Source organism: Siminovitchia sp. FSL W7-1587 (assembly GCF_037963795.1).
Taxonomy (GTDB): Bacteria; Bacillota; Bacilli; order Bacillales; family Bacillaceae_C; genus Siminovitchia; species Siminovitchia thermophila.
Map to the genome: position 1 here is coordinate 1,441,786 of NZ_CP150169.1, position 57,671 is coordinate 1,499,456.

Consider the following 57,671-nt stretch of genomic DNA (forward strand, 5'->3'; position numbering starts at 1 on the left):
CCTATTTTTGCAATATAAAGATCCTTGCCTGTCTCACTTCTTCCTTCTTCAATCCCTATTTCCTTTAGTGTAAACACATCCAGCTTGCCGCCACTTTGTTCTTCCAGTTGTTCTAAAACTTGCACCATTTCATCATATTTCATTATTTCTGAACCAACGATGCTGTCAGATGCTGCCCCTGCCATTCCACTGAAGGAGAACATGAGAAATAAAGTTATGACGATGAAACACACACGCGTCCTTAACATTGAATCTCTCCCTTTTGATTTATTCATCTCTTTATGGTGTTGCGGTGAAGCATCTGATCATACTGAATCGAAGGGAACTCCCAAGCAGTTATAAAACTCAAACTCTATGAATTATCGTTTTTCACCCGGCTTTTGTGTCGCTTGGAACGTCCAAGCCAACTGTAAGGAATCTCCCTGAAATTGATTTTGATCCTCTTTGTTATCTACAAAGCTGAATTCAACGAGAAAATCATGAGCCTTCCCGGCCGGAAGTCCTTTTTCCCCAAGCTCGGGGTAAAATATATGTTGATTGATCGCTTCCGGTGTCATCTCTTTCAATTCGGCCAATGTCGTTTTAAAAATCACAACATTAAAATTGTTTACGTTAAAGAGAAATTCCACTTGAATATGCTCCGCAAAATCTTTGGTATTGTCCCCTTGTTGATCACTTACGGTGTAGTCTGTTTCAATAAACACTTTGTCGATATCCAATGTACCGCCATTTCCTAATTTAAATTCACGAATAAAAGAATCTCCCGGTTTCATATTCTCAATGTTGATAATTTCCGTCGGAGCGACAGTCAAGTCGAGCGTACCCGCCGCAAAGGTGTTGTTTGTCACCTCGCTGTCGCTGAAATAAGCATAAGTTCCTCCGCCAATAAGCGCGATCCCGAGAGCCGCCGACATTATCCCCATGCCAATACGTTTTTTCATTCCCATTGTTCATTCCCCCAAAAGATTTCATTTTTATACAATTGTTCCTTATGAGAACAAGAAATTATTTATTCAGCGGATTGTTTGATAACTTTTGGCCATTCTTACTGTTCTCCATACGGTCAAAAAGCCATAGCCGATTAAGAGTATTCCCGGCAAAAACAGGATGAGGGCGGCTCCTAACGAAGAATCGGTCCATTTGAACATATAACCCGCATACGGTATCGCCACCCCTGTATACTGTCCGATTATATTTTCGATATAGACAGGATCCAAATCGGGGCCGTTATTGTTATCTCCTTTTGTCGTAAAATAGCGGCCTTTTGCATGTACTTCCTCAATTCTATGTGTAATGAGGAGATTCTCTTTCGTAATAAAGGTAATGACGTCGCCTTTTTTATATTGATCCCCTTGTGACTTTTGCTTCATCAATATAATAGAGCCAGTTTTAATGCCGGGTTCCATTGAACCGGACAGAACAGCTTTCATTTCATACCCAAAGATGCTCGGATTTTTGCCGGATGCTTTAGATATAGCCACGTTTAATAAAACAATAGCCAGAATCAGCAATATGAGGGTGGAAAAAGTATGGCCAATTGCCTTTTTGGTTGTTTGCCAGTTCATCACAAAGTTTCACCCCAGTCAGTCGCAAACATGTCCATATTCGATTTACGGAGTCTTTTCATTGAGCGCTTGCTTTTCTTCTTTCTCATTTATGTCAGTTGGAACAGGATGATCCGAATACTCATTTTCAGACTTGAATTTGCTGGAAGCTGCCGCATCATTGTCCGTTTGCTTTTTTGTCTCAACCTTACCTGCTTTGTTCTCCTTTTTTTCCACCTGTTCAACCGTTTTGTGTTGTGTATCTTTTTCACCAGTTTTTGGCACTTCTGCCTGCGAATTTTGTTCATGGTCTTCCGATTGAGCGCCGGGCTCCCCGCGCTCTTCTAATTCCGCAATGACTGCAATCTCTCCAACAATGCTTTCTTGATGGGTATAATACGCATTGGTCGGAGTGATCAGATGAGAGGTGATAAAAAAGAACAAATAGATGACGGAAAGAAAGTAAATATGTGAATTTTTTGTTTTCTCATAACCTCTCATCCTATTGACCCCTTTCAAAAAACGATTACACTAGGAAGCTTTTGTTTTCTCAATTGCTTGTTTTTGAGTAATCAGCTCTGTTACAGCCGACTGAATAACATTGCCGACTAATTGCACTCTTTCAGGACTAATGTTTTCAATTTTGTCATCGGGCGTGTGGTACCAAGGCTCCAAGCCGGCGGTTCCCGGAACCATCCAAATAAATAGGGCGGCATCAATACCGGCTTCATGAAACGGCACATGGTCAGATCTGCTAAATTGATAAAGGTTTAATATACCCTCATCGATCTCTAACTGTTCAGATGCCGCTTTCACTGATTCCCAAACAAGATTGGAATTTCCATCAACCGTATTCACATGTAATTGGGAAGCGGACTCATATTTTGTGCCAACCATATCCAAATTGAAATTGGCGATGCTTCTTTCAATATCTCCTGCCGGCAACTGGCCGACATAATATCTGGAGCCCACCAACCCAATCTCCTCCGCGCCAAATGCGACAAATCTAATCTCTTTCGTCGTCTCCAAATGCTTCATCGCCCTTGCCAATTCAAGCATTGTCGAGGTTCCCGATCCATTGTCATTCGCGCCGGGAGAGCGGGACACACTGTCATAATGCGCTGTTACATAGACGATTTCAGGGTTGCTAATTCCCTTTGGCTTTTTGACTGCAATGACATTTTGCGATTTTTGGCCGCCGCGAATATCAAATTCTTGAGTAGACACCTCGTAACCCATTTTTTCAAATTCTGTTTTGATATATTGGGCAGCTTGTTTTTCTTGTTCAGTCCCCGTAACTCTTGGACCAATATCCACACTTAAATGTTGAAGATGTTTCATGGCCCTGTCGGAAGCAAATTGCGGGTCCCATAATTCAATCAACTTGTCGGAATAGGGCTTGAGAATTCGTACTACTTTCGCAGAAACGAGTTCATTTTTCTCCTGCTGCTCAAGTAAAGTATGGAAGCTCTTCATATGCTTGGCTACTTTTGCCGCATCCTTTTGCCTTTCGTAAAGGTCTACCGCAGCCAAATGGGTTTTGAGTGCCCGGGCAGCGACTTCACCGGCGAACTCTCCGTCTTTCTCAAAACGCTCCACAAGTGACTTCATGCCATTGGCCGTTACACCTTCCGGCAAATAGTCGATGACAATGGCGGCTTCGTTATATTGATTTTCTTCACCATCCGGATCGTAGCCATTTTCAATATTTCCGGCGGCATCAACCGAGAACCATTTAATCGTTGTCGTTTCTTCAATGGTTAACGTTTCCGCCCCTTCTCTTGTGCCAGCCACTCTGATCACATTGGAATCCAATGTCGGTCTTGAGCCATCAAGTGTATAGTAGACAGTAGCCGGTTCACTTGTTTCAAACGTCACTTCGATCGGCTCATGATATGTGCCTTCTTCAACACTAAGAGTTGATTCAGGATTTGTTTCATCGGTGGCATTTTGATAAGCTACTTCCAACAGCCCGATCAAACCGCTCGCAAATTCCATTGCTTCGGCATGTCCTTCTTCAAAATCCGGCTGGAATCCGACACTGACCCAACGTTTCGTGTCCGAATCCCACAATGGAGCTCCCACTTCGAAATTCCACGCATAAATCCCATATTCATACCAAAGTGTGTCCGCAGAGTTTCCTCCCGCAGAATATAGTACATCCGGAATCGGTCCCGTCCGCCCCGGTAAAATAACGGTTCCACGGTGCTCCTTAATTCTTTTCAAAATATGTTCGGATGCTTGCCAGAAATAGGCTTCCTGACCGGCAGTGGGACGAGGGAGTGTCTTGCGATTCGCATCATATGCACCAGGTGACCACATAAAGTAACCGCCATGTGAATGGATATTCATGGCAAATGTAATGTTCGGGTTTTGTTCTGCCAACCAAGTCAAATTGCGGCTTTCCGGCTCGGATGATGGCTCCGGTCCGGCATAAAGATCAGATAGGCAGTTTGTTGAACCGCCAATCCAGCCTTCATACACGGTTCCGACTTTGTGATTTCGATTTAAGTCCACTCCCCAAGAATTTCTGTTGGCGGAATCAGATCCTTCCGGTCCGCAATAATTGACCAAATTTCTTCGCTGCATATTATAATCGTAGAAGGAATATAGCCCGCCATCAGGATTGACGCTTGGCACAATAAAAATATCCAAATTATCTACAAGTGTTTTCGTATTCTCATCTGTATGATAGTTTCGCAGCAAGCGCTCTGCAGTTTCTACAGAAACGAGAGGGGTTACCCATTCACGGGCATGTTCCTGCGAGTATCCCAATACTCCCGGTTTGGAACCGTCCCTCACTTTTCCAATTCGGATGGCTTTCACTTCTTGCGGCTCCCTGGAAACCTCTTTCGGCGCATTCAAAAAGTCTGAGAGTTTGATCCCGGATTCTGGTTGAACGATTCCAGTCCCGTTTGAATTTCTATATCTTGTCGCCTTTATTAGCTGACCGGCCGCCCCATTCATGGCAGCAATGACTTGATCAGCTGTACTGTTTGGCTTGGAAGAACCATCCGTTCCCAAATGAACGGTTATCTTATTACCTTCAACAGAAACGCTTATATGTTCATTTGCTTTATCGGGAGCCTTTAGATCGATCTCTATGTCGTTTCCGCCTTCATGCCCCCATGCCTGTGATGTCAAAACGAACGCTGAATTCACCGTGCTTCCAATTGTCGCTTGCGCCTTTCTTCTATATCCGTTTGTTTTATTAGGCAGCGTCACGATTTCAGCCAGTTCGGGAAACTCTTTTGCCAGTTGTTCTATTCGTTCGGTGATTTCAATAGGTGTCATATAGTGATCAACAAAATCGCTGAAGTACTCATCTTCAGAAGGGGTTCCATCACCAATCCATTCTTTTAATGTTGTTTCAATCTTCCCGCCCAGTTGTGTTGTGATAGTGACCTTTTCCGGAACCGCTTCAATATCTTTTAAGACATAGTGATAGAGATACTCGCCGGAATCGACTTTTCTTGTCATCATTGCCGTCTCTTTTTCACCATTCGAGTTTGTCCACTCAGCTGTCATTGCGACATCCGGACCCGCGCTAGACTTCACTTCCAAGTATAAAAATGTTCCCGATTGGTTCTTGAAATAATCCGATCTGAAAATGTTCAATTTATCTTCCGCCTGTTGTTGGAGACGCTGCATTTTCTTTTGCTGCTGCCTTAACTGCTGTTTTGCCTCTTCGGATGTTTGAATGACTTTTACCGTTAGGCCTTGACGTTTTAGCAATTCCATTTCCGCCTGGCTCACAACTAATTGAACCTCGATATCATCATTCCGCGTGTTTATTCCTGCTATATCATAACCGTTGGCGACCAACTCTTCTAATGTCTTTTGATCTGGGACAATCATTTGGACAAGCGCCATTTCCTGCTCCAACTCGACTTCCTTTTCAGGAACAGGTTCTGCAGATATTGCTTCCAATGGGGTGATAACAAATGAAGTGGCAGTTAACGCCAAAGTACTTGTGACAGCAAGAAGAAATGACAACAACCTTTTTGCTCTCAATTTTTACCCTCCCCCTAAAAATTGTCTAAGCATAGAAGATTATATCACTTTATTCTGAATTTTGTTTACATTCCGAAGAAAACAATGCTTAAGAATTAGTAATTTTGTTAAAATTTCCAATAGTTTCAGGAATAAAGACTGAAAATCCAATTGAATCAGGATAAACATTATTGGGAAAATAGACCCGCAGACGTAATCCAAAATACAGAATCATAAGTCTAACCAATCGTTGTTTGTGGCGCACGATCAGATGCAAAAAGAGGAAAAAATCCCCTTACCCAGGAGAAAATCGAATGACGTAGGAACAGGAGGAATGCAGCTCAAAAGAAATTGTTTATTATGTAGAATAATCGGTGATCCACACGCCTATAACGGAGTCATTTAGGAGGGAAAACACATATGAAAGACATGATCCATTCGCTATGGCTATGATGAGGAACAAAATCCAAATCAATTAGAAAATAGGGTATTGTATGTATGGAGAAATAACGTGGAGCGTATTAGTGGCTTACATATGGATAAATTGTTTCCTGTTAAATCCCGTGGAGTTTTTCATCCCATAGACCATAATTCGACCGCGACAGGGAAAAGTGAGAGAAAACTTGAAACAAATAAGAAACAAAATGGAAACAGCGTTGAAAAGCTTCATTCATTTTTTCACGAAATAGAAGTCTCAAGTAATAAGTTAGTCATAAGCACTCTCATGATTGGATATTACCAAACACTATTATTCACGGCAAGCCAATTATTTACTGCGCTTGCCATCGAACGATCACCGACCATAATAGTTCGCTTAAAAGCAATGTCGTATAACAAGAAGCCATACCAAAGGTTGACCTCGTTCCCCCATGCATTTCACATATTCTTCATTCATAAAAAATTGGAAAGGGTATAAATAAACTCTTTATCCACTGTTAAATCCAAGTGATCATAAACACCGCCCTATACCCCATGTAAACCTTTAATATAATGAATTCTTTTTTGCAAGGATGGATGAGTTTCCTTCCATTCTTTCCTTTTCGGCGTCCATTCTCCTTCCTCTTCTTCGCTGATATCATGAAGTTTCACCAATGTTCGAATATATAGTTCCGCATCCTCCAATTGTCTCACGGCATATTCATCAGCCTGATGTTCGAACAGTTTACTGATTTTATTCGGGAGCCATTTCATAAGCATTACGACCCCAACCATGCTGATCGAAAGCAAGAAAGTATAATATCCCCATCCATATCCCAACATGATTTTTCTCGCGAAAAACATCAGCGAACTAATTGCGACCATTGCACAAATAGTGGTCGCCAAGATTAATCGGCCATGTTTCAGCTTAATATGGCCAATTTCATGAAATAAGATAGCTTGTAACTCAGCCAATGTAAAGTTTTTCATTAATCCTTCGGTCATATAAATGTTAATGCCTTTTTTGGAAGCAAACGGAACAGTATACACCCAGGCATTTGTCTCGTTTCGGGATTCCTTTTTCTTAAAAAGATTGACGTTCGTTCCGCACGCTTGCTCTACCGCTTTTTTCAAAGAAGCAAACGGCTCTTGAAGCCCAATGTTTTCATAGTTTCCGATAAAACGGTGCCCAGCAGTATAAACGATCATGATCATGAAGGTAACCGACAAATACCAAGCGATAAACAAATACCATTTTTCAGTAATATTTACATATACCGATAAAGGAATGGAAAAAAGTGCGAAGAAATAGGCAATACCGCCGCCCATCAGCATCAAAATGCCAATGGTCTCCCTCCTTGTCCAATAAAGAAAGCCTGTCTCTTCCATTTCCGGCAGGGAAACTTCATCCTCTTCACTGTTCAACGTGTATTGATATATAGCAGCCGTCAACGCAATCGCCAGAAACGCCGGCAGGAAAATACACAAAACAATGCTCCAAATATAAGAGCCGGTTAACAGCAACCCATACCCCATCGTAAAGTGATAGTTTAATAACAAAGGCAAAAGACCGGCCAATATAAATGGGAAAAACAGTGTAAAAAGAGGGCGCCAGGAAAAAACATGATTAAACGCCAACGCCAGCAGACTTGGCAATAAAAATGAGCCGAAATAGATCAAAAGGGTGAGAGCTAGACCAAACTCAGATCTTAATTGAATAGAAATTGATGTATCGCTTTCAGCAGGCCTTATTGTATATTCATTAAAAAAGAAGCTCCGTTTGTTGGATTGAATGCTTGTCCCATTACTAATATCGACATCAATCCCCCTTCTCGTCATTACCTTCATTTCTTGTCCTGCTGGCAACGACACATTTTCCGGATGTATTTGCTTCAATTGATAATCTTCGCTTCCTATGCGAAAAGCAAGCGGACGTCCTTCATGGCTTTGTGTATCCCTTTGCATTTCCAGAAGATAATGTCCGTGGTAAATGGAATATCCGGTTAAAAGCTTGGGGACTTTCGCTTCACTTTTGGAATCAAACAGTATAAGCGGTGATGACATTGGTGAACGGACGACCAATTCAATCAACATAACCGCAGCTGTCAAAAACGCCGCGACAAGTAAACATATAAATGCTGTTCTTTTCATGGCGATACTCTCCTTAAGCGATCGTCAAACTTGGAAAATGTTTATTTGTGCGGGAAAAAGATGGGACGACTTTGTGATATAAATCGGAAACCTGTTTCGTGCCATACATGCGATCGTCGGAACATTACTGTTATACACCATTGTAAACGTTCTTTATGGAAAAACAAATTTTCACTCAATCTAACATGACGTGCTCATCTGGCCCATAAAATCGTTCCCGGTCTATTGAACAATGGTGATACCCATAAAGGGGAGAGGATTTCCGAAAAACAGCGGGCCTCATCAAACTTAAAACAGGAGGGGCCATCAGTCGATTTATCCGACCTTTGGCACCCCCTCTCCTTTTTAAAAACCGTTGTGATGGCAATATTGTTGAGTATAGTCTGTTAAAGTGTATTCTTATGGGCAAGTCTCCATGATGGGACTGACCTCCTATTAACTGATTTTAAACGATGCCGCTGACTGATTGAGCTCTTCCGCCAAGTCAGCAAGCGCCGTAGCAGTCGAGGCCGTTTCTTCACTGCTTGCTGTTGCTTCTTCGGTGGCGGCCGAAATGCTTTCTATAAACCGGAGCACTTCCGCGGATTGGGCAGCCTGTTCTTCACTTGCTCCGGCAATTTCCGTTACTTTTTGTCCGGTGTCGTTAACCATGTGAATGATGTGATCAAAAGCTTCTCCTGTTTTTTCTGTAAAAGCGACTCCATCCTCAACTGCTTGAACGCTTTGCACAGTATTTTTCTGCATGTTTTTAATAATATCTGCGATTTCCTTGGTAGCTTTACTGCTTCTTTCGGCAAGATTGCGAACTTCATCGGCAACAACCGCAAATCCGCGTCCCTGTTCTCCAGCACGCGCGGCTTCTATGGCGGCATTTAAAGCGAGAAGGTTGGTTTGATCAGCTATATCATTGATGACTTCCACAATTTCTCCTATCTTATTTGAATCTTCTTCCAAGCGGGACATCTGGCTGCTGATCACATTCATCCCTTCTACCGAAGAATGGACGACTTGCCCTCCTTCTTGGGCAATCTTGTTCGTTTCGTTTGATAGCTCAGCAGCGCGTTCTGTATTTAAAGCCACAGATTGAATCGCGTCTGACAGTTCCTTAAACAATTCATTCATAGTCTGAGCCGCATTTGCCTGATTAGTGCTGGTACCCGCAATCTCTTCAGTACTGGCAGATAATTGTTCCGCGGAGGCCGATACATTTTCGGAGGCCTTTAATATGTGTTGGATCGTTGTTCTTAGATTGCTCACCATCTTATTCACTGATTGTGACAAGACGCCGATTTCATCCCTTGTTTTTATATCAACGGTTTCCGTTAAATCCCCGCTAGCCACCTTTTCAACCAAACCGACTACCTTGTTCAACGGACCTGAGATCGTGCGTGCTATGAACAGGCCAAGTCCAATACTCAACAAAAATGTAAAAACACTAGAGACAATGGTTACCGTTTTTGTAAAAGAGTACATCTCTTGCGAGTGTTTATACTGTTCCAATGCTACATCAGCATCCATGTCTGCCATTTGATCAAGAATATCCACTAAGGCCCTTTGTGAATCAGCCAAATCCCCATTTACAAACTGATTATAATCTTCTTTTCTGTCAATAATGGCGTAAATAGAGTCATCATAAGCAGTTTTATATTCTTCATATGCTTGATCAAATTTCGTCAATAATGCCTCCTGTTCCTTCGTTAAAGAGGACTGGCCGTACAATTGTATATTTTGTTCTATTTTCTCCCTAAGTCCGTTCACATCTTTCATTAATTCATCACTGGAATCCGTAATCGTTACATCACGCCACTTCACCCTTAATTCCTGAAAAAGAAATCTCGCTTCAGATAAGTACTCCGCGGGCGCCAATCTCTCTTTATACATGTCATCAACATTTTTTTCTATCTCCCCCATATTTGCCAACCCTAATAAATTTATACCAATTTGAAAAACAGCCAGGATCACAAACACAGATATCAACTTGACAGAGGTTTTTAAATGATAGAACCAGCTAAATAATTTCATTGCCCTACACCTTTCTCACATGGATTATTTTTAATATTCAAATATCTATACCGAAAACACCTATTGTTCTTTCCAGCCCATACCGCCTTTCCTGATAAAAGATTTTCAAAACCAAGCTTAATGATGGGACTTTCGAACTACAAAAATAGGAAAAAAATCATGAATATTGATGTAGTTTATTAAAAAATACTACAACACCTGACAAAATTCAACATATTATGGTTATTTTTTCCTAAATCTTTACAAAAGATCCCAATTTCTTATGTTCATAAAAACAACCTCACTCCGTATGCCGGAAGCAACCTGCACATCATAAAAAAACAGGAAAAAGAAGCATGATCTTTTTCCTGCAAACATTGCATTTTTCACTCATATACAGTTCCTTTTATCGTGTAAAATCGGCTTAAACATTACCTTTTATCATTTAAAACGGGTTTTAATTCATCCTCCACAGTATCTTCCGTCATCTCCACATGAGAGCGGTAAGCCGCCCGGATAATCAAGTGTCCCGACACGGGGGCGGTAATAAAAACGAACAAAATTCCAAGTATTAGGCGGACACTTATAAAATGGTCCGTCAACCAAATGTATATAAAGGCTCCCGTAAGAGATAACAACACGCCCAAAGTCGCGCTTTTTGTGGCAGCGTGGGAACGGGTATATACATCAGGAAAGCGGATAATCCCCAATGCACTAATGACACTTATTATGCTGCCTATTAAAATAAGCAATACAACCAAAAACTCACCGATTTCGCTTGCGTTCAATGATAACACCCCTCTCAACATATTTAGAGAGGGCGATCGTACTGATAAAAGCAAGAATACCCAAAATCAAAATGACTTCAAGAAACGCTTTTGTCTCCAGCAAAATCGAAATGATGGCAACGGCCGAAATGAGATTTACCACAATCATATCCATGGCAACGACCCTATCAGGGAGGGAAGGCCCGCTGATAATGCGATAAAGCGCGATCGCAATGGCAACAGAAAAGAGAACAAGCGCAGCAGTAAGCATGATTTTAATCATTAACGGGTTACCTCCATAATTGCTTTTTCAAATTTTCCAAGCGAGCGCAATAATGATGCTTTATAACGTTCAATATCCAGGGCATGTATATAGAACACATTTCCTTCGGGTGATATTTCCATCACGACGGATCCCGGGGTCAGCGTTAATAACAGGGCAAGCGTTGTCACTTCCCAATCGCTCTGCAGCTCCGTTTTATATGAAAAAATGCCTGGTTTAATATCCACCTTTCTGCTCACAATATGTTTCATAACCAAAAAAGCGGATAAAAATAGCTCCCAATTAAAAATAAAAATCAGTTTTACTACATAATAAAAACGTTGAAGGTAAAACTGCTGTCCAAAAAAACGATGCATAAGAAAAATAATGACGATACCAGTCAAAAAACCAGTAAAGAAAGTGGAAAACCTTAGCTCATCCTCATCATTTAAGACCATCCAAAGAAAGGCGATAAACAAATTCAAAATAAATTGGGCAGGCATGATTCCACCTCCTTTTGGGTTCATTCTTATTGATTTTGATATAATACAGCTTCAATATATTTTTCGGGATTCATAAGTATGGATGCCGCATCTTGTACATAGGGGACCAACCACTCTGCCCCAAAGCCAAAACCGATCGTGGCGGCAGCAAACAGTATACTTGGATATATCCAGCCTTTTTTGAGCGGCTTCTCCTCTTCTTCACCAATAATCGTTTCTCCCCAAAACGACTGCAGAAAGATACGAAGCAAAGAATAAAGAACAAATATACTCGATAACAAGGATAAAGCAAGCAGAATATAAGATTCCCCTTCGATTGCACCTTGACTGATCAATACTTTCCCGATAAAACCACTAAGCGGCGGGATGCCGGCCAATGAAAGCATAACGATAAAAAACAACCATCCCAACACAGGATAATTACGAATGAGCCCGCTCATTTCATTCATCTTACTTGTTCCAGTCAAGGTGATCATCGTTCCCGCCAACAAAAACAGCATTGCCTTCGTAATCATATCGTGAACAAGGTAAAAAATGGAACCTTCCACGGCTGCCGGTGTAGCTACCGCCAGTCCGACTAAAATAAAACCCGCACCGATAATAACATTGTAGGAAATAATATAACGAATGTCTTTATACGCAATCGCACCAATACTTCCTCCGACCAACGTCATTGCGGCCATGATTCCAATGATCGTATGGGTAATATGCGGTTCATGATAAAAGAGCAGAGAAAACACGCGAAACATGGAATAAATGCCCACTTTTGTCAATAAAGCGCCGAATAAAGCCGCAACAGCAGTCGGCGGCGCACTGTAAGAACCGGGAAGCCAGAAATAAAGCAACAGCGCCGATTTTAAGGAAAAAACAATCAAAAACAAAATACCAATTACCGTTAAAATCGGAGTCTGTCCGGCTTCTGCAATCCGCTGGGACAACTGGGCCAAGTTCAACGTCCCAAGCGTTCCATATAAATAAGCGATTGCCACAAGGAAAAGCCAAGAGGACAATACGTTAATCGCTACATACTTGACCGACTCCCTCAGTTGTCTATTGGATCCCCCCAGGGAAATAAGGATATAAGATGCCAAAAGCATTACTTCAAAACAAACAAATAGATTAAATAAATCCCCCGTTAAAAAAGAACCGTTGACACCCGCCACCATAAAGTGGACAAATGGATAAAAAAACATTTTTTCAAATGATTCCCCTATGGAATAAAAGGAAAACAAAAGACAAATGGTGGTAACAATGCTTGTCGTCAAGACAAGAAGCATCGAAAAGGAATCAGCCACAAAGACAATTCCAAATGGCGGCTTCCATCCCCCAAAATGTAGAGACAATATCCCATTGGTCTGTATAAGGTGTAAAATGTACAGGCTAATCCCCGCTGTAAGAAGCATCGTCCCGAAACTGATCCAGCGCTGGGTTCGGATAAACTTGCGAAAAAACACAAGTAATATACCCGTTAAAATCGGAAGAACCATCGGTAATACGAGAATATTATTCATGTTCAGAACCTCTTAATGAATCGGAATGATCTAATCTGGCGCTTTGATAAGTACGATAAGCCAGAACAAGGAATACCGCCGTTACGGCAAAACTGATCACAATAGCCGTTAAAATAAGCGCTTGGGGAAGTGCATCGGCATAGACTTCCGCCTTTTCTCCCAGCAACGGAACACTGCCTTTTTTCAATCCCCCCATGGCCATCAAAAGCAGATGAACGGCATGCGACAGGACCGCCGATCCCAAAATCACCCGCAACAGATTCTTGGAAAGAATGAAATATGTGGCCACTGAAACGAGGACTCCCGCCAAAATAATCGTTAACGTTTCCATATAGTTAAACATCCTCACTTATGCTCAAAATAATCGTTACAACGACACCGACCACCGTCAATGCGACACCTGCTTCAAAAAGCGTAATGGTCGCCAGCCCGATTTTGCCATAGTAAGGAATGCCGATATAAGCAAACGCCTGACTCAAAAAAGGTTTGCTAAATAATAAAGAACCAGCGCCTTCAGAGACGGCGATCAATACTCCCAATGCAGCTACAAGCTTAAAATCAAAGGGAATACCTTTTTGTATTGTTTCTATATCGTGTGCCAGCAACAGCAAAATAAATGCTGAAGCGAGTACAAGGCCGCCAATGAATCCTCCCCCTGGCGTGTGGTGTCCCGAAAAAAACAAATAGACAGCAAAAGTTAAAATAATGAATACGACAATTTTAGTAACGGTCTTGAGGATGACATTATTGATCTCCAATATTCTCTCCCCCTCTGCCGGCCTTTAGCTTCGTCAAAGAGTAAACGCCAATCCCGGCAATGAAAAGGACCACTACTTCAAGCATTGTATCAAATGCCCGAAAATCGCCGATAATCGCGTTCACGATATTTTTGCCCCCGGCTAGTTCATAGGCTTTTTCATAATAGCCGGAAATCGTTTGAAACAATCTTTCACTCTGAACGGACAAAGCCACCATAATAAAGATGGCGCCGACGGAAATGGAAATAATCACATTGAACAGCTTTGTTCCAGCCGGTCTCTTTTCTTTTTCCCATGCCGGCAAGAAATAGAAGCAAACCAAGAATAATGCCGTTGTAACAGTCTCAACAGCGATTTGCGTCAGAGCCAAATCCGGCGCGCGGAAAATAACAAATAAAAGGGCTATGCCGTATCCGAGAACACCATTCAGCAGAACAGCCGTCACCCTGTATTTGGCTAAAGGAAGGGCTAAACCAGCTGCCATCATAACAAAAACGATCAGCCATTCATATGAACGGATTTCCGCATTACCGGATGTGTCAAAAGAAAATGCTCCTGTCATCAATAAGGCTCCGCCGATCATCACGATAAAAAAGAGATAAATATACGTTACATAATGCCAGAGTTTTCCCGTCATATAAGAACCGGTGACGCGTATAGAAGCACTTTCCGCCCATTCCAGCGTTTTGTTGTAAAGCGCATCGAAAGACAAGGCTGACGGAAGCAGATACAATAGGCCTTTCCATCTTGACAGATACTTATAAAGCACAATTCCCAACACAACGACACCAAATGTCATGAATAATTCGGCATTAAAACCGTGCCAAATCGTAATAGGTTTCATGAGGCCCGATATTTCTGGAATTGTTGGAAAAATTTCCGCCAAAGCCGGCCGCAGCAAGTAATCTCCAACAATATTCGGAAAAAAGAATATCCCCAAAATGCAAATGGACAAAATAAGGGGAGAGACTAACATGCCAAACGGAGCTTCGCGAACAGGAAATTCTTCATTCTCCAAACGAGAACGACCAAAAAATGTTTGAAACACAATAATCATACTGTAAATAAAAGTAAAAATACTTGCGATCCAGGCAATCACGGGAACCAGCCCGCTCCATTCAGATAATGAAAAAAGCTGGAGGTTTCTTGCATCCAAAACAGCTGTAAAGAACATCTCTTTACTCAGAAAGCCGTTAAATGGCGGCAGTCCGGCCATAGAAAAGGCGCCAATCAAAGCAACGGTAAAAGAAATCGGCATAATGGACATGAGCCCTCCAAGCTTGCGAATATCCCGCGTTCCCACTTCATGGTCAATAATGCCCACCACCATAAAAAGCGCTCCCTTAAAAGTGGAATGATTGATCAGATGAAACAAAGCGGCAAAAATGGCTTGGGCATATATGGCCGTTTCGGTACTCGAACCCATGCGCAAGGCTGCGGCCCCAATCCCGAACAAACTCATAATCAAACCCAATTGACTCACAGTGGAATACGCGAGCAATGCCTTCAAATCTGTTTGGCGGACAGCCGTAATCGATCCCCACAACAAAGTTGCCAGTCCAACCCCGGTAATCAGCAAGGTCCAAATCTCCTCCACACCAAATACGGGAGTAAAGCGGGCCACTAAATAGATCCCCGCTTTGACCATGGTCGCAGAATGCAAATAGGCGCTGACAGGCGTCGGAGCCTCCATGGCATCCGGAAGCCAGATATGAAAAGGAAACTGGGCCGATTTTGTGAACGCTCCAATCAGCAACAATATCAGAGCCGGTATAAACAATTCATGATTCACATCAATTGTTTTGATCAGTTCCCGAATACTCATTGTGCCAGCCATCATGTACATCATGATAAAACTCACCAACATGGCCAATCCGCCGCTTACTGTGATCAGCATCGCCTTTTGCGCCCCATATCGCGATCTCTTTCTATGGAACCAAAAAGCAATCAGCAGAAAAGAAGAAATGCTCGTCAGTTCCCAAAACACATAAAATACAAGCAAGTTGTCGGTAAAGACAACTCCAAGCATACTCCCCATAAACATCAGTACATACATATAAAAATGCAGTAAAGATTCCTCTGAGGATAAGTAGTAAATAGAATAGAGGATTACAAGACCGCCTATACCTGTAATTAACAGCCCAAATATCAAGCCAAGTCCATCGAGGTATGTAGTAAAATCAATGGAAAGTGAAGGAATCCAATAAAACGTGTGGTAATAAGTGCTTCCGCCTGCTATGGAAGGAATGTAACTTCCAAGAACAATAAACAAAACTGCCGGTACAAAAAGAACGATCCAGCCGATCTGAAAGGATATTCTTTTGTATAAAAAGGGAAGGATCATGGCAGCCAAAAAAGGAATAAGAATGATCGTATTTGCAGTGAACAAAATCATGCCTCCCATTCAACATAAAATTTCAGTGGCAGCTCATTAAATAATGATTATCTCCCGTCTGGTAAACAAAAATACGAACAGGCATAAGATATTCAAAGCAGCGAAAAACAAATCTGGGAAGCCCTTCATCGGTACTTGACTCTTTGGTTGGCTCGCGAGATAATGGGAAACCATAGGATCTCTTTATTATATATATCAGTTAGAGAGGTGTTGAGCCTATGCTGGTTAAGCAGGAGATTTTATTTTGGACCCGTTGCGATGAAGAGGACAGGCATAAATCACCGTCGGGTATTTGATGAATTTTCCTTCACTATTATACACGAAACCGGGTATTTCCGCACAGAAGATGCTGTTTTCTCTATCGTCCAGACGGTTTCTTTGAAAATGGCCACTCACATATTTGGGTGAATATTGAATTTACCCGAACGATCATTTATAATAGAGGAGTTTTATATCGTGAGTATTGGCCAGTTACAAATGAAATGTATCATCTACTTTCGAGGTGAAATGTGTCATGAAAAAAATAAAGGGACGGATGGATGAGAGTATTCTCGTCTGTGTGTATTACGGCCCAAATGGAGAGCGGTTAATTAAACGCGGTTCTAAAATTGCCAATATGCTGGATTGCCCTTTTTATATATTAACAGTGGACCCACTCCCATTTGATGAATTCGATGCGGAAAAGTCCGCCTACGTCGACAGATGGAAAGAACTGGCTGATGAATTGGGGGCAGAGAATTTTATTCTCAGAGATAATGAAAAGCGACCAACCGCCAAAGTGATTGCCGAAGTTGCCCACCGTCACAATATTACTCAAATTGTGATCGGCCAAACCGCGCAAAACAGGTGGGAAGAAATCACACGTGGTTCGTTCGTCAACGTCCTTTTAAGAGCCATCTCTTTTGTAGATATTCATATCGTATCCATCGACAGAACGGTCCATACCGAAGAAAATATGGCCTTCGAACCCGGGGTTCGCTGCTATTTACTTGAAGACGGAGATGGCTACCGTGTCAGTTTCGCCTATCAAAAAGACGTCTGTTACGATGGCATCTTTTTTAAGGATATAGGGACAGACTTTAATAACGGGATATTTAAATATGTATACAATGGAACAACATACCAAGTCCGGGTACATGACGATAAAATCATCGATCCGATTAAAACACCGAAAAATGTAAAATGTCATGATGCCGCAAAAACAGAAAAAGAGTAGTAAAAATTCAAAACTTGGCGAGTGTGCAGGCGAACTCTCACCCGTTCGCTATGGCAAATAGACTTTTCGCCAATACGTTCGCTCAAAAAACAGGAAAGGCCGGCAACCTTGAAAGCAGGCCTTTCCTTTCTTATGTTTTACATCTTTCAAACGTTACACACCACACATTATTTCAAAAGCCGCAAGCTGTTTAATATAACGAGAATCGTGCTTCCTTCATGTCCAATGACACCCAACGGCAAATCGACCAACTGTGTAAAGTTCGATAAAATCAGTACAACAATAACCCCGATGGAAAAGAATATATTTTGCTTGATGATCCGATTCATTCGTTTCGAAAGGCGTATCGCTTCCGGGATGCGCAACAGATCATTTTTCATGAGAACCATATCTGCTGTTTCCAAGGCCACATCAGTCCCGTCTCCGACGGAAATCCCCACGTTGGCTGTCGCAAGTGCAGGCGCATCATTAATTCCATCCCCGACCATCGCAACAGTCCCGTACTTTTTCTTTAATTCCTTCAAATAAGTAGCCTTTTGTTCCGGCAGGCAATCTGCTATATAGTCGTCGACATGACTCTCTTTGGAAATAACTTGAGCTGTTTTAACATGGTCCCCGGTAAGCATCACCGTATACAGCCCCATTCTTTTCAACCGATCAATCGCATCCATCGATTCTTTTCTCACCATATCTTTTAAAGCAATGATTGCCGCCAACTCATCTTCCTTCTGAACAAAAACAATCGTTTTTCCCTCGTCTGCCAATTTTTCTGCTTCGTCCAATAAGAACTGATCAGCCCTAGTCGTATCAACAAAACTTTTCTTGCCAATCTTCCAAGCCTCATTGTCGATGGACGCTTTGATTCCAAAACCGGCCACATTTTCCAATGATTCAGGTTCCATGAACGATTCGGATAAATGCTTCTCGGCATACTGTAAGATGGCGTTGGCGAGAGGATGATTGGCATGCCTTTCAATTGATGCCACTGCAAGCAGAACAGGTTCTTTGTCCAAACCTTCCCGAACAACGAAATTGGCCACTTCGGGCTTTCCTTTCGTTAATGTGCCCGTTTTGTCAAAAGCAACCGCCTTAATATGGCTTAATTGTTCAAGATGGACGCCTCCTTTAAATAAAATGCCTTTCCTTGCGCCATTTGAAATAGCCGATAATGTGGCAGGCATTATAGAGGCGACAAGCGCACATGGCGAAGCGACAACGAGCAAAATCATGGCCCTGTAAAAAGTCTCTGTCCAGCTCCAGCCCACAAGGTAATGGGGCAGAAACATCATAAGGACAACGGCGGCCAAAACGAACTTTACATACCTTCCTTCAAATCGCTCAATAAAAAGCTGTGATGGCGATTTTTCACTTTTGGCAGACTGAACAAGCTCGATAATCTTTTGAAATAGTGATTCCTCATTCGGCTTTGTAATCCGTACTGTAATCGATCCATTCACATTCATTGTCCCCGCAAACACTTCATCGCCCAATCCTTTGGAAGCGGGCATGGATTCACCAGTGATGGCCGATTCATCCATTGTTGTGCTGCCTTTCATAATTTCCCCGTCGGATGGAACCCTTTCCCCCGGTTTAATAAGTATCATGTCGCCAACCACAAGCTCGGAAACATGCACCCTTTCCGTACCGGATGGAGTGATCCGCCATGCCTCTTCAGGTTGAATTTCCATTAACGCCGATATTTCTTTATGGCTTTTATTCATCGTATAAGTTTCCAAGGCGCCGCTCATGGCAAAAATAAAGATCAATATGGCGCCCTCCATCCAAAATCCGATAATAGCAGACCCGATCGCCGCCATGATCATCAACATCTCTACATTAAGCTCTTTGTTCTGAATCGTGCTTTCAATGCCTTCCTTTGCTTTAAAATACCCGCCAATCACAAACGCGAGGATAAAAAAAGCAATGGAAGTTGTTTGATAACCATTTATATCAATTAGCCAGCCGAGAAAGATCAACACGCCACTAAAAATAGCCGCAATCAGTTCAATATGTGTTTTCATTTTCCCCCAAACTTTATTACTTTTTACGATTGAATGATCTTTTACATATTGTGTTGATAAATTCATTTGCTCGCCCTCCCTTTTTATCTAAAACTCGCCCAAGCTATTTATAATTATTATTATATAAATATATTACTAAATTCGCTCCCTCTAGTCAAGTGTAATTGAGAATTTATTATTCTAATTGAGAATGATTATTACTGATAAAGATTATCATTACTATTTATAACAGACATTTATCTTTTCCGAAAATGATAATTATTATCAAATTATTTTAATTATCATCTGTTGTAAAAATGGCTTGCTCCCTCCCACTCCATACAGAGAGGCGGACTTTTAACCTTAACGAAATGAAGTTTCAATATTTTCCCGCTAAAACAGATCAGCGCAGACCCTCATTCCATTTGTTCATATCTTCCTTTTTAGATTGAATAACATCCGTTTTATTTAAAGTCATGACAAATAGGTGTACAGTGCCGCGGCTACACCTGTTCCTTCTTCCATATGACCTGGAGGAGAAAAGGTTCCTAAAAAAAATGGTTTGAAATGTAAATAATGTGATGAGGTGTTGTAAATCGTAATCATTGCGATTTACAAAAGGGAGAAGTTGGCTGAATAAAATAAAAGAATATTTGAGAGCAAGATAAGCCATTTGGGGGGACCGTATGTTACATAATAGGGAAGGATGACACCATCGCTGTCAATGAGTGGATTGGATATCGCTACCGAGCTTACCTCATCAACCGATGATCAGGGGCCTGTTTTTTTCGTGATCTCTGTCCTTAAACAGTATCCGTTCCACAAGGTTCAGTGGAAAAGCTTGTGAACTGCCAAGTGGCAGTTTTTGTTGGAGATCGTATGGCAGAAATAGCGATGATTGGCTATGGAAAAAATTAGCAAATGTCTATTAATATCTGTTCATTGCTCCCTGATGAAATGAGGTCATCGCATAGCCCCTTCCCTGCCTTTATGAACATGTATGAATCTATCCTTTAAATTGTAATGATGACGACTGTAATCATTTTAAAGAAAAGAATTGGAACGATGAAAAATACGTCTATGCTTTTTACTAAGTAAGATGAAACCCAACAATTGGAATAAAATTTGATTAAAAGATCTTATTCAATCCTTATTTAACGGCAAATAAAAAAACCTCCATTTTGAAAAAGGATGGATCAAAATAGAGGTTTTTATTTTAGCTAAGTATGAGACCATTTCCTAATAGTAGCGCGCTACAATTGCGCCCCATTGCGGAAGACTGTGGTCAAACAGCGCAACAAACCTAAGAGAATAGTCCTTCGTATAACTACTCCCTTAGGTTAAATAGATGATGTGATTAATTTGCGGCTTCTGATTTCCCCGGAAAAATCTTTTCAAACAATGAAATTAGAGAAACACTAACACCGACAACAAGCAACCCAGTTATTAACGATGATGTATTCATCCCATAATGAGCGAATGCTGATGTTATGATATAACTGACAACGAAACCGAGTAGCAAAAAAGACAGAGAAATACCTATTTTCTTCTCCATAAACTTCACCTCCTTCTCCATAAAATTTACCTCCATTTATATACGTTTATAAATAAAACAAAGTTTCAAACAATACATTTAGATATGTCTTTCGGTCGTTCATTCCTCTATACACTATGTACAAAATGGTCCTTTTGTGGAATAAAAAAGGCTTAGACACAAGCAAATAAGAAATAGAAAAAACTGAACCATTCATTTATAATTGTTCGGTTTATTTGTGTTAAAAAATCCCTATCATCGCTACGTCAAAATATTTCGCTTTCCGCGGCCACGGCTTCAGCTTCCTCGGAAAGCAAAGCTCGCTTTCCTGCGGGATCTTCAGCTCGAGCTATTCCCGCAGGAGTCTACATATTTTGACTACGCTAAAACCTTGCCTATTATACACTAGGACAATTTATCCCGCATGTAAGGTGCCGTAAGACTCCCACTTTCAAAATCTTGAGTGAATACACAAGGTCCAGGTGGGAGATAACGGCACCTAAATGCCCGATTAGTTCAACTAACATTCAGTAGGAGATGGAAGAAAACTCCTGCTGAATGAAGTTTCACTTTATCCCGCATGTAAGGTGCCGTAAGACTCCCACTTCAAAATCTTGAGTGAATACAAAAGGTCCAAGTGGGAGATAACGGCACCTAAATGCCCGATTGGTTCAACTAACAATTCAGTAGAAGCCCTACTGAATGAAGTTTCACTTTATCCCGCATGTAAGGTGCCGTATGACTCCCACTTTCAAAATCTTGAGTAATACACAAGGTCCAAGTGGGAGATAACGGCACCTAAATGCCCGATTGGTTCAACTAACAATTCAGTAGAAGCCCTACTGAATGAAGTTTCACTTTATCCCGCATGCAAGCTGCCGTAAGATGGAATGTCAACACTAAACTGTACAAAAAATGAAAGGTGCATTAACTTGTATTCATTTGGTGTAAGATAGTTTAACGATCCTGTATACGAAAATTGTTGAACCAATGTACAAAATCAAAAAGTTCAAATTCAAGTGATTGTTGGCTAGGAAAAACTCTTCCACTAACAAACTCTGTTTTGATGATCTTAAATGTCGCCTCAGCGACCGCATTGTCGTACGGAGTTCCTTTTTCACTCAATGACCGTTTGATACCAAACATGTCTAATGCTTGATCAATCAGGCTGTTTTTAAACTCACTTCCACGGTCAGTGTGCGGATTAACCCCCGTATTTTGGACATGGTTACTCTTAATCTATCTTTTTCTTAAAATAGCTCTCTATTTCTTGATTTTGGATTCTGTGCTTCTTGTCCGCCACCATTGACCTTGCTTTTGTCCGTGTAGCGGTATCCATGCAGGTTAGCGAAAATAAAAGCCTAGAGGCTCGCCTGCAACAGATGGTAACACGGACAAGTCGATTCTAAGTATTCGTTGGCGGGGCCCCGACCCCTTCCACCGCCTACTAAGAATCGGGCGCTGCGGTAAATGGCAAGCAGCTGCGCTGTGGCTCCTTTCGTAGCCTGACTAGGATTCCTATCGGCCCTGACTCCCTCAAATCGATCACACGCGAACCTCTTTGATTTCCAATTTATGATGCTTATTTTGTTCGTAAAACTCCTGAGGTGATAGGTCCAAAATACTTGAATGCATCCGTCTTTCGTTGTAGAAGACCATAAAATCCGTGACAGCTTCATAGGCTTGCGCATAGGTTTCAAACTGCCACCTTGAGAGGCAATCATCTTCAAAAATTCGATGAAAAGATTCAATATGGGCATTCATATTCGGCGTTCTTGGCGGAATTCTTTCATGTTCCATATGGTATTTTTCGCAAAATTCCTCAAAAGTATGGGAAACAAACTGTGGCCCATTGTCTGTTCGGATCACTGGTTTGATCGCTGCGTTGAATTGTTGGCGTCTTAACAATGCTTGTTGAAGTGCCTGGACGGCATCTTTAGCTGTACAGCTTAATCCGTTATGATAGGCGACAATTCCACGGTCATATACATCGATAATGGACATGACGAAGAAAAACCGGTCTTCCCCTTCGATGTAGCCGTATTTGATATCCGCTTCCCATAGTTGGTTTGAGTCTGTTATCGTACGGTTTCGTGCCAGTTTCCTAGGGTGTTGGGTCTTCTTTTTGCGTTGTGGACGCAGGATACCCAGCTCTTTGCACAACCGGTAGACTTTCTTCTTGTTGATGACAAGGCTATATTCGCGGCGAAGCCTCTTAGTCAGTTTGCGGTAGCCATAGTTGAAGCCATCGCCTGCAATTTCCTCCAGAAGGAATTCTTTGATTTGTTCGTCTGATACTTTTCGTCCGTCTTCTGTGAAGGAATAACCTGGTGCTGGACGTCCCTCACTCACTTTTTTCTCTTCCACACGGTAGTTCTTTTGGTAATAATAGGTGGAACGAGCGATCCCTATGACCTTTAGCACCTTAGAAATAGAATAGCCTTTTTGAATCCAGTGGTCGGCTACTTCAATTTTTTCAGCAAGTGAGGGTTTTTCTTTTTTATAATGTCGCGTAAAATCGCGATTTCAAGGTCTTTTTCACCAAGCAATGTTTTAAGCTTTTCATTTTCCTTGGATACTTCTTTCGGGTCAAAATCTGGTAAAACAGCGACATCAACATCACCATATTTTCCGTCTTTATATTCCCGCACCCAACGGCATACCATGTTGGAATTCAGTTCATAACGGCGGGCAACAAGGCTGTTATTGCCTGTCTCCTGGGCCTCTTTGATGACTTGTAATTTAAACTCCTTGGAGTGTTTGTTTCGTGTCATGTTGTTAGCCTCCTTGGTACATTAAGCAGTATATTATTTTTTACCCTTATTGTCCAAGTTCATTTAGGGGCTAATTAGTGTGAAACAATTTAAGCCGATTTAAGTTGTATTTTTATGACCTTATAATATTTGTCTAATTAAGTGTAGACTATCCAAACTCCTCACATTTATTATCAAAAAAAGTAGCAACCAGTCATAGATAAATGGGCCACGGCGAAAACAAAACGTGGTCTGAAAATGGGACGTCTACGGAAGCGTGGACCACCGAAACCACCTATGAATCATGGCATAAAAAAATTCCCCCTTTATGGAAAGATATTATAGGTTATGCCACAAAGTTAGGGGAATCTTCAAAAGGTAAAGTTAATAGAAGCACAAGGGATCGTTTACTTTTAGAAAAGTTTCTTTATTTTTTGGTGCCACGACCAGAAGTTTGCTAAATCTTGTCGAATGATGAATAGGATTACTCTGTTCTCATCAATTGATTTCTTAATTCACTCGCCCCTCGAAACCCTTACAAAAAGAATCTTTTATAACCAACAAACAATTCTCCACCATAATGATCAAGTGTAGATTGAATGAATGAAATTAGTTCAGTTTTATCATTTGTACTCATGTATGTTTTTGTATATTTAGCTAGTTTATCGCACATGTCTTTATCATATGATTTAAGGCTCCTGGCAACCCACTTGCCTTCACCAACCCAATGGCCATCTGCCCTTAGAATCAGTTCAGTTAACGTATTTATTAACTTATTTAAAATAAATAAACTTTCTACGAAGTCTTCTGAACTTCTAAAATCTGACAAAAAATCTGTCATTTGATACCTGGCTTTATTTATTTGCTCCTCATCCCAAAGTTGTGGACCCTGTTCATAAAGTATTTTTGCCTCTTTTTGTAGCTCCTTTCCCTTCCCTTGTTTATCTTCTATAAGTAGACCTTCGGCACACATTTTAATGATGGTGGGCATTCCTATATATCTAGCTGTTTGAAATTCAACCTCTAGAGATAAAGCCGTAAAAATAAATGCTTCTATTTTCCATCCAAGAAAGTGATAACATTCAATTCTTGGTGTTTCTGTTTCATCCATAATAATTAAGTCAATATCAGATTCTGTTGTTAAATTTCCATAAACAGCACTTCCACCTATCAAGACTATATCTGATTCAGGAAAGTGGGAAACGATAAACTGTTGAGCTATTCGCTTGATCGAGTCTCTCATATGAAACACCTCCCATATCAGGATATTCATGTAGATGATTAGTGTTCTAGAACGTAGGAGCTATTGTCATATGGTAAAGCTGAAATTTTTCTAAGTAAGAACCCATAGTCAGAAGAAGTCAATTAACAAGGTTCTCTATAGGCTTTCAAGCATTTAAACAGAGGATTTTTAGCCATGGGAGGGGATCCAACCTCTCAGGAGTGCACCACCGTCTGAATGGTTATCTACCACCACTAGGTCACCTCCATGTCGCCTAATGATTTTTTTCGAAATAGTCAATCCTAACCCCACGCCCCCGGTTGAACGATTTCTCGATGCTTCCCCACGATATAAAGGTTCAAATACTCGTTGGAGGTCCTTCGAGGAGAAACCCTCCCCTGTATCCCGAACAGTAAAGATCACTTTGTTACCATCGTTAAAGCATTGGACAAAAACTTTACCGTAGCATGGTGTATGTCTGACCGCATTATCCAATAAATTGTTCATGGCTCGCTCCAGCAAATGCGAATCGCCCATGATTACGCAATCGTCCCCAAAATGATCCACGAGAATCGAGATGTGCTTTTTCCGAGCTAAAGGATTCAGGCTGTCAATCGACTTCTGTAACACAAGTGGAAGATCGACCGTGTTTTCTTTCAGTTCCACATCTACATATTCTGTCTTTGTAAATGTAAAAAGTTCCTCTACAAGTCGGTCCAATTGCGCTGACTTTTCCTTACAAACCGCCAAATATTTTGCCATTTTATCCGGCGAATCGGCAATGCCTTTCTCTAGGCCGTCCAAATAACCCCGTAAGGCGAATAACGGTGTCCGTAAATCATGGGCAACAGCAGAAATCACAAACCGCCGTTCATCTTCTAATTCCACTTGTTTTTGAAAAGATTCATTTAGACCATCTACCATCACTTTAAATCCGTCATGAACCTCAGCGATTTCTGTGATCCTGGATGAAGGTAACTGGACATCCAAATCTCCTTCTGCAATCTGCCGAGCACATTGGCTCGTTTTCTCCAGAGGTATGAGAATATATTTTCGAATGGCATATCCGACAATAAAAAAAGCCGATATTAGACCAACGAATGCCGCAATCATTTGAGTTACTTTTGAATTTGCTTGATACATAGCAACCCGTCCAAGTACTTGATCATCCTGAATGATCGAAAAATGTTCTGCCCGCGTAAAGGAGGGCTCCCGTTCGGAATTCGTTCGGAAAATCTCCTGATTAGAGTCGGATAGAATCGATACATCCATATTTATTTTCTCTAATTGTCTGCTCAATTGTTCTTGCCAAGCGGGGTCTGTCCACTTATCGGTGTTTGTCTCGATCAAGTGAATCGTTGCTTCCAAATTCTCTTTTTGAGAATCATCCATTCCTAACCTGACAGTTTTCGTTTCCATAAAATGCGCGGCTACATAGAATAACCATGGCAGAGTGAGAATAAGAAATAAGCTGAGTATGGTAAACTTGCGAATGCGAATTGTTTTCATTTTATTCACCTTTAAAACGATAGCCGATGCCCCATACATTGACTACGAATTGTGGATCATTCGGATCGGCTTCAATTTTCTCACGAAGTCGGCTTAAATGGACGCGAATGGTATGTTTGTCGCCAATTCCACTCCAAAACTTTTCAAGTAATTGGTCATACGAAAAAACATATTTTGGATGTTCGGCAAACAATAGCAGTAAATCATACTCTTTCGGTGTGAGTGAGATGGATCGCCCTCCTACAAATACTTCTCTTGTGGACAAATCCAGCGTAAGACGTCCATATTCCAAGACCCTCCTCTTCAATTCTTGGTGAGAACTGGAGCGTCGTAATACAGCCTTCACTCTGGCAACAATCTCACCCGGTGATGCGGTTTTAACTATATAATCATCTCCTCCAAGTGCCAGACCGCGAATCTTATCTACATCATCGCTGCGAGCACTCAAGAAAAGGATAGGTACGTTGCTTTCCGAACGAATCTGTCGACATAACTCGAAACCATTCATTCCTGGCATCATAATGTCAAGTATGATGCAATGAATTGTACCTTGTTTCAGCACTGCCAGTGCCTGAATAGCATCATATGCAGTTTCCACATGAAAACCGTCATTCTCTAAGAAGTCCCTCAATAGTTCGGCAATGCTTTTGTCATCGTCCACGACTAGAATCGTCTGTAATTCCTTCATGCAAATCCCACCTTTCCTCCGATGACTCTCCCGGGATAATAACCTATCAATCAAATTTCATATTTAGTCTATCATTTTTTCCATAAGGAACAAGGAAAGTTATAGGTTTGATAATGGATTGTGATTGTTTTGTGACTTTTTTGCACCATCGTTTGTGATACTTAAAGGTTATTCTTTCATTGTGAACGATCGGCGAATATCCACTACAAACTGAGTGCAATGTTTCGCCCACTCTTTAACTACTGAAAGGAGGATTTTCAAATGGATTTCGGAAATGACAGTTTCGCATTCTTTCCATTCGGTGCATTGTTTTGCCTTGTCCTTTTCTGTTTTGCCGCGGTTCGAATATTTGAAATTCGATACCGTTATCGTGCTTCCAAACAAGAAGACCGAAACATCACCTCGATTCTTCAAAGCCGGTTAGCCAAGGGAGAACTTGACGAGGCGGAATATCAAAGGTTGAAAGATCTTCTTACAAAATAAGTAAAACCTCAAGCGTCACAGAATCTCAATTCATTAGACCGGATGGTTTCGCCTGATCTTAAAATGGAGGTAATATGTATGCATGTTCAAATTGTTTTATTTGATGGATTTGATTTATTAGATGCCATTGCACCTTATGAAGTATTTTCCTCTGCTGCCATGCTCTCCAATGAGGAGATAACAGTAGAGCTTGTGTCCGCTGATGGTGCGGGAATGGTAACAAGTGGAATTAATCGGTTAAAACTCCAAGCAACTGGTACATTTGATTTATCCCGTAAAGGGATCATTCTTGTTCCGGGAGCATCTGGTACCATTCATGATAATGGGCCAGATTCCATTCCAGTAAAATTAAAAAAAGCCGCTGAAACTGAATTAAGCAATCTACTACGAGAAGCAATGAAGAAAGCCGATATTTTACTTTCCACAGTTTGTGGGGGTTCTCTCATTTTAGCAATGGATGGTTTATTAGAGGGGCGCCATGCAGTAACGCATCATATGGGAATGGGTCTTTTGAGTGCTACCAACGCTATTCCAGTTAATGCCCGTATCGTAGATGATGGCGATCTTGTTACTGGCGGTGGCGTTACTTCAGGGCTCGATGTTGCCCTTTACTTAGTTGAACGAGAATTAGGTCCTCGGATAGCACTTGCTGTGGAACAATTATTTGAGTATGAACGGAGGGGTACGGTTTGGAAAGCTGAAGGAAATGCACCTAAAGAAAGCCAACAAGAAAATCCAATTGAAGCGACAAGGGATCATTCCTCTTACCAAGCTAATCAGAATGTTAATTTTCAAGGGAAATGGGATACTACCATTTCCACTCCTATAGGAAACCTTTCCGTTTTATTAGATTTAACTTCTAAAAATGGACAAATAGTAGGAACTGCAAAGCAAGGAGAAGAAATTGTCACTTTGGACAAACCTGTACTTGAAGGGAATCAATTAAAGTGGTCCATGAAAGTGACTAAGCCCATGCGTCTAACTTTAAAATTTATCGTTACTATAGTTGGAAACAAGATGTATGGTGAAGCAAAAGCTGGAATGCTTCCCTCATCTAAATTAACTGGACATCGTATTTCTTAAAATGGAGTGGGAACGGTGTATTCAATTATTGTATTTTTTCATGTAGTTAGTGCTTTATTTTTGGGAAGCTTGCTAGCTCTCCCTTTAGTCATGAATAGCTTTTTTTCTCGCACGAGTAATGAATTAAAGACAGCACTTAAAACAACTTTGAGCTTTACTCGAGCAAGTCATTATGCATTAGTTTCTTTAATGATTTCAGGGGCTTGGATGGTCGTTGCGCATTCATCCTATCCTTCTATCTTATGGATAGGGATTGCAATCCTGCTGGTAATCCTTATTGGTGGCCTGATAGGAATGATGCATAAAAACATAAAAAGGATCATTTTTGCAGAGAACCCTGAGAAGAAATTATTAGAACATGTATCAAAGTTAAAATGGTACAGCTGGATCACATTTTTACTCATCATTGCTTCTATCTTTATGATGACAAATCGCAGCTTGTTTTCCTAAACATTCAATGGAGGAATAGACCTGATGAAAAAAAGCATTGGAATAATCGTTTTAATCCTCCCAATCATGTGGGTATTACATACATTTTCAAAGAATTTTATGATTGATCCTACTTTCGAAAAATTTATTTCTAGAAAAGATCTGATTCTAACAGATCAATCCCTATGGATATTCATGATTCGCATTCATATTTCGCTGGCTATTATTTCGCTTCTCACGGGCCCGTTAGGCGTTATTAAAAGAATACGAGTAAAATCTATCAAGTTCCACCGTTGGAATGGCCGATTGTATGTCTTGTCTATCATTTTAAATTTCATTCCCGGAGTCTATGTCTCTTTCTTTGCAACCGGGGGATGGCCAAGCACAATAGGGTTTCTTATTTTAAATACATTATGGCTCGGAACAACTATCCTTGGTTATTGGTATATCAAGAGACAAAAAGTAACCTTACATAGTCAATGGATCATTCGAAGTTTCTTTCTTTCCTTTGCGAATATGACTATTTATATAATCGTAGCCATTGCCCATAACGCGATGAATTTTTCCTATGGAAATGCCTATACGATAGCTGTCTGGTTATGCTGGACACTTAATCTACTTATAGCTGAATTCATCATTAGAAAAAAAACATTCTCATAAAAATCGACTTGTCATTTTCGTTGGGATTCCTTTCCCTTTGTGTATATACATTTTCACATGAGGTAAAAGGCTTAATCAGAAGGTTGTAATCATTTGCTACTAAGCTAACGGGGGGTTTAGTTCAATAACGTCTTCAACAATCGGGCGCTTATCGGGAATACTGATGGCGCCCTATTTTGCAGAATCCAAGTTTTGGAATAGAGATGTTCAAACAACACAAAAGTTTAATCATTTCCTAAACAGAGGGAAAGCTTGGGAAAGGAAGTTATTTGACAGATGTTTTCAGATCATGCGAACCGTCTCTGTATGCCATCTGATTATTATTGCTTTAAAGCTCCGTTCGCCTCTGGGATGTTTTCCATGTCAAGCGCATTCATTTGACAGAAGTATTCCAGAAAGTTTTTAGCTTCTTTGATTTGCACTTCATCCGTTTTTAATTCAATGATATCTTTTAAGATTTGAGCGGTCCAAACATTATCAAAATAACGAAATTTACCAGAATTCCATGTAGTTCGATGAGGATAGTTCTTATTGACATAATAATTCCAGAAAAGCATCTTCTCTGCTTCTTGATCCGTGAGCTCGATTCTAAATTCTGCATGGGACGGGACCATCCCATCTTCGCTAAGATTGCCAGAAAACGTTTCATTTACCATGTAGAGACCGAGAATCCGTCTTTTTGTTTCTGGTTGATCCGACTCTCTTGCAGTCAGAAGGCCTGCGCTGTTTGGACGCAAACGAGCTACTCTGTTTAGCTGACCTTTATTTTTTCCGCTTTGAATCTTGCCAGTAGATACTTGCCAATCGGTAAATACTCTTTGTTTCTCTTCTTCGTCCAGCCAGAAAACAATTTGTGAGCTTTCATAAACTCTAGGGTTCTTCAGCTTTTCCCTACGCTGCTGTTCAGACGCCTGTCGTTCTTTCTCTTCTTCACGTTTCCTTTCAAGTGCTTCTTCCATTTCCCTTTTCAAAAGGACTTTCTTCAAAGCTTCTGCAACATTCCGGTCATTTAGTGTAATAAATTTTCCAAAAGCATCAGGGTAAACAAATTTTTTTATATCCTCATTAAAATCAATGGTGATGACAGATTCATCATGATCCACGATATTTCCTTCACCAAAGACTTTATGAGTTACTTCTTCATTAATTAAATTCACTAACCCACTCTCCTTATATAAAATATTCAGGTATTTATTGACACCTATTATTTCTAATTAGCCTGCTTGAATGGAACGAAAATAAGTTTCAAATTAAAAAATCGTACTCAAACTCTGTCTAGAAGAAGTTGAGGACGATGATCAAATGCTGTCTCAAAACTATTCTAACTATAGAATATCATATCATATAATCTAAATTAATGCAAATTTATTATTGACAATGGTAATTTTTTATCGTATAATAATTATTTTTTTAATGTAAATGTGACCGTTTGGCATTTCTCCTAAAATCTTGTGAGAACACATACACGGCAGGATTCCCACTTCCTTCCTGCAGTTCCTCTGGGTTGCTCTCCACTAACCGGTCGATCAACTGTTCAACAAGCTTGAAAGAACCAGTAAAAAGGACAAAGCACCAATATCAGCTTTTTGATACTCTGGTAAAATGGATGCTTCTCATAATTATCTTCATCCTGCCAAGGGAACAGAACATAAGCGCCAAAAGCGAAACGCTCGTAAGGTCCTTCCTGCTTGACTACATGGGCATCACGATAACGATGCATCGTATTAATATCTTCCTCCAGTGGTCCAGGATCTTCCCGGAAAAAATCGATACGGTACTTTGCATCAAAGATATAATCATACGAATACATCTTGCCCTTTTTCTCAATCTCCAACATGATATCAGGTTTTTGTGGAACAGTAGGAAGGTTCCCCGCTCTTTTCTGGAAAGACAAAGTGATTTTCTCCTTTGTCTGGGGATGCCTGAACACCTGCTTCGCTCGCTTATTCTGCATCAGATCCACAAACAGATGCCCCTGCCTTACCTGAAGGACACTTTGATCAACTGCTTCATATTTCTTCCGTAAAATCTGCCCCACTTTGAGATAGGTCCAGTACTCATACAAAGTCGCCACATCCTTGACGGACATTTTTAACAACTCGCCTTGTAGAGCCAGCCCCCGATTGATGATCAAATACATTCGAAAAGCGTCACGGTACCCGGGTTTCATCTGCATGACCATATTCAATAAGCTTTTCCTGATCGGACTCATACGTTTCCAAAACGGCTTTTTCAAATAGCTCTTCAACTGAAACAATTTGCGGTCAATTCTGCCAATAAGCACCTCATCCACTGGCATATCATAGAGACCGCTCGGTCTCAATACTCTCTTCTTCAGATCTAGCAACTGATATACAAGCCGCTCCATCATCCACTTCACAAAGCGGTTTTGAATCGGCTACACTTAGTTGGACAGATTTATTAAGGTCATATAGACTTGATTCAATTTAGTCGGAGGAGAATCGAGAATGACTAAAAGGCAAAGAAGAACTTTTTCAAAAGAATTTAAAGAACAAATCGTACAGCTGTATGCAACTGGCAAGCCACGAACCGAAATCATCAGGGAGTATGATCTAACACCTTCTTCCTTTGATAAATGGGTGTGTTAATACAATATGACTGGCTCTTTTTGAAGAGAAAGATAACCGAACGCCTGAACAGGAAGAACTGATTAAGCTACGTAAAGAAAACCAAAGGCTTGCAATGGAGAATGACATTTGCACCTAAAGGTATAATTGCGACTAAGCATATGAAATGCTAAGTCTTACTAAAAAGCAAGCCGCGCTGATCATGGGACGAAAGTAGATGTGATTCGAAATAACGCTCACAAATACTCGGTATCAGCACATGTTTTTACTGCACCGAGTAACCGCAGGTGCAATGTGCCACGTCCTGCAAATCCCTAGAAGTATGTATTATGATGAAGCCAAAATCAAAGATGGCCAGGAAGAAGAGGAACTGGCAAGGCTAATCAAAGACATATTCAAATCAAGCAGAAATAACTACGAACAGAGAAAAATAAAGATTGAGCTTCAAAAGAAGGGCTGGCTGGTGTCACGTCGTCGTATTGGGCGCATTATGAAAGAGCAGGGACATTGTCTCTAAGTATACCGTGGCCCAGTTTAACCCCCGAAAAACTTCAGTCAATGAATCGGAGGTTGGAAACGTGCTCATCGAGAGTTTAATCAGGACAAGGAGTTAAAGGTCGTTGTCAGTGATCTGACTTACGTCCGTGTCAGACAGAAATGGCATTACATCTGTGTTTTGGTAGATTTGTATAATCGTGAAATCATTGGCTACAGTGCCATCCCGAGAAAACTGCCGCCTTAGTTCAGCGTGCCTTTGCATCAATTCCCTACAGTCTAAATCACCTAGAATTTTCTATACCGATCGGGGCATTGAGTTTCAAAATAAGCTGATCGATGAAGCTCTTGAGGCCTTTGACATCGAGCGTTCCCTGAGCGCAAAAGGAACGCCCTATGAAAATGCCGTTGCGGAAGCGATGTTTAAGACAATCAAAACAGAGTTCGTTAATGGCGCCGTTTTTTCCAGCCAACAGGAACTGGATCTGGAACTATTTGATTATGTGAATTGGTTTAATCATATTCGGATCCATGAATCACTTGGCTATTTAACACCCAGTGAATATAAACGCAAGCACCAGGCTGGAGTATGTGCTATTTAGCAGTAACCCGCGCGCTTTACTTGGAGCGGCGGGCATATAGCTTTGGCGGCTGAGCCAGATTCCCTTAAATATCTGGCTTCCTGGCTCGTTATCCTGCCCGCAGAGGCTCCCAGTCAAGCGACAAACTGCACGCACTATTTTTCATTAGAGCTTCAGATATTCAATATCTTAAACAGGTCTATGTTCCTTATAATAATTGTTCAGTTTAGTGATGACATTCCACTTTTTGATTTTGTACATTGGTTCAACAATTTTCGTATACATGGATCGTTAAACTAACTTACACCAAATGAATACAAGTTAATGCACCTTTCATTTTTTGTGCAGTTTAGTGTTGACATAGTATCACTTCAGCATGATGAAAAAATATAGACACACTTGAAACAGTTTTAGGAAAAGAATAAATAAAGGCCTGTCCTCTATCCTTCAAAGCAAAGTTAGAAAACAAGCCCTTTATCAAGCAAATTTCGTAGCGATTAATGGGTGGTCCTCTTCCAAAAACGGTGTGCGGAAACAGCCTTTGTAAACTCTTCTATAAACTCACTTGGGGCATCCCCGATAACAACCCCTTCGTGGCTGGGTAATTGCAGTGCAAGTATGAATTCCTTCCCATGAAATGAAGCTCCTACAGGTTTATAATGGGAATAAGCTTCCTTTATGAAATTAGAAGCGGATTGTAAAAAGGAATTTCCAGTTTTGGCCCCTCCGACAACATATACCGAATCAAATAACACGGAATCACTGTCAGAAAAGTATGGTCCACTTCTAAAGCAATCCCTTCTCCACCTTTAATCATTCCTTGTGCTTCACTAATGATCAAAGGACGGATGCCGGTTTTTTGTAGGGCTTCTAATATAATCGGAAGATTTTTGTCAAACCCTTCCCCAACCAAGACAGCCATTTTTCTGGTATCCGATCGTTTCACTGTATTTTCCTGACTAAGTGCGGGAGATGACTTTGTGATTGTCGGCCCTTGAAAGCTGTCAGGTGGATGGACACCGATTTTGCGGGCAACAGCTTGCGCCAATCCAAGATCAATATTTGCCAACATATCAACTACTTGTTGACGGACCGTCTTTTCCTTGCACATACCCAATTCAAAGCTAAAAGCATTTGTAATATGGTCTTTTTCCGGCTCACTCATGCTGTTCCAAAACATGATCGCCTGGGAAAAGTGATCTTTGAAACTGTCACTCCGCGCTTGGATTTTTCTGCCCTCAACCTTTTCTTGATAGTGAATATATCCTCCTTCTTCTTCGCTGGACGTTGAAGGTGTATTGCCCGCAAGGGCATTTTTATGGTAGCTTACCTGACCGACATTGATCGTTTGTCTCCCATATCCATCCCTTTGATTATTATGGAATGGGCAGATCGGCCGGTTAATCGGCAACTCATGAAAATTAGGTCCGCCAAGTCGAATGAGCTGGGTATCTGTATAAGAAAACAATCTTCCTTGCAGAAGAGGATCATTTGTAAAATCAATTCCCGGCACCACATTTCCCGGATGAAAGGCCACTTGTTCCGTTTCGGCAAAAACATTATCCACATTCCGATTCAACGTCATTTTTCCAACGATCTTAACCGGGATATCTTCTTCCGGCCATATTTTAGTCGGATCTAAAATATCAAAATCAAACATAAACTCGTCTTTTTCATCTATGATCTGCACACCAAGCTCATATTCCGGGTAGTCCCCATTTTCAATTGCTTCATATAAATCCTGCCGATGAAAGTCCGGGTTCTTTCCATTCAATTTTTGCGCTTCGTCCCATACAACTGAATGGACACCCAGCTTCGGCTTCCAATGAAATTTCACAAAAAAAGCTTTGCCTTCCTCGTTTACAAAACGGAAGGTATGAACACCGAACCCTTCCATCATGCGGAAGCTGCGCGGTATCGCCCTGTCGGACATGGCCCACATCACCATATGGGCAGATTCCTGGTTATTGGCCACAAAGTCCCAAAAAGTATCATGGGCGGTCGCCGCCTGCGGAATTTCATTGTGCGGCTCAGGCTTGATCGCATGAATCAGGTCAGGGAATTTGATGGCGTCTTGAATGAAGAATACCGGTATATTGTTGCCGACCAAATCATAGTTGCCTTCTTCCGTATAAAATTTCGTCGCAAAACCGCGCACATCCCTCGCCAGTTCACCCGAACCACGAGACCCGGCCACAGTGGAAAATCTAACAAATACAGGTGTTTTCTTTCCGGGCTCTTGTAAAAATCTAGCTTTTGTATATTTTTTCAGTGATTCATATACTTCAAACTCACCGTGTGCCGCATATCCTCTCGCATGCACCACTCTCTCCGGGATCCGCTCATGATCGAAGTGGGTTATTTTTTCCCGAAAATGAAAGTCCTCCATCAGAGTGGGCCCCCGTTTGCCCGCTTTCAGTGAAAACTCATCCTCTGACACTTTCAGGCCCTGGTTTGTCGTCAATTTCTTACCTTCGTCATAAGAGCGATACCGCTCTAATTGCTCATCTTTTTCATTGTGGTTCAGCTTATCGTCTTTGCTCATTTTATATAACCTCCCCAAAAAAGATCTCCACTCATCCCCTACCCTTACACCGGATGATAAAACTGAGAATTTCGGAGGATATTTCATACAGAAAGAAAAAGCGCTAGCCCATGCCAAAAGCTGTTCAACTAGCTTATAAGCAGTATCACGGCTGCTCGCGTTTGGCAAATGAAGCATCAACACCTCTTGAACTTGTCACAAAGTTTTAGCATGCAATCTAACACTTTCTTTCCATATAAAAAACAGCGGAGATTTCCCCCTCCACTGTTTGATATTTTCCTGTTCTAAGTACGAATGTTACATATAGTACCAACCACCGTTACATATAATTTAAAAATCTATCAATTTCTTCTTCGGTGTTGTAAAAATGTGGCGAAACTCTAATTCCGCTTCTATAATTGACCATTACATGATGTTTAGCGAAATTCTCCAAGTTTCCGCCTTGAAATAAAGTAATGCCTGATATACTGTCTTCCGGAGACAATAACGTTACATGAGGAATTGTTTTAAGACCTGAGCGCAAGCGCTTCGTCAACTTTTGTACTCGCTCATTGATATATTGATTCCAGGGCAGTAATACACTCAATGTTTCGTGTACTCCTGCAATGGCGGAAAAATTCATATTCCCTGTTTCATACCGCCGAGCATCCTTGCTTAAATGAAAATCAATCTTTTCATATTCAAATGGGGCTTCCATACTAGCCCATCCAACCCAGGGCATCCGCATCTTGTTCATAGTAAGTTTATTTATATAGACGAATGAAACGCCATCGGGTCCCATCGCCCATTTATAAAACCCGCTCACAAGCACATCGACGTGTATTTGTGACAAATCCAACTCACGGCTACAAAACCCTTGAATGGCATCTACTACAAACAAAATATTATTTTCTTTGCAAAAATCTCCTAACCTTTGAATGTCTATCATATTACCATTTGTGGCACTCACCCAACTTACACTAATCACTTTTGTTTTGGATGTGACAGATGCAATAATATGATCAACTGTCAGGCGGTTATCAGTAAAAGGAACCGTCTTCACATTCACCCCACATTCTTGTTGTAAAGCAAGCCAAGGATAAACATTCGACGGAAATTCTTTGTCTGGTATAATGACTTCATCTCCTTCAGACAATAAAAATCCTTGTGCTGCCAAGTTGATTCCTGCAGAAGTATTCCATAAAAACGCTATTTCACTTGATTGTACATGGAGCCACTCGGCTACTAATGAACGCGTTTCCTCTATCAGATTCCACCATTTTGGAAAATCAGGTCCATCTTTTTGTCTTTCCAAATGAAAGTCATGAATGCGGTTAACTACATCAGTATGAAGCGGGGACATTGCCGCATGATCCAAATAAATCTTCTCATTTACAATCGGAATGCCTTCCCGGAAGCGATCTATTGCTTCATTATTCATGTTCTCCCACTCTCTTTCTTATTCGGGAATTATACTCAATAACAACATTTCTATTTTACAGCTTTAGATGTTGAAATATTTTCGCGTATATTTCAATTGCTTGCAACAGTGAATTCTCATCTATCCATTCATCTGCGGTATGTGCTTGCTGAATACTGCCCGGCCCGAATACAACAGTTGGAATTCCAACAGGCTGAATTTTACTTGCATCACATCCGAATGGTAATCCGACATAAGAAACATCTTCTGGTTTATCTTGTTTCAAGATTTCCGCCAAGCTTACAAGCGCTTTATCTGTAAGGTTATTCGTCAAAGGCGGATCAATTAAGTATGGATCATTCCACCTAATTTTGGCCCACACCGAATCCGTAACATGCTGTTTTACAATATTTTTGATTTCATTGAATGCTTCTTCCCAATCTTCTTGCGGGTTAAGGCGTCGATCTATATGAATGGAACATGTATCGGGAATTATATTCACCTGTTCTCCACCCGCTATGAGGGTGACACTGATTGAACTTTTACCACAAAGAGGATGTGTCTTATATTCAACTGTTTCTTTTGCGGCCGTTTTTAATACCTGAATGACATCGGCCATGATCTCAATCGCATTTACACCTTCCCAAGGAGTAGCAGAATGGACACTTGTCCCTAATGCATTGACTTCAAAACGTATACTCCCTTTATGAAACGCCGCAAATTGAAGCTCTGTTGGCTCTCCGACTATCGCCAAATCAGCATGAATAGAATTTTTCACCAAAAAATCGACACCGCGATGTTTGTGCTCCTCATCCACTACTGCGGCAAACAAAATATTGATTGGCAGTTGGCCACCACATTCCATCATGGCTTTTCTGATACCGAGAACCATTGCCGCGATTTGGCCCTTGGCATCACATGCGCCGCGCCCATACCATCTGCCACCCTCGCTTTTTAATGTAAACGGATCAATTGACATGCCCTGAATGCTTACTGTATCCAAATGTGTTTCCAGCAGGATTGTCGGACAATCTTCCCCTGCTTTGTAAGACGCGTAACAGTTAAAACGATTAGGCAACACTTCCTCTTGCCAACAGAAAAAATCAGGCAAATACTTTTTTATATACGCTAGCAATTTATCGCCTACCGCTTTTTCACCAAATAATTCACTCGTTTCGCCATGGTCTTCCGGATTGACACTAGGAACCCGAACCAATTGTTCCAGTAAAATAAATGCCTCTTCTTTCCAGTCCATTTTTCTCCATCCCTTCATTTTTTAAAATGTAGAGGGAACAATCACTTTATTTAATTGCTCTATTGCTTTTTGAATATGAGCTTGCCCATTTTGCAAAAGAAACAAGCGATGGCCGGAAAATAAGGCATCCACATGTAAACCACTTAACTTTTTAATATCTTCACGATAACTGGCAAGATCAGATCCCGGAGCATTTAATAACCCAATATCTCCGTGAATAAAAACAAAATCACTCGCAAAGAGCACATTGCCTTCATCTGTTTTCATCAAAAAACAATACATCCCCGGACTATGTCCGCGCACATAAATGGGCTGAAGCCGCAACGCCCCACATGAAATCATTTCTGTTTCATTCATGACATGATCCGGTTCAAAATAAGTAAAAACATAATCTTCGGGATACCCCCCTGCGTTTTTAGCAAGGCGCAGCGCCCATTCCACTTCATCCCTTTGATCATTCATCCAATTATATTCTTCCTCAGACAACCATACCTCCTTCCCCTCTTTTTGAAAAAATGTTGCCCCGCCGCTATGATCAGCGTGCGAATGTGTACAAATAACCCGGGAAACTTTTTCCCATGGAACATACTTCTGGACATTTTCCTTAATTTTTTCGGAATCAATCCCTACTCCTGCATCAATTAATAGGGCATCACTATCACCATTTACAAGGTAAACGTGGCAGTCATACTCATTAGATAAACCGATTTCGCCACTGCCAACTAAAAATACATTTTTTGTTAATTGCATGTTCCTGTCCCTCCCACACAATTCACACATTTTCCCATGAAATTGCTCTCCGTTCTTTTGCAGACGTAATCAATGCATCACATATTTTAATGCCCAAAACGGCTTCTTCCATTGGAACTACTTGACGTGTGCTTTTATTCTTGATCAATTCCACAAAATGCTCCAGCTCATTCCGCAGCGCTCCATAAACATGACCGTGTATGAATGGCGAGAGCTGGATATCTGGTCTCATCATTTTCCCATGATCCATAACAGATAGCGTATCTCCCGGAAAACGATAGCGAATATGTCCGCCATCATACATCATTTCTAATTCCACATCGAGATATTGTCCATATTCATTCGGTAAGCACCACTGTGTTTCCAGGGAACAAATCATGCCGTCTTCCATTTCAATGAAGCCAAAAAAGATCCCTGGCATATCAATATCGGACACAATCTTTTTTTCCATGGCAAAAAATCGCTTTGGCTTTGAATTCGTATACCATACTAATTGATCAATATCATGAGAAAGAGCCATAAACACCGGATGAGTACGAGCATGTAATGAAAACCGCTCAAAAGGTACATTGCGTTTGAATCTGACTGAATGTATGGGTCCTGTAATGGTTTCCAATTTATTTTTCACGGCCGCATAACCAGGATCAAAGCGAAGCATGTGGCCCGGCAATATGATTGAATCACTTGTTTTAGCCAGCTTTAATAACTGTTCCGCTGTTTCAACTTGAGTAGAAATCGGCTTTTCAATTAATACATGTTTTCCATATTCCACAGCCTGGCGCGCGATCGGTTCATGACTCTGTTCATCAGTTGCGATAACAACCGCGTCTAATGCTTTTTCTTGTAACAACTTCGTTACATCCGTATACGTTTTTTCACTGCTAATCCCATATTCTTTCGCCACAATCATTAAACGCTCTTCACTGCGATTACAAATTCCGAATAATTCCACTCCATTCATGGAACGTATCGTACGAATATGCTCAACTCCGAAAGCTCCGGTACCGATCACCGCAATCCTTACCACTCATATCACTCCCGCTTATTCTTCTATTTCTTTACTGCCCATCTTTTCAAAAAACAGTTGTACTTTTGCTTCATATTCGTTCGTGGGTTTGATCATAAGACTTAACACAACACCTGTAATCAGCGTCATGAATGTACTAGTCGCTGTAGTGGCAGCAAGACCTTGTATCCCTCCTACTCCCAGTATAGAAACAAGCAGTCCGCTTCCAGCTCCTACAACAATAGAAATCACCGCGGCCATCGCTTTCATTTTTCGCCAAAATATCGCTAAACAAACAATGACAAAAATAGGCATGTCGGTTACAGCTATCACATTGAGAATGGCATCCACCGCTCCGCCTAAAAACGGCACAATCATGGCCCATATCGTGCCAATAATAGCTAAAATGATCGTTGCGATCCGAGACACTTTTAAATAATGTGAAGGTCTTTCTTTTGGTTTCCACTTTTTATAAAAATCTTCTGTGAATAAGGATGAAGATGCGCATAATGCCGAGTCAGCGGTTGATATGCCGGCAGACAATAACGCGGCAAAAAATATCCCCAATAAACCAACCGGTAATAATTCAATATACACTTGCGGACCAACCATATCCGGGTTAAGACTGGCAACTAATTCTTCGGATAAAATAGAGTGTGCCGCCAATCCCGGTAAAATTTCTAAAATAGCGATTGGAATCGCAATAATCGCAGCGAAAATTAATCCCCATCTCGCCACATTGACTGATTTGGCGGCAAGTCCTCTTTGCATCACAAATTGGCTCGTAATAAAATAAGGGAAACCTAAAATAGTCATCGCGATAATCCAAGGCCAGCCATTGGCATTCTCTGCTGACGGAACCCATTCCGTTAAGTGGCCAGGAACAGATTGAACGACCCCGTTCCATCCCCCTAATTGGGAAAAAATATAGGCGCCTCCGATAAAAAGGCCGGCAAACATAAAGATAAACTGAATGGAATCGGTTATAACGACTGATCTCAAACCACCTAAATACGTATAGATCACGACAATTAAAGCAATGATTAATATCATCCAGTTCATATGAATGCCGAAAACCAACCCTAAAATAACCGCTGCAGCGTAAACCGTCACACCATACCGATTTAACGTATCAGCCAGTATCCAAATGACACTTATTAACCCTCTTACGCGACCATCATAACGGTCTTCAAAAATCTCCGACATGGTATTGTATCTTAATTTTCTGTAAATAGGCACAAAAACAACAGCTGCCAGTACACATGCCATGGCGTTTAACGCGATCCAACTGACAGAAACACCCGCATTATAAACTAACCCCGGCTTACCAACCAAACTCCATGTTGAAAAGTTTGTCGCACCAAAAGTGGCCGCCAACATGAAGGGACCAAAAGTTCTCCCCGCTACCGCAAAATCTTCAAAACTAGAGATACCTTTTGAAACCCACCAACCGATTAATAAAGTAAGCAATACATATAAAATGATAATCACGATATCGATGCTTGCGATCGTATGATCCATTTACCGATTCTCCCCCTTCACCGCTTCCTTTTCCTCTTCAGAAACCATAAACGATAACAACTCGTTGCGGGCGACAGCTATAATCCCTCCGACTATCCATAGTAAATAACCAATCATCACAAAAGGAGTCACTACACTTCCGGCAAGCACTGATCTTAAGATTAAGGCAATGACAAACATGAAGAAACTGACAACCATTAGCCCCATGCCAAATCGCCCTTTTAACACCGGGTCTTTTTCCTGCTTTTCAAATAAAATCTTTCCCTTTAATTCCAAGTACGGGCCGACACTCAGCAAAATGGCGAACACGACAACAGAACCTAATATTAAAACGCTTCCGAAATCCATCTATCATTCCCTCCTCATTTCATATGACTTCTTGCTTAAATACCTTCAATCGCTCTAACACTTTTTCTTTCTCTCTATTTTGAATCCACTCGGCTTCTACTAAACTACCGCCCACGCCAACAGCTTTTACTCCCGCTTGAAACAGCGCTTTCACGTTTTCAAGTCCGACACCTCCAACCGCCAGTAACTGAATCTTGTTTAACGACGCCAGCACATCTTTTATATAGGAAGCGCCTAATTGGCGAATAGGAAAAATTTTAATCAATTCTGCCCCCAACTCACTCGCATATTGAATTTCGGTCGGCGTCAATGCCCCGGGAATATACGGGATCTCTATGTCACGCGCTGCCATGGCCACTTCTTTTGATACGTTTGGAGCCAGAAAAAAGGTGGCCCCACAATCTCTTGCATCACATGCCATTTTTTTCGTTAAAACGGTCCCGGCACCTATGTCCATGTCCTTCCCAAATTCCTTCGCCAATTTCTCTAATACAATGTAACTATTCGGACGGTTTAGTGAAACTTCCAATATGTTTAACTCCGCTTCCTGTAAACAACCCGCTAAAAATAAAGCATCTTCTATTTCCATCCCCCTTAAAATGGGGACAATCTTGCAAGCTGTTATTTTTGCTAACATTTGATCACCGATCCTTTCACTCATTATTGCGACTATTACAATTAACGAAGCGTTTCCGAGTCTTTATTCAAAAAGCGCTCCAACTCATGTTTCATCGGCAGTCCACTTGTATCTCCTTCTGAGCTAACCACAAAAGCGGCACAAGCGTGACCAAATTTTACAGACGTTTCATGATTTTCGCCTCGTAGATAACCATGTAAAAATCCCGCCGCAAAAGCATCTCCCGCACCAATCTCATCCACTACACGCCTCACTGGAAATGGAGGTACAAAGGTATGACAGCCCTTCTGTATGATCCACGCTCCATTGGCTCCATCTTTCATCACAGTAAGCGGGATAGCCCATTCAGCCAACTGCGCTTGGATATCCCGCAAATGTTTTGCTCCACATAGCAGCTTCATCTCACTTTTCCCGGGTAAAAAAATATCGCACTGTTTTGCAATGGGGATCAAGACTTTTTTCGCCTCTTCTATACTCCATAATTTCAAACGAATGTTTGGATCAAAGCTAATGACCGTTTGATGTTGCTTTGCCAACGCGATGGCTTCCATCACCAACTCTTTACAAGAAGCGCTTAATGATGGCGTAATACCAGTAATGTGGAGAACTTTGGCATCTTTCACCCACTTGTTTTGGAGATCTTTTTTACTCAATTGAGTGGCAGCAGAATGGTCCCGATAATAAATCACTTCTGTATCTAATAACTCTTTTTTTTGTTTAAACATAATTCCTGTCGGATAATGAGGATCAATCATAACGCCGCTCGTATCAATCTGATGGGCATTTAATTCATATAAAATTTTTCGTCCAAATGGGTCATCCCCCAATCTGCTAAACCATTTAACCCGATGTCCGAGCCGTGCCAAAGCGATGGAAACATTCGTTTCAGCACCGGCGACAGAAACAAACGAATCGTGGTGTTGCACAATTGAACGATTATTTAATGCGGTAAAAGCGACCATTGTTTCACCAAATGTCAGTACATCCATGTCGTAACCCCTATTCTTCTAGTTCTACGATTGTCTCAATTTCTACTGGTGTATTAAAGGGCAACTCATTCGCTGACAAAGCGGAACGGGCATGTTTGCCTTTTTCCCCAAAGACCTCTTCTAAAAATTCAGACGCGCCATTGATGACATAAGGTTGTTCAACAAACCCGTCTGCCGAATTAACAAAGCCCAATAGTTTAACAAAGCTTTTAATATTGTCTAAGTTGCCAATTTCGCTCTTTATCACCGCTAACGTATTGATCATCGCTTGTTTAGAAGCCTCGTACCCCTCTTGAACTGTTAAATCCTTACCCACTTTTCCTTCATACAAAAGCTTTCCATTTACACGGCAATCTTGACCTGATACATACAGCATATTACTGCCAAACCTTTTAGCGGGTATATAAACGGCAGCAGGTTGAGGCGCCGGAGGCAATTCAATTCCTAATTCCTTTAACTTTTTTTCAATTTGTGACATCGTAACATCCCCTTTGTTTTAATATTTAAAACAACGTTTCAATATATAGCGAAAAAAATTAGAGACTTCCCAAACGGCGTGATATGAATTGAGCAGTCTCTTTCACCTCTAAAGCCAAATCAAATAATCTTTCTTCATCTATACGTGAAGAGGGACCAGCAATACTAATCCCGCCAAGCACTTTCCCATTATAATTGAAAATAGGCGATGCTGCGCAACTCACACCCAATTCATGCTCTTCTCTATCTAATGCGAATCCTTGTGCCCGGATCATTTTTATTTCTTTTTTAAGATGGGCAGCATCGGTAATTGTGTTTTTGGTAAATGGATGAAAATGAATATGATTCATAATATGGTTCCTTTTTTCCTCAGGAAGAAAAGCCAAAATTGCCTTGCCTACGCCCGTACAGTAAACCGGTGCCCGTTTGCCGACTTTTGAATACATACGAATCGATCTTTCACACTCTACTTTATCAATATAAACGACTTCGTGATCATCAATGATACCAAGGTGAACGGTTTCATTCACACGATCTTTTAAATCAACCAAAAACGGACGTATATCTTTTGTCCAATCCACTTTATTCACGATACGTGAAGCAAGCTCAAACAATCTAATCCCGGAATGATATTTTTTTGTATCAGGCTCTTGTTCCAAATATTGTTCTTCTTCTAATGTCGCCAAAAATCGATAAATAGTACTTTTATTTAGATCTAGTCGTTGTGCTAATTCCGTGACACCGATTCCATCATCACTTTTGGCAATTTCTTCTAAAATACGCAACAACCTTACAGTAGATGAATTACGTAATGACTTATTCAAGCTATCCACCTTTTTCAACTATTAAAACATTGTTTTATTATTTTTTCATATTATAATCGAAGCGAAGCATAAAAGTCAAATAAATATAGTTAAAATTTTTTCTACAATGACATGAAAAATGTGAGAAATCGGACATAACACAATCTAGCTTAAGCGCCGCATCCTGCCCAAATAAATGAGTATTCCACACTTGAGCGATAACAAAAACTCGACTAAATTAAATAGCCTAAACGACCTCAAGTGAGGGATGAAAAAAAACCGCAAATCTCGCGGTACAAAAGTTGAAAATGATTCATTCCATTGTTCATTAAGGAACAGCGGAGAGCTAACTCTCCACTGTTTTGGAACGTTCGTTTTGCGCTTCAGATCGTTTCTTTCTGTCTGTTACCTCAAGGACATCAAGCAAAAACACAAAAACCGGAATCCCGATGATCAGCCCCCAAACCCCAAAAAAGTGTTGCGAGAATATCAGGACGATGAATGTATAGAAAACGGGCAAATCCGTTTTGGCCGACATGAACTTCGGATTTAATACATACGCCTCAACCGCATGAATGATCGCAATGGCCGCCACAACATAAACGACCTTAATCAAGCCACCGATCGAATAGGCGATCAAGCAAAGCGGAATCAAGGAAATGATCACACCCGCAACCGGAATGAGTCCCAGAAAAAAAACCATGAGCGCCAATACAAATAGCTGAGGAAAATCCAAGATCACGAGCGCCACCATTGTCAAAAAGCAATTGACAAGGGCGATCATAAACTGGACTTCTATCACCTTGCCAAAGGTACGCGTAAATTTTTTTCCGAAAAACTCAAGCTCAAAATAAAAGGGAGCGAGTTTACTGCTTTTAAATTTTGCCGTAAATTCTTGTAAACGGGGCTTTTCCAGCAAGAAAAACAAGCTCAATACCAAAGCAATCATCACGTGGATACTTATTTTGCTAATATCCGTAAACGATTTGATCAGAAAAGAAAAGCCATTTTCCAAATAGGACACGATTTGATTTTTGGAAATAACCGCTTCGATATACTTGATCACAGTATTGTCGTGCGGCTGCGTGTAAAAAGCGTTGACTTGTTTAATCAACTGGCTTATTTCCAAAGTTAAAATGGGAAGATATTTCACAAGCCCGTATGCCAGCACACCGACAATGACCGTATACATAAACAAAACGAGCAGCTTCCGGTTAACTGGAATTCGCTTTGCGGTGAATTCAATCAGGCGATTCATTAAATACGAAAAGATAAAGGTCAGTAAAATCAAATTCATCATACTTCTCATGCTGTATAAAATCAGGACAATCAGAGCAAAAATAATGATGCGTTTGACCCCTTTTTTTTGAAATATTTCCATGATGCCCATTCAGTTCGTGTCCCCTTGTCTATATATCTCTTATCCCTCTATTATAACAATGATCCCGTTCTGGCAGGAAATTAGTTTTAAAAAAATACATCAGTCTTTTTTGGAACAATCAGGAACCACTTGCAAAAAAAATGATTGAAAAATGGTTATAGATGTACTATTATTTGTATGTGAATTTTTAAGAATTGCTGGTGTAGCACAGTTGGTAGTGCACGTCACTCGTAATGACGGGGTCGCAGGTTCAAATCCTGTCACCAGCACTTGAAAACGACGTTGAAATGTCAACGATTCCGTAAATGTGGAGTCGTTTTTCCTTGTCGGCAAGCTTGTTCCCCATCGGCTTCGTAAAAAGTGTGTGGTGATAATCCAGTCCATTCAATTTAGAATTCGCAAGAACCCTTTGCGCCATCTTAAAATCAAAAGACTGCACGGGAAGTGTGCTGGCCAGACCACTATTTCACTATGGATGACAGCTATTCGGCACCACCAACGAGCCGGGCGGAAACATCATCCCGATATGCGAATGCTGATGCATTGTCTGATGAGAACTTTTACCGTATAATAGCTTTGTTCCACCTCTCAAAATGGAGAAGTACCCAAGTCCGGCTGAAGGGGATGCACTCGAAATGCATTAGGGCGGGCAACCGCCGCGTGGGTTCGAATCCCACCTTCTCCGCTCTACATTTTATTCCGACTTAATATTAAGCGGAAAACCTTGATACACAAGGGGTTTGTGAGTTTTTGTGATTTTTCAATAAGCCTATAATTTTACTCATTTGTTACCAAAATGTTACCACGGAAAGAGAGTTAAAAGCTCTCTTTTTTTATTTTTTCATAAAGAATAATGAAATTTCAAACTCCTATCGAGGGCTCTTTTTATTCAAAAAAACATTACCTTTATTTTTGTGATACCTATTTAATTTTTTGAATAGGTATAGTATAATTAAATTATCGAAAGGGGGTGAACAGGTGGATGTAGAAAAGTGTATCGCAACATTCGCTCTACTGGCAGGAGCTTTCAAAGCCATCACATCGGGCATGAAAGACCTGCACGACATATCGAAAGAGCGAAAAGAAAAGCGACGTTCTCCGGGCAAGAAGAAACGTCGCAGGTGAAACAGAGGGAGGCTAAAACCTCCCTTACCCAAAAATTATAACACATCCACTCGGAAAATATGCTTAAAAAATTTGGTTACAGTAACATAATGGTATTAGCAATTGGCCTTGTAATCATGTTCGTTTATGTTGATTTCCAAACCCCTTCTAAGCTTGACGTGTTCATGATGCTTGTTTTTGGGCTAACAATTTTAGTTTATATATTTAAGCTGGTGTTGATTATGTTTAAGAAAGGAGATGGAAAGTGAAGTACCAATTTGAATCAACTGAAGATTTATTGAGATTTTTAAATGAAAATTTATTGTCTACAGTTGAAGCAGCAGAAATATTAGGTGTATCAAAAGCGAGGATCGGTCACATGGTACGAGATGGAAAATTAATGCCTGCCAAGGACCAGCCTAAAATCTTTTTGAAGGAAAGCGTTTTGGAAAGAAAAGCAGAGCAAGGGGAATTAAGAAAAAAATACAGGCCATACGATGAATAAAGCCCGGGTTTATCGGGCTTTATTTCTGTATTCAATAGGAAATTTTTACGAAAAACACCATAAAATGCTTGCCTAATTATACTATGCATAGTATAATTAGATATAGAAAAGAGGTGAAGGAGTGGATGACTTAGGCAAAATAATAGCCCTAACCATTTCGATTTTAACAGTTCGTCAAATGTGGTTGACCGCCCGCAAGACGAAGTTGGAAATCAAAAAGTTAGAGCTAGAAATCAGAAGGAAGAGGCGGGGAGGATAACTCCCCTCTCTCCCCTAAGTATACCACAATAACATGGATATATTAACAATCGGCATTATTGTTGTTTGGATACTTGCGATCCCCATATTTATTCGTTACCTGTTTTTAAATGCAAGGAAAAAGAGGCTAATGAAGGAGGCTGAAAAGCTTGCAAAGGAACAGACAAACCGAAGCAAATAAAAAATGGCAGCAGAAAAACAAAGAACGAGCCAAATATTTAAGCGATCGCTCTAGGACAAGGAGCTTCATACGGAATCAAGCGACACTTGAGGACGTTGAGGAGCTTAAAAAGCTTCTCGATGATCGTAAGGAGTTGTTAAAAAAAGATGAAAATTAAAATCGGACCACGAAAGCTCAGTTTAACGGACGAGTATACAAAGACAGCTCGTCCATTAAGGGCTTGTTTTTATTTAAACTCAATGGTGACTTCTTCTTCACCAACCATAATCTCTCCTTTTTCGTTATGCGGTATTTTGGCTTTGGCCAATAGTTTATCGTTACTTTCGTCAAACACCCACAACCATACAGCATCCACTCCGTACCATCCGCTTTGATTCCAGCCAAACAATTTTGGCTTGGTCTTTTTTGGTAGCGGCTGATACAACTTCCGGCCCAGGGGCTCCCCATCTGCCACAAGCATGTATAATCCGATTGCGGAAGACCAGGCAGACTTCCCATTTTTCCTTTCCACAATTAAAATAAACTCGCGATATTTGCGAGTTTCGTCAATTTTATGGATAAAACCAAATAGAGCTGCAGTCATGGACTTTTGCCATAACTCCATTATAAAAGGTTTGCCGCCCATCTCGCCTTTTGAATGTTTGCAGAAATTCTCTACAAATTCAATAGCGTGATTTGCCCTAGTTGGTGAGTATTCATATTCTGAATCTTGGTTGTGTAAATCGTCCACAAGCTTTTTATAAACCCTACGGACTTTATTGCTGACTACCTCTTCACCAGAATCAATTTTGTTCCAGTATTCGATGATTGGATTATATGTAAGTGGATAGCGTTTTATTTTCTGTTTCATCGTCTATTCACGAACGCATCAAACCCGTCATCTTCCTCCGCGGCCACTTCCTTAGGGAGAAGGTTGAACAGTTTATCATAGGCAGCCGTGTATCGGTTGATCATCGTGTTAAAAGATTTCTGAGCCGGGTTCTCGACCATCATTTTTTGTGGCCCTTGAACCATTTGATATGTCGGACCTTTTGTCTTGATATTATCTTCAAGGATCTGGAGCGTAATTGTCATAAAAGCGACTCTCTCAATCAATCTTTTTGCAACTTTTTGTTTCTCTTCAGATATATCCTGAAATATTTCCTCTAATTTTGCGATTTCTAAAGCTATCATTTCATCCTGTTTTTTTCTACTAGGTTTTGCCATTTTCGTGTTAACCCCCCCTTATGCGAAAATGACCTGTGTATTACAGAAAACTTGGCGCTCGCTCGGCAGGGCCCCGCTTTTTTGACCGTACCTAGGGGGGCCTGACCAACTTTTCAATTTGTTTTTATCAGTTGTCCAATTTCATCGAACCCACATCCTTCACGGATTGGAGAATGAACTTGCTTATGTTCCTTGTTATGGCAGTCGTGGCATAGTAACTCCAGTAAGTCTTTGTTCAATGTTATGGAAGGATCATTCACATTTTCTTTTGTAATTGGAATTGTATGATGAACAATGTCTCCTGGACTGCCGCACCGTTCGCATATACCGTGTTGACTATCATAGTAGTACTGTCTTAACTTCCTCCACGCTTGAGTTTGGTAAATTTTATCTCCGATTCTTTTGCGCTTGTATGTCACATATCAGCCCGCCCGAAGTTTATCAAATTAAATTTAAGCTGAGACATTCTTTCGTTGATCTCTTCTTGCAACTCCAAACGGTTAGCTGCATTGTGTAAGCCCTTGATGTTATCCTTCTTACGCTGTAGCTTCCGTACCTTGGCATCCGTAACAAAAGAAGTGTAATGATAATAACAGTGCTCGCATTTAAAGTACGTCTCCTGTATTTTGTTTGGATGATACTTAACTTTAAAGACGACATCCGTAATCTTTTCACAATGATTACAAAGTGCGGTTATGGGTTTGGTCATTAGTTATCACCTCTCAATTCGATAAGCAGCGCAGTGATTTCTTGACCACTGATTCCGCATTGATCAGCAACTGGTTTAACCTTGTTGTATGCTTGTTCAAACTCTTTCAATGCAGCCGTAGCCTTCCTTGCTTCACGTTGAAGAGTCTTCAAGCCTTTGATAGTTTCACTAAAGTCCATCTTCACCATAAGTTTCTCACTGACTTTATTTCTAGTAACTTGTGTTCCTTTAGACTTTGCTTCTGCGGCATACCTTAAAACATCAAATTCACTTCCGGCCTTTGCTAATACTTTCGTTGCCTTTTCTACATCTTCGCACGACTTATTGCCCGCCATGATTAACACTCCTTTTAAATTTTTCCATTTAAAAAAGACACTCACTAAATTGTGAATGTCTTAACATATAGCTTATTTATTGCATTTCCCCGTTAATATCTACCCTTGTAGCATTCATTGCTCCGGCAACTCCAACCACGTTGTCTACTCCTAAATCAGAAGAAGCATACCCATCGCCGGATAAAGGTCCCCATACTTCAATTTCATCCCCTGCCGATGCTGACATTTCATATGGCGGGAATATAGGCATTATATAACCATTTTCATTCTTCACCAAAAAGGCATCTTCCATATTACCAAATAGGCCTTCCACTTTTTCAACTTTGACTAATTCGCCCTTGAAGTGATAATTCATTCCCTTGAACTTTTCTTCTGTTTTGTCATATAACATTGCACCGGGTTTTGCCGGATATGCTTCGGCGTTTGCTTCTGCTTCTGTTACGAAATCTTTTTCTTGCTCCTCTTCCTCGATCTCGCTTGCCTCTTCGCCTTCCTCTAGATCTGCTGTTTGCTCAGGTTGCTCTTGCTTCAATTCTTCTTGCGGCTTCTCTTCTTTCGGTGCAGCCGAATCTTCCGATGAACAACCTACCATAACTAACAACGCTGCTAAAAAAACAAATAAAACTTTCTTCAAGACACCATCCCCCTACATATGTATAGGGATATCTTACCAATTAAAAAAGGTTAGCGCTATATTTGTAATGTTGATTAAGCATAAGAAAAAGCACCTCTTAGATATTTCTATCTGCCATCTCTTGAATCTCATCTCCACTAAATGTTCTTTTCAATTCTAAGTAATCAACATTAAACCACCAAGTACATTCCAAACCCCAACCATGGAATCTCGAAGAACTTATACCCCTGATCTTTAATTGTTGCTCTTTTAACTTTACAACATAGTCACTACTCAAATTAATGCCGTGATAGTCTTCAGCTAATTGATTGTAGTCACCGCTATAAAATTCTTCAAAATACTTTTCGTCTTCTATAGAATTTACTTTATAAAGCCGAGCCCCGTTTTTTACAGAAAATAAATATCCATTAAAAACATTAGCCCAAGGTTTATAGACTTTTTCCTGTAACCACTCACTACCGATTCCTGGTAAATACGTTGAAGTCCAAAAACCACCTATTCTGTCTCCAAAAGAATACGGTTCTGTAAAATTGGGTATTACCCTTGTAAAATCTACCTTTTCTAGTTTGTTGCGCAAATGTAATTGATCTTTCATTTTTCCTTCCTCCCATCGAACTTATTCGACAAAAGGAGATACTTTCCTGCAACTATTTACCTATAATATTAAAGAAAAGCACCTTACTGGTGCTTTCCTCTTTAAGTTTAAGAAGTGCTTATTTTATCCACAAACTGTATGAGACGTTAGTAGTATCCGAATTTACAAGCAATACTCTATACGGTGTATATTGATAAAGAGTAGAAGTATTATACTCTCTTGTAAATGTTATTGATCTAGAACCATTTTTCGGAACTCCTGAGTGTGCAACATTTTCCCATTTATTATTGATTTTTCTTTGAAGATAAACTGTGTATTCTCCTTTTGTAGCACTTTTTGATGTAATATTTAATGTTAAGTCTGTATTACTTCCGTATGAAATAGGATAAACAAGTATATCCTCTGTTCCATCCTGGTATGTAAAATTACCTGACTTAAATTTACCCTCCCTATTCGAAATATAATTCATAGGATTTAAAGCATATGATTTAGAGCCATTCCATGAAGGTTGATGAATTTCAAAATGCAAATGTTGACCTTTGGAATTTCCGGTATTCCCCATTAACCCAATCATCTGACCTTGATATACTTTATCTCCTACTTTGACGTTTCGTCTTGAAAGATGGGCGTAAACTGTTTCGTAATTTACTCCTCTAATATTATGTTTTATATAAATCACATGACCATAAGATTGCGAGTACTCAGATCGACTTACTGTCCCAGAAGCTGATGCAACCACTTTGACATAGCCTCTCTTGGCAATGTCAACACCATTATGAACTCCTTTCTTAAACCCTTGAGTCAAAACACCCTCAGTTGGTTTTATGAATGCATTATTTACTGCAGCACTTGCGTTACCTCCTACAAAAAATAATGCCCCAATTAGTAAAGCGACAATTAAAACATGTTTCTTCAAGACTTTCAATTTAACATCTCCCTTTTATTTTAATAGCAAGAAGTACCTCACTATATGAAATTTCGACTTTATTTATGAATATCCTTCCAGTTTCTTCCGTCAAATAACGGCAATAAACGACAACGGATATAATAAAAAGATTAGCGCTATCCTTTTCCAAGGGACAGCGCCGACAGATACAAAAACACTCTTCACTTATACAGACTTCGCATGACAACCGCATGACATAAAATATCATCCTACCTCATTTATTCTTTTTCCCACCTTATTTCTAGCTCGTTTAATGTACGCTTGTACAGTGCTTTTGCTTATTCCTAATTCATGGGAAATTGCTGCCCAACTCATTCCATGTGCTACGTGCAAAATATAGCATTGCCGTTCCCGTAGAGAAAATGATGAGAGAATATCCGCAAGAATAACTTTTTCTTCTCTTGTCATTTTTGACTTTCGTTCGGTAGCATCTTCCAATTGCTCTGTAATATCAGGGATTGAATCCATACACTCAAGCGAACGTATTTGATATATCGTTTTTTTGTCAACCCCTCGATATGTCCCTGGCTGCCAGCCAGTTTCTAGCCACTCAATGGCAAAGTCCATATCGTCAATCATGCTACTAATTCTTTTTCTATCTCTTGATCAACAGGATCCGCTTTATCCAAACTTTTATACAATCTAATAAGCTGGCTTTTTCCGTCCAAGTATTCTTGGATCAATCTGTCTGCCCAATTCAGCATAAATAGACCTCCTAACGCTGCCTAAATGAACCTTTGTGTCTTCTGTATGTCGGCCTGCTTCCATCAATTAGGCTTTTAAGTCTAATTCCGTTAACTTCTCAGTACGCCGTTTCTGCGGCTTCCTGCTTTGCTCACATCCTGATGCTCCGTTTCCATTCCCTTAATGGTTCTAAATGGCGGATTCACTTGAACACTCCTTTTAACAAATAAAAAGGACACCAAACAACGCTTATTGCGTCATTCAGTGTCCTCCAGATGGCTGGTAGAACTGAGAATATCACCCTGTTATCATTCGCTTTTTTTATTTTTCAAACTTTCACTTATATCTTTCAAGTATTTTATATTTTTTATTATTTCGTAATCTCGTTTAATAGATTCCTTCTTGTTTGCCAACTCTTGCTTTATGTTTTTTAAGTTAAGCCTTATCTGATTAGAAAATATTTCCCTTGATAGGTCATAATATTTTATCGATCCTTTAATATCAATATATTTCTCACTGTAATTTTCATTATTAAATACTATATATGGGAACAAAACACTACCTTTACCATGGATAACCATACCTATAGAGTTTGATTTAAGTGTACCTTCAGAGATTATGTCGGGATCTTTTTCTAAGTTCACTTCTTTAATAATTGCAGTATTATTTCCAACATTATATAACTCTAATTGAAGCACTCCATATCTATCTTCATTAGCTCTTAAAATTATATACGGTCTGTCTTTTTCCTGTTGCATCTTTGTGTTTGTAGCACTTGCATACATACCCACAAATGAACCAACTAAACCTATCCCTGATACCACTAAAGCGACTTCTTTTTTATATGCTCCAAGAACAATAACGACTAGACCTGCAATAAGAACCAATAAACTAATTAGATAAAGTATAGTCCATGTTTTTATCCATGACATATTTTTATTCTTTTGAACTTCATCAACTTTTTCGTGTTGAAATTTAGAATTTAATTTATTTGAGATAAGTTTTAAGTATATATTAGGAAATAAAAAGAATGCCAACAAATGACTTAAAAACCTCTGTACATCAATATTATCAAAGTGAATAACTTGAATAAAAATAGAATAGAAAGCTATAAATATTGCTATAACAGTAAGCCAAGTTAATAAATTACTTTTTACTACCCTTAAATTTTTTTGTGAAGCAAAGATATTCATTAAGACATGGTATACTATGTATCCTAAAACGAACAATAACATTATAAATATATTTATTAGTGTTGTATTATTTACTGAACCAAATAGAATGATCATTATTTTTATAGCTATCATCATGAAAAGAAGAGATATACAGTAAAGTATTAAACTCGTAATAATAAACTGTATATACGGCTTTGCTTTTTGCAATTTGGAATTCCACCTTCTTTATTTTATATACTGTCTAACTAATTCACTGTAAATCTACAAACTTATTTTGATAATAAAAATTTTAATTATCTTTTTCTATGCACTCTTTTACTAATTTTAACAATGACTTACTTTAGGTTCTATTGATCCAATTATTTATACAAAAATTTTTATGGTATCTGGTGTTAAGACTGTATTTATTCTCTTAAAACTCTTCCCCCTCTTCCCTTCGCATCCGCTTCACTTTCCCCTGGTGAGTAACAATTTTGTATTCTCCATGAGGAGGAAGCTCTCTTAACTTTGCTTTTCCATCACAGATAACTATCACACAGCTGGATGGTATTTCCATTATATCAAATTCTAACCTTTTTCGACCGTTTATATCTATATCTTGTATCTTCATGACAGATACCCTCCCGTATATGGTATAATCAATATGCATAAAATCTTAGCCGGGAGGAATCCTGGCTTTTTTTCATTACCGATGAAAGGATAGAGTCCATTGAAGAAGGCAGTCTTTTCAATAATTGCATTTTTTATATTGGTTTATCTATTAGGAAAGTGGACTAGTATAAATCTCATTCCATTTTAATCCCACATGCCTTGATTTATTTGTTGCATGGGATCACGTCCAATTCGATGGAAGAACCATTTCTCTGCAGCAACTGGATTGATCCAGAGGACTTCTTGTCTCTTTGCTCCAGCTTCTGCAGATACAGTCATTGTTTCTTTATGCCAATTAACCAGTGCGTTATTGTATAATTCGTGGTCATACCCTGATAACAAAACAGGTCCTGGATGATCGTTTAACAATTCAAGTAGTTCGATATGATCATCAAGTGTCATTTCGTGTTTGTAATGTCGTTTTGTGCGGGTTTCAATAATGTAAGGTGGGTCAGCATACACTAAAACCTCTTTTCTTTTATATCGTTCTAGCAACTTTACTGCTGGTTGGTTTTCAATTTGGGCTTGTTTCAACCTACTTGCCACCTTGATTATTTTCTCGGGTAGATTATCCCATTCTCCGCCATTATATAGGTTTTGATAGACAAAAGCGCAACCGCTTTTTCATTTGAGATATGAACATTTTTACAATGCTTGAATAAACAAACGATCAACCAACCTTTTCATTAACATACAAGGCACCTAGAGCAGGTGCTTTTTTACTGTTACCGACTAAACCTTTTGTCCTATATCAAGGTCCTCTGCCAATTTTCGTCAAAGATAAACAAAAATCTTTTAGTAAACAAGAAACAATATATTGTATCTATATAGAAAACACCACTCAACATATGGTATAATTCATGTAATCGTTTGATTAGCCCAAATATATTCGGGAATCATTTTGTATCTCAAGTATGACACTGTATCGGATGACTATTTTCCCGCCGCAAGTTTTCTATTACTTACAAAGGAGAAGTAGGGATGAACAAAGCTAAAGGAAAAGAAGCGCTATTAGTTGAAATCAACGCTTTGAGAAAAGAAATGGTTCGCATCGGAATTGCAAAAGGTCTAAACAATAATCAGACGGTCGAATTAAGCAAAAAGCTTGATATAGTTTTAAATAAGTATCAAGTGATTTAAATGTTATCATTTTAAAAGTAATTTTTAAGATTAAATAGAAAAAGAGCATCATACGCTCAGCTTGTAGAGTCCCTACAAGCTTTTTTATGTTGTAAAATCAAAAAAAGAGCGACCCTATATTACAGAAAAAGCCATTGAGGCGCTTTCTGGGACACGCTCCACTATCAACACCTTTTATGAAGAAAGAAACCACATGGAGATTTTTAATTTTTAGATAAAGGATTAAGTTTTATAAAAAAGAGCGACTGTATTAAAAAGAAATGTGCGGCTTCCAAGTTGGGTGCTCTCTACATATACAGGGACGGACATATAGGAGAAAGTCTCCATTTGATTGTCCATCGCCTCTGCTTTATGTGCCTAAGCTGTATTCAGGGTTTCCAGCCATTTTAGGTGTCGCCGCCAATCGCCCTCTGTACAAGCAAATGCGTCACTTGTGTTCGGGTAACCCAGGAAGACGGAAAATCTTTGAATCATAAACGCTTTGGGGACGATAACCGGAAAATTCCATCCTCATGCCCGTTGTTAGCAATGGATGATCAACACAATGTAGGGATTCATGCTTCTTATGAATGGGAACGTGCTTCCACCGCTATGTCGGGACGTTTATCTCCGTAGCGAGTAGCCTGTTCAAAGGCATAACCAATATGCAATACTTCGTAGTCTCCATGATATGGGCCGACGATTTGGAGCCCGATCGGAAGACCGTCGGAAGTAAACCCCGCAGGCACGGACAAAGCCGGATTGCCCAGCACGGAAATGTAACAGCAAGACCGCATCCAGTCTATGTAATGTTCCATCCGAACTCCGTTTATTTCCGTTGGATATTCGATCGTTACATCAAAAGGCGGAACTTGGCTGACTGGCAAAATCAACGCATCATAATTTTCAAAAAAG

55 protein-coding genes, 2 tRNA genes and 5 pseudogenes (2 of these 62 only partly in view) are annotated in these 57,671 nt (G+C 40.3%); 13 read left to right on the forward strand and 49 right to left on the reverse strand.

What is annotated here, in order from left to right:
- The 14 genes from NST31_RS06670 to NST31_RS06735 all read right to left on the reverse strand — a co-directional run.
- On the reverse strand, positions 1-248 hold the 5' end (the start) of the coding sequence (locus NST31_RS06670) for a M14 family zinc carboxypeptidase (protein ID WP_077113603.1). It extends 1,177 nt beyond the left edge of the window; only the first 248 of its 1,425 coding nucleotides appear in the window; it begins with the start codon at positions 246-248; the stop codon falls past the left edge of the window.
- Between the two features lie 111 nt (positions 249-359).
- Positions 360-947, reverse strand: coding sequence for a CalY family protein (locus NST31_RS06675; RefSeq protein ID WP_077113604.1), 588 nt, complete (start codon positions 945-947; stop codon positions 360-362).
- Positions 948-1,013: 66 nt separating this feature from the next.
- The gene (locus tag NST31_RS06680; protein WP_205179119.1) at positions 1,014-1,565 is read right to left on the reverse strand and encodes a signal peptidase I; all 552 of its coding nucleotides are present in this window, start codon (positions 1,563-1,565) and stop codon (positions 1,014-1,016) included.
- A gap of 45 nt (positions 1,566-1,610) precedes the next feature.
- Positions 1,611-2,045 (reverse strand): hypothetical protein, encoded by a 435-nt coding sequence (locus NST31_RS06685; protein WP_339164672.1) that lies wholly within the window; start codon positions 2,043-2,045, stop codon positions 1,611-1,613.
- Positions 2,046-2,075: 30 nt separating this feature from the next.
- Positions 2,076-5,558: a M28 family peptidase gene (locus tag NST31_RS06690; RefSeq protein WP_339164673.1), complete on the reverse strand. Its 3,483-nt coding sequence runs from the start codon at positions 5,556-5,558 to the stop codon at positions 2,076-2,078.
- 942 nt (positions 5,559-6,500) lie between these two features.
- Positions 6,501-8,105 carry a M48 family metalloprotease gene (locus NST31_RS06695; RefSeq protein WP_339164675.1) on the reverse strand — a complete coding sequence of 535 codons (1,605 nt, stop codon included), beginning with the start codon at positions 8,103-8,105 and terminating at the stop codon, positions 6,501-6,503.
- A gap of 435 nt (positions 8,106-8,540) precedes the next feature.
- Positions 8,541-10,127 carry a methyl-accepting chemotaxis protein gene (locus tag NST31_RS06700; protein WP_339164676.1) on the reverse strand — a complete coding sequence of 529 codons (1,587 nt, stop codon included), beginning with the start codon at positions 10,125-10,127 and terminating at the stop codon, positions 8,541-8,543.
- A gap of 410 nt (positions 10,128-10,537) precedes the next feature.
- Entirely contained in the window at positions 10,538-10,894 is a 357-nt protein-coding gene (locus NST31_RS06705; RefSeq protein ID WP_077113611.1) for a Na+/H+ antiporter subunit G, read from the reverse strand.
- Complete coding sequence (locus NST31_RS06710; protein WP_077113612.1) at positions 10,872-11,156, reverse strand: Na(+)/H(+) antiporter subunit F1; 285 nt, start codon at positions 11,154-11,156, stop codon at positions 10,872-10,874. Before NST31_RS06710 ends, NST31_RS06705 begins: the two co-directional genes overlap by 23 nt.
- Positions 11,156-11,638: a Na+/H+ antiporter subunit E gene (locus NST31_RS06715; RefSeq protein WP_077113613.1), complete on the reverse strand. Its 483-nt coding sequence runs from the start codon at positions 11,636-11,638 to the stop codon at positions 11,156-11,158. The genes NST31_RS06710 and NST31_RS06715 overlap by 1 nt, the downstream gene beginning before the upstream one ends.
- Positions 11,639-11,664: 26 nt before the next feature.
- On the reverse strand, positions 11,665-13,149 hold the full coding sequence (locus tag NST31_RS06720) for a Na+/H+ antiporter subunit D (RefSeq protein WP_077113614.1): 1,485 nt from the start codon (positions 13,147-13,149) through the stop codon (positions 11,665-11,667).
- A complete protein-coding gene (locus NST31_RS06725; protein ID WP_077113615.1) occupies positions 13,142-13,480 on the reverse strand; it encodes a Na(+)/H(+) antiporter subunit C in 339 nt (112 codons plus the stop codon). The genes NST31_RS06720 and NST31_RS06725 overlap by 8 nt, the downstream gene beginning before the upstream one ends.
- A gap of 4 nt (positions 13,481-13,484) precedes the next feature.
- A complete protein-coding gene (locus NST31_RS06730; protein WP_339164678.1) occupies positions 13,485-13,907 on the reverse strand; it encodes a Na(+)/H(+) antiporter subunit B in 423 nt (140 codons plus the stop codon).
- Complete coding sequence (locus tag NST31_RS06735) at positions 13,894-16,296, reverse strand: Na+/H+ antiporter subunit A (protein ID WP_339164680.1); 2,403 nt, start codon at positions 16,294-16,296, stop codon at positions 13,894-13,896. Before NST31_RS06735 ends, NST31_RS06730 begins: the two co-directional genes overlap by 14 nt.
- A gap of 520 nt (positions 16,297-16,816) precedes the next feature.
- On the opposite strand from NST31_RS06735, the gene NST31_RS06740 reads away from it, so the two are divergent.
- Positions 16,817-17,518: a universal stress protein gene (locus tag NST31_RS06740; protein ID WP_077113618.1), complete on the forward strand. Its 702-nt coding sequence runs from the start codon at positions 16,817-16,819 to the stop codon at positions 17,516-17,518.
- Between the two features lie 167 nt (positions 17,519-17,685).
- Here the strand turns inward: NST31_RS06740 and NST31_RS06745 are convergent, their stop codons facing one another.
- From NST31_RS06745 to NST31_RS06775, 7 genes and pseudogenes are all read right to left on the reverse strand, one after another.
- Positions 17,686-19,605, reverse strand: a complete 1,920-nt coding sequence (locus NST31_RS06745) for a heavy metal translocating P-type ATPase (protein ID WP_339164682.1) — start codon at positions 19,603-19,605, stop codon at positions 17,686-17,688.
- 1,270 nt (positions 19,606-20,875) lie between these two features.
- Positions 20,876-21,073, reverse strand: coding sequence for a hypothetical protein (locus tag NST31_RS06750; RefSeq protein WP_339164683.1), 198 nt, complete (start codon positions 21,071-21,073; stop codon positions 20,876-20,878).
- Positions 21,074-21,911: 838 nt separating this feature from the next.
- Positions 21,912-22,252 (reverse strand): annotated as a pseudogene (locus NST31_RS06755) (IS3 family transposase); the annotation flags it as partial.
- A 345-nt stretch (positions 22,253-22,597) separates the two neighbouring features.
- A protein-coding gene (locus NST31_RS06760; RefSeq protein ID WP_212951973.1) for an IS3 family transposase occupies positions 22,598-23,826 on the reverse strand; the annotation gives its coding sequence in 2 pieces (ribosomal slippage) (positions 22,598-23,538 and positions 23,538-23,826; 1,230 coding nt in all).
- Positions 23,827-24,340: 514 nt separating this feature from the next.
- On the reverse strand, positions 24,341-25,048 hold the full coding sequence (locus NST31_RS06765) for a nucleotidyltransferase domain-containing protein (RefSeq protein WP_339164685.1): 708 nt from the start codon (positions 25,046-25,048) through the stop codon (positions 24,341-24,343).
- A gap of 168 nt (positions 25,049-25,216) precedes the next feature.
- Complete coding sequence (locus NST31_RS06770) at positions 25,217-26,536, reverse strand: HAMP domain-containing sensor histidine kinase (protein ID WP_339164686.1); 1,320 nt, start codon at positions 26,534-26,536, stop codon at positions 25,217-25,219.
- A gap of 1 nt (position 26,537) precedes the next feature.
- Entirely contained in the window at positions 26,538-27,224 is a 687-nt protein-coding gene (locus NST31_RS06775) for a response regulator transcription factor (RefSeq protein WP_339164688.1), read from the reverse strand.
- A 261-nt stretch (positions 27,225-27,485) separates the two neighbouring features.
- On the opposite strand from NST31_RS06775, the gene NST31_RS06780 reads away from it, so the two are divergent.
- From NST31_RS06780 to NST31_RS06795, 4 genes are all read left to right on the forward strand, one after another.
- On the forward strand, positions 27,486-27,707 hold the full coding sequence (locus tag NST31_RS06780; protein ID WP_339164690.1) for a hypothetical protein: 222 nt from the start codon (positions 27,486-27,488) through the stop codon (positions 27,705-27,707).
- Positions 27,708-27,785: 78 nt separating this feature from the next.
- Complete coding sequence (locus NST31_RS06785; RefSeq protein WP_339164691.1) at positions 27,786-28,790, forward strand: DJ-1/PfpI family protein; 1,005 nt, start codon at positions 27,786-27,788, stop codon at positions 28,788-28,790.
- Positions 28,791-28,805: 15 nt separating this feature from the next.
- On the forward strand, positions 28,806-29,240 hold the full coding sequence (locus tag NST31_RS06790; protein WP_339164692.1) for a hypothetical protein: 435 nt from the start codon (positions 28,806-28,808) through the stop codon (positions 29,238-29,240).
- Between the two features lie 24 nt (positions 29,241-29,264).
- A complete protein-coding gene (locus NST31_RS06795) occupies positions 29,265-29,879 on the forward strand; it encodes a DUF2306 domain-containing protein (protein WP_077111294.1) in 615 nt (204 codons plus the stop codon).
- A 320-nt stretch (positions 29,880-30,199) separates the two neighbouring features.
- On the opposite strand, the gene NST31_RS06800 is transcribed toward NST31_RS06795, so the two are convergent.
- Both NST31_RS06800 and NST31_RS06805 read right to left on the reverse strand, forming a co-directional pair.
- Positions 30,200-31,036, reverse strand: a complete 837-nt coding sequence (locus NST31_RS06800; RefSeq protein WP_339164693.1) for a malate synthase — start codon at positions 31,034-31,036, stop codon at positions 30,200-30,202.
- A gap of 377 nt (positions 31,037-31,413) precedes the next feature.
- The gene (locus tag NST31_RS06805) at positions 31,414-32,259 is read right to left on the reverse strand and encodes a DUF2357 domain-containing protein (RefSeq protein ID WP_139345614.1); all 846 of its coding nucleotides are present in this window, start codon (positions 32,257-32,259) and stop codon (positions 31,414-31,416) included.
- Between the two features lie 88 nt (positions 32,260-32,347).
- On the opposite strand from NST31_RS06805, the pseudogene NST31_RS06810 reads away from it, so the two are divergent.
- Positions 32,348-33,564: pseudogene (locus NST31_RS06810) on the forward strand (IS3 family transposase).
- Between the two features lie 476 nt (positions 33,565-34,040).
- On the opposite strand, the pseudogene NST31_RS06815 reads toward NST31_RS06810, so the two are convergent.
- The 12 genes and pseudogenes from NST31_RS06815 to NST31_RS06870 form a co-directional block, all read right to left on the reverse strand.
- A pseudogene (locus NST31_RS06815) lies at positions 34,041-36,088 on the reverse strand (catalase).
- A gap of 319 nt (positions 36,089-36,407) precedes the next feature.
- Positions 36,408-37,508, reverse strand: a complete 1,101-nt coding sequence (locus NST31_RS06820; RefSeq protein ID WP_077111290.1) for an aminotransferase class V-fold PLP-dependent enzyme — start codon at positions 37,506-37,508, stop codon at positions 36,408-36,410.
- A 55-nt stretch (positions 37,509-37,563) separates the two neighbouring features.
- Positions 37,564-38,742, reverse strand: coding sequence for a M20/M25/M40 family metallo-hydrolase (locus NST31_RS06825; RefSeq protein ID WP_339164694.1), 1,179 nt, complete (start codon positions 38,740-38,742; stop codon positions 37,564-37,566).
- Between the two features lie 21 nt (positions 38,743-38,763).
- Complete coding sequence (locus tag NST31_RS06830; RefSeq protein WP_077111288.1) at positions 38,764-39,492, reverse strand: MBL fold metallo-hydrolase; 729 nt, start codon at positions 39,490-39,492, stop codon at positions 38,764-38,766.
- Between the two features lie 22 nt (positions 39,493-39,514).
- On the reverse strand, positions 39,515-40,519 hold the full coding sequence (locus tag NST31_RS06835; protein ID WP_077111287.1) for a Gfo/Idh/MocA family oxidoreductase: 1,005 nt from the start codon (positions 40,517-40,519) through the stop codon (positions 39,515-39,517).
- Between the two features lie 15 nt (positions 40,520-40,534).
- The gene (locus NST31_RS06840; RefSeq protein ID WP_077111286.1) at positions 40,535-42,019 is read right to left on the reverse strand and encodes a sodium:solute symporter family protein; all 1,485 of its coding nucleotides are present in this window, start codon (positions 42,017-42,019) and stop codon (positions 40,535-40,537) included.
- Positions 42,020-42,367, reverse strand: a complete 348-nt coding sequence (locus tag NST31_RS06845; protein ID WP_077111284.1) for a hypothetical protein — start codon at positions 42,365-42,367, stop codon at positions 42,020-42,022.
- A gap of 19 nt (positions 42,368-42,386) precedes the next feature.
- The gene (locus tag NST31_RS06850) at positions 42,387-43,004 is read right to left on the reverse strand and encodes a bifunctional 4-hydroxy-2-oxoglutarate aldolase/2-dehydro-3-deoxy-phosphogluconate aldolase (RefSeq protein WP_205180272.1); all 618 of its coding nucleotides are present in this window, start codon (positions 43,002-43,004) and stop codon (positions 42,387-42,389) included.
- Positions 43,005-43,045: 41 nt separating this feature from the next.
- Positions 43,046-43,993, reverse strand: coding sequence for a sugar kinase (locus NST31_RS06855; protein ID WP_339164695.1), 948 nt, complete (start codon positions 43,991-43,993; stop codon positions 43,046-43,048).
- A 10-nt stretch (positions 43,994-44,003) separates the two neighbouring features.
- Positions 44,004-44,471 carry a RidA family protein gene (locus NST31_RS06860; protein ID WP_205180276.1) on the reverse strand — a complete coding sequence of 156 codons (468 nt, stop codon included), beginning with the start codon at positions 44,469-44,471 and terminating at the stop codon, positions 44,004-44,006.
- A 58-nt stretch (positions 44,472-44,529) separates the two neighbouring features.
- Positions 44,530-45,294, reverse strand: a complete 765-nt coding sequence (locus NST31_RS06865) for an IclR family transcriptional regulator (RefSeq protein ID WP_339164696.1) — start codon at positions 45,292-45,294, stop codon at positions 44,530-44,532.
- A gap of 325 nt (positions 45,295-45,619) precedes the next feature.
- A complete protein-coding gene (locus NST31_RS06870; protein WP_077111278.1) occupies positions 45,620-46,663 on the reverse strand; it encodes an AI-2E family transporter in 1,044 nt (347 codons plus the stop codon).
- 187 nt (positions 46,664-46,850) lie between these two features.
- Between NST31_RS06870 and NST31_RS06875 the strand changes: the two genes are divergently transcribed.
- The 6 genes from NST31_RS06875 (at position 46,851) to NST31_RS06900 (ending at position 48,859) form a co-directional block, all read left to right on the forward strand.
- Positions 46,851-46,923: transfer RNA gene (locus tag NST31_RS06875), tRNA-Thr, on the forward strand.
- 326 nt (positions 46,924-47,249) lie between these two features.
- Positions 47,250-47,339, forward strand: a tRNA-Ser gene (locus NST31_RS06880).
- A gap of 293 nt (positions 47,340-47,632) precedes the next feature.
- Positions 47,633-47,779 carry a hypothetical protein gene (locus tag NST31_RS06885; RefSeq protein ID WP_339164697.1) on the forward strand — a complete coding sequence of 49 codons (147 nt, stop codon included), beginning with the start codon at positions 47,633-47,635 and terminating at the stop codon, positions 47,777-47,779.
- Positions 47,780-48,023: 244 nt separating this feature from the next.
- A complete protein-coding gene (locus NST31_RS06890; protein ID WP_339164698.1) occupies positions 48,024-48,263 on the forward strand; it encodes a helix-turn-helix domain-containing protein in 240 nt (79 codons plus the stop codon).
- 121 nt (positions 48,264-48,384) lie between these two features.
- Complete coding sequence (locus tag NST31_RS06895) at positions 48,385-48,522, forward strand: hypothetical protein (protein ID WP_339164699.1); 138 nt, start codon at positions 48,385-48,387, stop codon at positions 48,520-48,522.
- Positions 48,523-48,670: 148 nt separating this feature from the next.
- Positions 48,671-48,859, forward strand: a complete 189-nt coding sequence (locus tag NST31_RS06900; protein ID WP_339164701.1) for a hypothetical protein — start codon at positions 48,671-48,673, stop codon at positions 48,857-48,859.
- Positions 48,860-48,928: 69 nt separating this feature from the next.
- Here NST31_RS06900 and NST31_RS06905 read toward each other — a convergent pair whose 3' ends face one another.
- The 13 genes and pseudogenes from NST31_RS06905 to NST31_RS06965 form a co-directional block, all read right to left on the reverse strand.
- Entirely contained in the window at positions 48,929-49,057 is a 129-nt protein-coding gene (locus tag NST31_RS06905) for a hypothetical protein (protein ID WP_339164702.1), read from the reverse strand.
- A 1-nt stretch (position 49,058) separates the two neighbouring features.
- A pseudogene (locus NST31_RS06910) lies at positions 49,059-49,552 on the reverse strand (terminase large subunit); the annotation flags it as partial.
- Entirely contained in the window at positions 49,549-49,908 is a 360-nt protein-coding gene (locus tag NST31_RS06915; RefSeq protein ID WP_339164703.1) for a hypothetical protein, read from the reverse strand. The pseudogene NST31_RS06910 and the gene NST31_RS06915, both read right to left, overlap by 4 nt.
- 113 nt (positions 49,909-50,021) lie before the next feature.
- Positions 50,022-50,327 (reverse strand): HNH endonuclease, encoded by a 306-nt coding sequence (locus NST31_RS06920; RefSeq protein ID WP_339164705.1) that lies wholly within the window; start codon positions 50,325-50,327, stop codon positions 50,022-50,024.
- A gap of 289 nt (positions 50,328-50,616) precedes the next feature.
- The gene (locus NST31_RS06925) at positions 50,617-50,952 is read right to left on the reverse strand and encodes a hypothetical protein (RefSeq protein WP_339164706.1); all 336 of its coding nucleotides are present in this window, start codon (positions 50,950-50,952) and stop codon (positions 50,617-50,619) included.
- 76 nt (positions 50,953-51,028) lie between these two features.
- Positions 51,029-51,586, reverse strand: coding sequence for a hypothetical protein (locus NST31_RS06930; protein ID WP_339164707.1), 558 nt, complete (start codon positions 51,584-51,586; stop codon positions 51,029-51,031).
- Positions 51,587-51,683: 97 nt separating this feature from the next.
- Positions 51,684-52,181, reverse strand: a complete 498-nt coding sequence (locus NST31_RS06935) for a hypothetical protein (protein WP_339164709.1) — start codon at positions 52,179-52,181, stop codon at positions 51,684-51,686.
- A gap of 118 nt (positions 52,182-52,299) precedes the next feature.
- Positions 52,300-53,106, reverse strand: a complete 807-nt coding sequence (locus NST31_RS06940) for a M23 family metallopeptidase (RefSeq protein WP_339164711.1) — start codon at positions 53,104-53,106, stop codon at positions 52,300-52,302.
- Positions 53,107-53,331: 225 nt separating this feature from the next.
- Positions 53,332-53,706, reverse strand: a complete 375-nt coding sequence (locus NST31_RS06945) for a sigma factor-like helix-turn-helix DNA-binding protein (RefSeq protein ID WP_236017068.1) — start codon at positions 53,704-53,706, stop codon at positions 53,332-53,334.
- A complete protein-coding gene (locus NST31_RS06950) occupies positions 53,703-53,831 on the reverse strand; it encodes a hypothetical protein (RefSeq protein WP_268920980.1) in 129 nt (42 codons plus the stop codon). Before NST31_RS06950 ends, NST31_RS06945 begins: the two co-directional genes overlap by 4 nt.
- Before the next feature lie 288 nt (positions 53,832-54,119).
- Positions 54,120-55,193, reverse strand: coding sequence for a hypothetical protein (locus NST31_RS06955; RefSeq protein ID WP_339164714.1), 1,074 nt, complete (start codon positions 55,191-55,193; stop codon positions 54,120-54,122).
- A 205-nt stretch (positions 55,194-55,398) separates the two neighbouring features.
- Positions 55,399-55,596 carry an XtrA/YqaO family protein gene (locus NST31_RS06960; RefSeq protein ID WP_339164716.1) on the reverse strand — a complete coding sequence of 66 codons (198 nt, stop codon included), beginning with the start codon at positions 55,594-55,596 and terminating at the stop codon, positions 55,399-55,401.
- Positions 55,597-55,781: 185 nt separating this feature from the next.
- A pseudogene (locus NST31_RS06965) lies at positions 55,782-56,204 on the reverse strand (DNA adenine methylase); the annotation flags it as partial.
- A gap of 414 nt (positions 56,205-56,618) precedes the next feature.
- Here NST31_RS06965 and NST31_RS06970 point away from each other — a divergent pair.
- Positions 56,619-56,777 carry an aspartyl-phosphate phosphatase Spo0E family protein gene (locus tag NST31_RS06970; protein ID WP_083717369.1) on the forward strand — a complete coding sequence of 53 codons (159 nt, stop codon included), beginning with the start codon at positions 56,619-56,621 and terminating at the stop codon, positions 56,775-56,777.
- Between the two features lie 563 nt (positions 56,778-57,340).
- Here NST31_RS06970 and NST31_RS06975 read toward each other — a convergent pair.
- Positions 57,341-57,671, reverse strand: partial view of an amidase gene (locus NST31_RS06975; protein ID WP_339164719.1) — the final stretch only. 1,103 nt of this gene lie beyond the right edge of the window; 331 of the gene's 1,434 nt are visible here — the last part of the coding sequence; its start codon lies beyond the right edge, outside the window; it ends in the stop codon at positions 57,341-57,343.

Coding starts and splice junctions, on each gene's coding strand:
- NST31_RS06795 (WP_077111294.1), top strand. CDS start 29,265: ATGAAAAAAAGCATTGGAATAATCGTTTTAATCCTCCCAATCATGTGG.
- NST31_RS06740 (WP_077113618.1), top strand. CDS start 16,817: ATGAAAAAAATAAAGGGACGGATGGATGAGAGTATTCTCGTCTGTGTG.
- NST31_RS06685 (WP_339164672.1), bottom strand. CDS start 2,045: ATGAGAGGTTATGAGAAAACAAAAAATTCACATATTTACTTTCTTTCC.
- NST31_RS06830 (WP_077111288.1), bottom strand. CDS start 39,492: ATGCAATTAACAAAAAATGTATTTTTAGTTGGCAGTGGCGAAATCGGT.
- NST31_RS06850 (WP_205180272.1), bottom strand. CDS start 43,004: ATGTTAGCAAAAATAACAGCTTGCAAGATTGTCCCCATTTTAAGGGGG.
- NST31_RS06700 (WP_339164676.1), bottom strand. CDS start 10,127: ATGAAATTATTTAGCTGGTTCTATCATTTAAAAACCTCTGTCAAGTTG.
- NST31_RS06950 (WP_268920980.1), bottom strand. CDS start 53,831: ATGCTGAATTGGGCAGACAGATTGATCCAAGAATACTTGGACGGAAAA.
- NST31_RS06825 (WP_339164694.1), bottom strand. CDS start 38,742: ATGGACTGGAAAGAAGAGGCATTTATTTTACTGGAACAATTGGTTCGG.
- NST31_RS06695 (WP_339164675.1), bottom strand. CDS start 8,105: ATGAAAAGAACAGCATTTATATGTTTACTTGTCGCGGCGTTTTTGACA.
- NST31_RS06925 (WP_339164706.1), bottom strand. CDS start 50,952: ATGGCGGGCAATAAGTCGTGCGAAGATGTAGAAAAGGCAACGAAAGTA.
- NST31_RS06960 (WP_339164716.1), bottom strand. CDS start 55,596: ATGAAGATACAAGATATAGATATAAACGGTCGAAAAAGGTTAGAATTT.
- NST31_RS06915 (WP_339164703.1), bottom strand. CDS start 49,908: ATGGCAAAACCTAGTAGAAAAAAACAGGATGAAATGATAGCTTTAGAA.
- NST31_RS06840 (WP_077111286.1), bottom strand. CDS start 42,019: ATGGATCATACGATCGCAAGCATCGATATCGTGATTATCATTTTATAT.
- NST31_RS06720 (WP_077113614.1), bottom strand. CDS start 13,149: ATGAATAATATTCTCGTATTACCGATGGTTCTTCCGATTTTAACGGGT.
- NST31_RS06860 (WP_205180276.1), bottom strand. CDS start 44,471: ATGTCACAAATTGAAAAAAAGTTAAAGGAATTAGGAATTGAATTGCCT.
- NST31_RS06775 (WP_339164688.1), bottom strand. CDS start 27,224: ATGAAGGAATTACAGACGATTCTAGTCGTGGACGATGACAAAAGCATT.
- NST31_RS06780 (WP_339164690.1), top strand. CDS start 27,486: ATGGATTTCGGAAATGACAGTTTCGCATTCTTTCCATTCGGTGCATTG.
- NST31_RS06855 (WP_339164695.1), bottom strand. CDS start 43,993: ATGGATGTACTGACATTTGGTGAAACAATGGTCGCTTTTACCGCATTA.
- NST31_RS06765 (WP_339164685.1), bottom strand. CDS start 25,048: ATGAGAGACTCGATCAAGCGAATAGCTCAACAGTTTATCGTTTCCCAC.
- NST31_RS06970 (WP_083717369.1), top strand. CDS start 56,619: ATGAACAAAGCTAAAGGAAAAGAAGCGCTATTAGTTGAAATCAACGCT.
- NST31_RS06770 (WP_339164686.1), bottom strand. CDS start 26,536: ATGAAAACAATTCGCATTCGCAAGTTTACCATACTCAGCTTATTTCTT.
- NST31_RS06820 (WP_077111290.1), bottom strand. CDS start 37,508: ATGAATAATGAAGCAATAGATCGCTTCCGGGAAGGCATTCCGATTGTA.
- NST31_RS06945 (WP_236017068.1), bottom strand. CDS start 53,706: ATGATTGACGATATGGACTTTGCCATTGAGTGGCTAGAAACTGGCTGG.
- NST31_RS06680 (WP_205179119.1), bottom strand. CDS start 1,565: ATGAACTGGCAAACAACCAAAAAGGCAATTGGCCATACTTTTTCCACC.
- NST31_RS06935 (WP_339164709.1), bottom strand. CDS start 52,181: ATGAAAGATCAATTACATTTGCGCAACAAACTAGAAAAGGTAGATTTT.
- NST31_RS06745 (WP_339164682.1), bottom strand. CDS start 19,605: ATGAATTTATCAACACAATATGTAAAAGATCATTCAATCGTAAAAAGT.
- NST31_RS06710 (WP_077113612.1), bottom strand. CDS start 11,156: ATGATTAAAATCATGCTTACTGCTGCGCTTGTTCTCTTTTCTGTTGCC.
- NST31_RS06715 (WP_077113613.1), bottom strand. CDS start 11,638: ATGCCTGCCCAATTTATTTTGAATTTGTTTATCGCCTTTCTTTGGATG.
- NST31_RS06845 (WP_077111284.1), bottom strand. CDS start 42,367: ATGGATTTCGGAAGCGTTTTAATATTAGGTTCTGTTGTCGTGTTCGCC.
- NST31_RS06785 (WP_339164691.1), top strand. CDS start 27,786: ATGCATGTTCAAATTGTTTTATTTGATGGATTTGATTTATTAGATGCC.
- NST31_RS06870 (WP_077111278.1), bottom strand. CDS start 46,663: ATGGGCATCATGGAAATATTTCAAAAAAAAGGGGTCAAACGCATCATT.
- NST31_RS06675 (WP_077113604.1), bottom strand. CDS start 947: ATGGGAATGAAAAAACGTATTGGCATGGGGATAATGTCGGCGGCTCTC.
- NST31_RS06725 (WP_077113615.1), bottom strand. CDS start 13,480: ATGGAAACGTTAACGATTATTTTGGCGGGAGTCCTCGTTTCAGTGGCC.
- NST31_RS06750 (WP_339164683.1), bottom strand. CDS start 21,073: ATGGAGAAGAAAATAGGTATTTCTCTGTCTTTTTTGCTACTCGGTTTC.